Origin of the sequence: Pseudomonas sp. R3-56 (assembly GCF_051132075.1) — a bacterium.
Classification (GTDB): domain Bacteria; phylum Pseudomonadota; class Gammaproteobacteria; order Pseudomonadales; family Pseudomonadaceae; genus Aquipseudomonas.
Genome location: NZ_CP071657.1, coordinates 5,796,533 through 5,852,963, shown reverse-complemented (window position 1 = coordinate 5,852,963; position 56,431 = coordinate 5,796,533). Strand labels below are relative to the sequence as shown.

General features: G+C 56.5%; 54 protein-coding genes and 1 pseudogene (2 of these 55 cut by a window edge). 28 read left to right on the top strand and 27 right to left on the bottom strand.

The genetic code is table 11. The annotated features are described in order from the left end of the window. Together ompR and J3P96_RS26545 are read left to right on the top strand one after the other, a co-directional pair. A protein-coding gene (gene ompR / locus J3P96_RS26550) for an osmolarity response regulator transcription factor OmpR (protein WP_039592639.1) crosses the window boundary here: on the top strand, positions 1-102 show its end. 639 nt of this gene lie to the left of the window's left edge; only the last 102 of its 741 coding nucleotides appear in the window; its start codon lies beyond the left edge, outside the window; its stop codon occupies positions 100-102. Between the two features lie 110 nt (positions 103-212). Beyond that, entirely contained in the window at positions 213-1,526 is a 1,314-nt protein-coding gene (locus J3P96_RS26545; RefSeq protein ID WP_434570347.1) for an ATP-binding protein, read from the top strand. A gap of 84 nt (positions 1,527-1,610) precedes the next feature. On the opposite strand, the gene rimK is transcribed toward J3P96_RS26545, so the two are convergent. Both rimK and J3P96_RS26535 read right to left on the bottom strand, forming a co-directional pair. Further along, a complete protein-coding gene (gene rimK, locus J3P96_RS26540) occupies positions 1,611-2,516 on the bottom strand; it encodes a 30S ribosomal protein S6--L-glutamate ligase (RefSeq protein ID WP_003196697.1) in 906 nt (301 codons plus the stop codon). Continuing rightward, the gene (locus J3P96_RS26535) at positions 2,513-2,935 is read right to left on the bottom strand and encodes an ATP-dependent zinc protease family protein (protein WP_305501394.1); all 423 of its coding nucleotides are present in this window, start codon (positions 2,933-2,935) and stop codon (positions 2,513-2,515) included. The genes rimK and J3P96_RS26535 overlap by 4 nt, the downstream gene beginning before the upstream one ends. A gap of 295 nt (positions 2,936-3,230) precedes the next feature. Here J3P96_RS26535 and J3P96_RS26530 point away from each other — a divergent pair, with 295 nt between their 5' ends. The 3 genes from J3P96_RS26530 (at position 3,231) to J3P96_RS26520 (ending at position 6,502) form a co-directional block, all read left to right on the top strand. Next, complete coding sequence (locus tag J3P96_RS26530) at positions 3,231-3,635, top strand: RNA-binding S4 domain-containing protein (RefSeq protein ID WP_305497529.1); 405 nt, start codon at positions 3,231-3,233, stop codon at positions 3,633-3,635. Between the two features lie 241 nt (positions 3,636-3,876). After that, the gene (hslO, locus tag J3P96_RS26525; protein WP_434654132.1) at positions 3,877-4,779 is read left to right on the top strand and encodes an Hsp33 family molecular chaperone HslO; all 903 of its coding nucleotides are present in this window, start codon (positions 3,877-3,879) and stop codon (positions 4,777-4,779) included. Positions 4,780-4,957: 178 nt separating this feature from the next. Next, on the top strand, positions 4,958-6,502 hold the full coding sequence (locus J3P96_RS26520) for a phosphoenolpyruvate carboxykinase (RefSeq protein ID WP_186707301.1): 1,545 nt from the start codon (positions 4,958-4,960) through the stop codon (positions 6,500-6,502). Positions 6,503-6,547: 45 nt separating this feature from the next. Here J3P96_RS26520 and J3P96_RS26515 read toward each other — a convergent pair whose 3' ends face one another. Further along, positions 6,548-6,910, bottom strand: a complete 363-nt coding sequence (locus tag J3P96_RS26515) for a DUF1493 family protein (protein ID WP_434654130.1) — start codon at positions 6,908-6,910, stop codon at positions 6,548-6,550. A 133-nt stretch (positions 6,911-7,043) separates the two neighbouring features. Here J3P96_RS26515 and J3P96_RS26510 point away from each other — a divergent pair, with 133 nt between their 5' ends. The 4 genes from J3P96_RS26510 (at position 7,044) to J3P96_RS26495 (ending at position 11,195) form a co-directional block, all read left to right on the top strand. Beyond that, positions 7,044-7,271, top strand: a complete 228-nt coding sequence (locus J3P96_RS26510; RefSeq protein ID WP_434654128.1) for a hypothetical protein — start codon at positions 7,044-7,046, stop codon at positions 7,269-7,271. Positions 7,272-7,464: 193 nt separating this feature from the next. Further along, positions 7,465-9,393, top strand: a complete 1,929-nt coding sequence (locus J3P96_RS26505; protein WP_434654126.1) for a RecQ family ATP-dependent DNA helicase — start codon at positions 7,465-7,467, stop codon at positions 9,391-9,393. A 107-nt stretch (positions 9,394-9,500) separates the two neighbouring features. Beyond that, entirely contained in the window at positions 9,501-10,727 is a 1,227-nt protein-coding gene (locus J3P96_RS26500) for a 3-hydroxyacyl-CoA dehydrogenase NAD-binding domain-containing protein (protein WP_434654124.1), read from the top strand. Positions 10,728-10,775: 48 nt separating this feature from the next. Further along, on the top strand, positions 10,776-11,195 hold the full coding sequence (locus tag J3P96_RS26495; RefSeq protein ID WP_434626554.1) for an acyl-CoA thioesterase: 420 nt from the start codon (positions 10,776-10,778) through the stop codon (positions 11,193-11,195). Between the two features lie 82 nt (positions 11,196-11,277). Here J3P96_RS26495 and J3P96_RS26490 read toward each other — a convergent pair whose 3' ends face one another. The 4 genes from J3P96_RS26490 to J3P96_RS26475 all read right to left on the bottom strand — a co-directional run bounded on the left by J3P96_RS26490 (position 11,278) and on the right by J3P96_RS26475 (position 16,162). After that, entirely contained in the window at positions 11,278-11,760 is a 483-nt protein-coding gene (locus tag J3P96_RS26490) for a glycine zipper domain-containing protein (protein ID WP_305497521.1), read from the bottom strand. Positions 11,761-11,999: 239 nt separating this feature from the next. After that, positions 12,000-14,348 carry an FdhF/YdeP family oxidoreductase gene (locus J3P96_RS26485; RefSeq protein WP_434654122.1) on the bottom strand — a complete coding sequence of 783 codons (2,349 nt, stop codon included), beginning with the start codon at positions 14,346-14,348 and terminating at the stop codon, positions 12,000-12,002. Beyond that, the gene (gene fdhD / locus J3P96_RS26480) at positions 14,345-15,184 is read right to left on the bottom strand and encodes a formate dehydrogenase accessory sulfurtransferase FdhD (RefSeq protein ID WP_434570333.1); all 840 of its coding nucleotides are present in this window, start codon (positions 15,182-15,184) and stop codon (positions 14,345-14,347) included. The genes J3P96_RS26485 and fdhD overlap by 4 nt, the downstream gene beginning before the upstream one ends. A 93-nt stretch (positions 15,185-15,277) precedes the next feature. Then, positions 15,278-16,162, bottom strand: a complete 885-nt coding sequence (locus J3P96_RS26475; protein WP_305497518.1) for a LysR family transcriptional regulator — start codon at positions 16,160-16,162, stop codon at positions 15,278-15,280. A gap of 135 nt (positions 16,163-16,297) precedes the next feature. Here J3P96_RS26475 and lysM point away from each other — a divergent pair, with 135 nt between their 5' ends. Next, complete coding sequence (lysM, locus tag J3P96_RS26470) at positions 16,298-16,744, top strand: peptidoglycan-binding protein LysM (protein ID WP_434654120.1); 447 nt, start codon at positions 16,298-16,300, stop codon at positions 16,742-16,744. Positions 16,745-16,848: 104 nt separating this feature from the next. Here the strand turns inward: lysM and yrfG are convergent, their stop codons facing one another. Continuing rightward, positions 16,849-17,511 (bottom strand): GMP/IMP nucleotidase, encoded by a 663-nt coding sequence (gene yrfG, locus J3P96_RS26465; protein ID WP_434570326.1) that lies wholly within the window; start codon positions 17,509-17,511, stop codon positions 16,849-16,851. A gap of 89 nt (positions 17,512-17,600) precedes the next feature. Between yrfG and nudE the strand changes: the two genes are divergently transcribed. Then, positions 17,601-18,167: an ADP compounds hydrolase NudE gene (gene nudE / locus J3P96_RS26460; protein ID WP_305497515.1), complete on the top strand. Its 567-nt coding sequence runs from the start codon at positions 17,601-17,603 to the stop codon at positions 18,165-18,167. Next, complete coding sequence (gene cysQ, locus J3P96_RS26455; RefSeq protein ID WP_434654118.1) at positions 18,164-18,991, top strand: 3'(2'),5'-bisphosphate nucleotidase CysQ; 828 nt, start codon at positions 18,164-18,166, stop codon at positions 18,989-18,991. Before nudE ends, cysQ begins: the two co-directional genes overlap by 4 nt. Positions 18,992-19,057: 66 nt before the next feature. Here the strand turns inward: cysQ and J3P96_RS26450 are convergent, their stop codons facing one another. From J3P96_RS26450 to rfbC, 4 genes are all read right to left on the bottom strand, one after another. Beyond that, positions 19,058-19,513: a YiiD C-terminal domain-containing protein gene (locus tag J3P96_RS26450; protein WP_434626550.1), complete on the bottom strand. Its 456-nt coding sequence runs from the start codon at positions 19,511-19,513 to the stop codon at positions 19,058-19,060. A 35-nt stretch (positions 19,514-19,548) separates the two neighbouring features. Next, positions 19,549-20,937 (bottom strand): sigma-54-dependent transcriptional regulator, encoded by a 1,389-nt coding sequence (locus J3P96_RS26445; protein WP_434654115.1) that lies wholly within the window; start codon positions 20,935-20,937, stop codon positions 19,549-19,551. Then, the gene (locus J3P96_RS26440; RefSeq protein WP_434626548.1) at positions 20,934-22,742 is read right to left on the bottom strand and encodes a sensor histidine kinase; all 1,809 of its coding nucleotides are present in this window, start codon (positions 22,740-22,742) and stop codon (positions 20,934-20,936) included. The genes J3P96_RS26445 and J3P96_RS26440 overlap by 4 nt, the downstream gene beginning before the upstream one ends. Positions 22,743-22,803: 61 nt before the next feature. Further along, positions 22,804-23,352: a dTDP-4-dehydrorhamnose 3,5-epimerase gene (gene rfbC / locus J3P96_RS26435; RefSeq protein WP_434654113.1), complete on the bottom strand. Its 549-nt coding sequence runs from the start codon at positions 23,350-23,352 to the stop codon at positions 22,804-22,806. Between the two features lie 150 nt (positions 23,353-23,502). Between rfbC and J3P96_RS26430 the strand changes: the two genes are divergently transcribed. From J3P96_RS26430 to J3P96_RS26410, 5 genes are all read left to right on the top strand, one after another. Beyond that, positions 23,503-26,415 (top strand): aminotransferase, encoded by a 2,913-nt coding sequence (locus J3P96_RS26430; protein ID WP_434654111.1) that lies wholly within the window; start codon positions 23,503-23,505, stop codon positions 26,413-26,415. Between the two features lie 250 nt (positions 26,416-26,665). Further along, the gene (gene aguB / locus J3P96_RS26425; protein WP_434654109.1) at positions 26,666-27,544 is read left to right on the top strand and encodes an N-carbamoylputrescine amidase; all 879 of its coding nucleotides are present in this window, start codon (positions 26,666-26,668) and stop codon (positions 27,542-27,544) included. A gap of 3 nt (positions 27,545-27,547) precedes the next feature. Then, positions 27,548-28,654: an agmatine deiminase gene (aguA, locus tag J3P96_RS26420; RefSeq protein WP_434654106.1), complete on the top strand. Its 1,107-nt coding sequence runs from the start codon at positions 27,548-27,550 to the stop codon at positions 28,652-28,654. Positions 28,655-28,898: 244 nt separating this feature from the next. Next, positions 28,899-29,099 (top strand): hypothetical protein, encoded by a 201-nt coding sequence (locus J3P96_RS26415; RefSeq protein WP_305497506.1) that lies wholly within the window; start codon positions 28,899-28,901, stop codon positions 29,097-29,099. Between the two features lie 299 nt (positions 29,100-29,398). Next, positions 29,399-30,685 (top strand): OprD family porin, encoded by a 1,287-nt coding sequence (locus J3P96_RS26410; protein WP_305497505.1) that lies wholly within the window; start codon positions 29,399-29,401, stop codon positions 30,683-30,685. A 118-nt stretch (positions 30,686-30,803) separates the two neighbouring features. On the opposite strand, the gene J3P96_RS26405 is transcribed toward J3P96_RS26410, so the two are convergent. Beyond that, positions 30,804-31,550 (bottom strand): DUF4123 domain-containing protein, encoded by a 747-nt coding sequence (locus J3P96_RS26405; protein ID WP_434654103.1) that lies wholly within the window; start codon positions 31,548-31,550, stop codon positions 30,804-30,806. A 402-nt stretch (positions 31,551-31,952) separates the two neighbouring features. Here J3P96_RS26405 and J3P96_RS26400 point away from each other — a divergent pair, with 402 nt between their 5' ends. Genes J3P96_RS26400 through J3P96_RS26385 form a run of 4 tightly spaced genes read left to right on the top strand, consistent with a single transcriptional unit; the run spans position 31,953 to position 34,156 of the window. After that, positions 31,953-32,699, top strand: a complete 747-nt coding sequence (locus J3P96_RS26400) for a 2OG-Fe dioxygenase family protein (protein ID WP_305497502.1) — start codon at positions 31,953-31,955, stop codon at positions 32,697-32,699. A 13-nt stretch (positions 32,700-32,712) separates the two neighbouring features. After that, positions 32,713-33,150, top strand: a complete 438-nt coding sequence (locus tag J3P96_RS26395; protein ID WP_434574309.1) for a GNAT family N-acetyltransferase — start codon at positions 32,713-32,715, stop codon at positions 33,148-33,150. Next, a complete protein-coding gene (locus J3P96_RS26390) occupies positions 33,147-33,860 on the top strand; it encodes an AzlC family ABC transporter permease (protein WP_305497501.1) in 714 nt (237 codons plus the stop codon). Before J3P96_RS26395 ends, J3P96_RS26390 begins: the two co-directional genes overlap by 4 nt. After that, entirely contained in the window at positions 33,839-34,156 is a 318-nt protein-coding gene (locus J3P96_RS26385) for an AzlD domain-containing protein (protein ID WP_305497500.1), read from the top strand. Before J3P96_RS26390 ends, J3P96_RS26385 begins: the two co-directional genes overlap by 22 nt. Here the strand turns inward: J3P96_RS26385 and J3P96_RS26380 are convergent. Next, a complete protein-coding gene (locus J3P96_RS26380) occupies positions 34,073-34,996 on the bottom strand; it encodes a LysR family transcriptional regulator (RefSeq protein WP_434654101.1) in 924 nt (307 codons plus the stop codon). The genes J3P96_RS26385 and J3P96_RS26380 overlap by 84 nt on opposite strands. Before the next feature lie 313 nt (positions 34,997-35,309). Between J3P96_RS26380 and J3P96_RS26375 the strand changes: the two genes are divergently transcribed. Together J3P96_RS26375 and J3P96_RS26370 are read left to right on the top strand one after the other, a co-directional pair. Further along, positions 35,310-35,720 carry an MbcA/ParS/Xre antitoxin family protein gene (locus tag J3P96_RS26375; RefSeq protein WP_434570298.1) on the top strand — a complete coding sequence of 137 codons (411 nt, stop codon included), beginning with the start codon at positions 35,310-35,312 and terminating at the stop codon, positions 35,718-35,720. Continuing rightward, on the top strand, positions 35,720-36,397 hold the full coding sequence (locus J3P96_RS26370) for an RES family NAD+ phosphorylase (protein WP_434570296.1): 678 nt from the start codon (positions 35,720-35,722) through the stop codon (positions 36,395-36,397). Before J3P96_RS26375 ends, J3P96_RS26370 begins: the two co-directional genes overlap by 1 nt. A gap of 62 nt (positions 36,398-36,459) precedes the next feature. Here the strand turns inward: J3P96_RS26370 and J3P96_RS26365 are convergent, their stop codons facing one another. Further along, a complete protein-coding gene (locus tag J3P96_RS26365) occupies positions 36,460-38,067 on the bottom strand; it encodes a methyl-accepting chemotaxis protein (RefSeq protein WP_434654097.1) in 1,608 nt (535 codons plus the stop codon). A 231-nt stretch (positions 38,068-38,298) separates the two neighbouring features. Further along, on the bottom strand, positions 38,299-38,577 hold the full coding sequence (locus J3P96_RS26360) for a DUF3077 domain-containing protein (RefSeq protein ID WP_434570292.1): 279 nt from the start codon (positions 38,575-38,577) through the stop codon (positions 38,299-38,301). Positions 38,578-39,089: 512 nt separating this feature from the next. On the opposite strand from J3P96_RS26360, the gene J3P96_RS26355 reads away from it, so the two are divergent. The 5 genes from J3P96_RS26355 (at position 39,090) to J3P96_RS26335 (ending at position 44,511) form a co-directional block, all read left to right on the top strand. After that, positions 39,090-39,305 (top strand): CopG family transcriptional regulator, encoded by a 216-nt coding sequence (locus J3P96_RS26355; RefSeq protein ID WP_434658342.1) that lies wholly within the window; start codon positions 39,090-39,092, stop codon positions 39,303-39,305. 426 nt (positions 39,306-39,731) lie between these two features. After that, a complete protein-coding gene (locus J3P96_RS26350) occupies positions 39,732-41,528 on the top strand; it encodes a hypothetical protein (RefSeq protein ID WP_434654094.1) in 1,797 nt (598 codons plus the stop codon). 28 nt (positions 41,529-41,556) lie between these two features. Next, complete coding sequence (locus J3P96_RS26345) at positions 41,557-42,504, top strand: ABC-three component system protein (RefSeq protein WP_024645031.1); 948 nt, start codon at positions 41,557-41,559, stop codon at positions 42,502-42,504. Further along, entirely contained in the window at positions 42,497-42,727 is a 231-nt protein-coding gene (locus J3P96_RS26340; RefSeq protein ID WP_200866307.1) for an ABC-three component system middle component 8, read from the top strand. The genes J3P96_RS26345 and J3P96_RS26340 overlap by 8 nt, the downstream gene beginning before the upstream one ends. Next, a complete protein-coding gene (locus J3P96_RS26335; RefSeq protein WP_434654090.1) occupies positions 42,724-44,511 on the top strand; it encodes a DUF2326 domain-containing protein in 1,788 nt (595 codons plus the stop codon). The genes J3P96_RS26340 and J3P96_RS26335 overlap by 4 nt, the downstream gene beginning before the upstream one ends. A gap of 127 nt (positions 44,512-44,638) precedes the next feature. Here the strand turns inward: J3P96_RS26335 and J3P96_RS26330 are convergent, their stop codons facing one another. The 11 genes and pseudogenes from J3P96_RS26330 to J3P96_RS26280 all read right to left on the bottom strand — a co-directional run. Next, positions 44,639-44,842, bottom strand: a complete 204-nt coding sequence (locus J3P96_RS26330; protein ID WP_434654087.1) for a hypothetical protein — start codon at positions 44,840-44,842, stop codon at positions 44,639-44,641. Beyond that, positions 44,839-45,815, bottom strand: a pseudogene (locus J3P96_RS26325) (integrase domain-containing protein). The gene J3P96_RS26330 and the pseudogene J3P96_RS26325 overlap by 4 nt, the downstream one beginning before the upstream one ends. An 840-nt stretch (positions 45,816-46,655) precedes the next feature. Then, on the bottom strand, positions 46,656-47,015 hold the full coding sequence (locus J3P96_RS26320) for a hypothetical protein (RefSeq protein WP_434654085.1): 360 nt from the start codon (positions 47,013-47,015) through the stop codon (positions 46,656-46,658). A gap of 288 nt (positions 47,016-47,303) precedes the next feature. After that, positions 47,304-48,122 carry a hypothetical protein gene (locus J3P96_RS26315; RefSeq protein WP_434654082.1) on the bottom strand — a complete coding sequence of 273 codons (819 nt, stop codon included), beginning with the start codon at positions 48,120-48,122 and terminating at the stop codon, positions 47,304-47,306. Positions 48,123-48,609: 487 nt separating this feature from the next. Continuing rightward, positions 48,610-50,190, bottom strand: a complete 1,581-nt coding sequence (locus J3P96_RS26310; protein ID WP_434654079.1) for a hypothetical protein — start codon at positions 50,188-50,190, stop codon at positions 48,610-48,612. Between the two features lie 85 nt (positions 50,191-50,275). Then, positions 50,276-51,748 carry a hypothetical protein gene (locus J3P96_RS26305; protein ID WP_434654077.1) on the bottom strand — a complete coding sequence of 491 codons (1,473 nt, stop codon included), beginning with the start codon at positions 51,746-51,748 and terminating at the stop codon, positions 50,276-50,278. A 2-nt stretch (positions 51,749-51,750) separates the two neighbouring features. After that, positions 51,751-52,836, bottom strand: a complete 1,086-nt coding sequence (locus J3P96_RS26300; protein WP_070087139.1) for a nucleoid-associated protein — start codon at positions 52,834-52,836, stop codon at positions 51,751-51,753. A 184-nt stretch (positions 52,837-53,020) separates the two neighbouring features. Continuing rightward, positions 53,021-53,296, bottom strand: coding sequence for a hypothetical protein (locus J3P96_RS26295; protein ID WP_434654075.1), 276 nt, complete (start codon positions 53,294-53,296; stop codon positions 53,021-53,023). Then, positions 53,293-54,273 carry an integrase domain-containing protein gene (locus J3P96_RS26290; RefSeq protein WP_434658339.1) on the bottom strand — a complete coding sequence of 327 codons (981 nt, stop codon included), beginning with the start codon at positions 54,271-54,273 and terminating at the stop codon, positions 53,293-53,295. The genes J3P96_RS26295 and J3P96_RS26290 overlap by 4 nt, the downstream gene beginning before the upstream one ends. 889 nt (positions 54,274-55,162) lie before the next feature. Next, complete coding sequence (locus J3P96_RS26285; RefSeq protein ID WP_038445259.1) at positions 55,163-55,492, bottom strand: hypothetical protein; 330 nt, start codon at positions 55,490-55,492, stop codon at positions 55,163-55,165. A gap of 1 nt (position 55,493) precedes the next feature. Next, positions 55,494-56,431 carry the 3' portion of a tyrosine-type recombinase/integrase gene (locus J3P96_RS26280; protein ID WP_434654072.1) on the bottom strand. 397 nt of this gene lie beyond the right edge of the window, so 938 of the gene's 1,335 nt are visible here — the last part of the coding sequence; its start codon lies off the right edge, out of view; the stop codon is at positions 55,494-55,496.

The following is a 56,431-nucleotide window of genomic DNA, read 5'->3' as shown; positions in this document are numbered from 1 at the left end:
TTGCGCCGGATGATCGAACCCGATCCTTCCAAGCCGCGTTATATCCAGACGGTCTGGGGCGTTGGCTACGTGTTCGTGCCGGATGGCGCTGCCGGCAAGTGATCGGCGATTTGTAGGAGCGCGCAGCCTGGCGGGTGAAAATCTTTCCAGGCGACTCGCGGTCCGTCATTGTGCGAGCATCGCTCGCTCCTGCAAGTATGTAGCGGTTACTCATGAAGACCCCCGTCTGGTTCCCCCAGAGCTTTTTCTCCCGCACCCTCTGGCTGGTGCTGATCGTCGTGCTGTTTTCCAAGGCGCTGACGCTGGTTTACCTGCTGATGAACGAAGACGTGCTGGTGGACCGCCAATACAGTCACGGCGTTGCCTTGACCCTGCGCGCCTATTGGGCAGCGGACGAAACCAATCGAGTCAAAATCGCCGAGGCGGCGACTTTGATCCGGGTGGTCGGCGCCGGTGTGCCTGAAGGTGAGCAGCATTGGCCATACAGCGAGATCTACCAGCGGCAGATGCAGGCCGAACTGGGCGCCGATACCGAAGTGCGGCTACGCATGCATTCGCCGCCCGCCTTGTGGGTGCGTGCGCCGAGCCTTGGTGATGGATGGCTGAAGGTTCCGCTGTACCCCCATCCGCTGCGCGGCCAGAAAATCTGGAACGTGCTGGGCTGGTTCCTGGCGATCGGCCTGTTGTCGACGGCTTCGGCGTGGATTTTCGTCAGCCAGCTCAACCAGCCACTCAAGCGCCTGGTCTATGCAGCCCGGCAACTGGGCCAGGGCCGCAGCGTGCGGTTGCCCGTCAGCGATACGCCCAGCGAGATGACCGAGGTGTACCGCGCCTTCAACCAGATGGCCGAGGATGTCGAGCAGGCCGGACGCGAACGTGAGCTGATGCTCGCCGGCGTCTCCCATGACCTGCGCACGCCGCTGACGCGGTTGCGGCTGTCGCTGGAACTGATGGGCGAGCACACCGACCTGACCGACGAAATGGTCCGCGATATCGAAGACATGGACGCGATTCTCGATCAGTTCCTGGCGTTCATTCGCGACGGTCGTGACGAGTCGGTAGAGGAGGTGGACCTCAGCGAGCTGGTACGGGAGGTGGCTGCGCCCTACAACCAGAACGAAGAGAAGGTCCACTTGCGCCTGGAGCCCATCCAGCCGTTTCCGCTGCGCCGCGTGTCGATGAAGCGCCTGTTGAACAACCTGATCGGTAACGCCCTCAACCATGCCGGCACGGGCGTTGAAGTCGCCGCCTATGTTTCCGGCGACACCAGCGCGCCTTATGTCGTCCTGAGCGTCATGGACCGCGGCGCCGGCATCGACCCAGCGGAGCTGGAAGCCATTTTCAACCCGTTCACCCGCGGTGATCGGGCTCGGGGAGGGAAGGGCACTGGGCTGGGCCTGGCCATCGTCAAGCGCATCGCCTCGATGCATGGCGGCAACGTCGAACTGCGCAATCGAGCTGGCGGCGGATTGGAGGCCCGGGTGCGGTTGCCGTTGGGCTTGATGCTGCCGCGGGATGCGGTATAGAAGCAGCTACGAGTTATAAGCTACAAGCTGCAAGCTGAAGCAGTTCGGCTTACAGCTTGCAGCTTGAGGCTCGCAGCTGCTTTTTTAGCCTTTGCCCTTGGTCCGGGTCATGTTCGGCCCGCCATTTTTTTCCAGGTGTTCGATGATGATCCCCGCCACGTTCTTGCTGGTGGTGGTCTCGATTCCTTCCAGGCCTGGCGAAGAATTGACCTCCATCACCAGCGGTCCGTGATTGGAGCGCAGGATATCCACGCCGGCCACCGCCAATCCCATGACCTTGGCCGCGCGCAGGGCTGTCATGCGTTCTTCCGGGGTGATCTTGATCAGGCTCGCGCTGCCGCCGCGATGCAGGTTGGAGCGAAACTCACCGGGTTTGGCCTGGCGTTTCATCGAGGCGATCACTTTATCGCCGACCACGAAGCAACGAATGTCCGCGCCACCGGCTTCCTTGATGTATTCCTGGACCATGATGTTCTGCTTGAGGCCCATGAACGCCTCGATCACCGATTCCGCCGCGGTTGCGGTCTCGCACAGCACGACACCGATCCCCTGGGTGCCCTCAAGCACCTTGATCACCAGCGGCGCGCCGTTGACCATCGCGATCAGGTCGGGGATGTCATCGGGAGAGTGGGCGAAACCGGTTACCGGCAAGCCGATGCCGCGTCGGGAGAGCAATTGCAATGAGCGCAGCTTGTCTCGGGAGCGAGCGATAGCGACAGACTCATTGAGCGGGAACACCCCCATCATTTCGAACTGGCGCAGCACTGCGCAGCCATAAAAAGTCACCGATGCGCCGATACGCGGGATCACCGCATCAAACCCTTCCAGCGGTTTGCCGCGGTAGTGGATCTGCGGCTTGTGGCTGGCGATGTTCATGTAGGCGCGCAGGGTATCGATCACCACCATTTCATGGCCACGTTCGGTCCCTGCTTCAACCAGGCGACGAGTGGAATACAGGCGCGGATTGCGCGACAGCACAGCGATCTTCATGCAACACCTGTGGCAGAGGTAGTGGACACCGGAAATACCGGTTTGTCTTGAACGTATTTGATGCCTGGATTGACGACCAGCTGGCCGTCGATCAAGGCTTTGGAACCCAACAACAGGCGATACCGCATGGATTTACGACAGGCCAGGGTGAACTCCACCCGCCAGAACCGATCACCCAGCGCCAGCGTGGTGCTGATCACGTAGCGGACCTGGGCGTGGCCGTTGGAGCTCTTGATGGTCTTGCGCGCCACCAGCGGGGCTTCGCAGCGGCGGTGGCGCAGTTGCACCACCGTCCCCAGATGTGCGGTGAAACGCACCCACTTCTCGCCATCGCGCTCGAATGGCTCGATATCGGTGGCGTGCAGGCTGGAGGTGCTGGCGCCGGTGTCGATTTTTGCCCGCAGGCCTGCGACTCCCAGATCCGGGAGCGCCACCCATTCGCGCAGACCGACGACGGTCAGATGGTCAAAAGTCTTCAATAAAAACAACCTGAAATTGGCGCATCGGATAGCGGGCTCCGCAATCGCGGTATTCACGCAGAATAATCACAAAATGGCGACAGTTATCTACGTACTTGTTTACAGGTGTAACCGATACCGGCGCATGCCAATGCAAGCGAGCGGTTCGGCGGGCATTCTATCCGTCGGAGCGGATTCGTGCGCCCGACAAAAACGGTAGTACAGTTCTGGCTATTGGTTGAAAAGAGGAATTGCAGTGGCACAAAAAAGCGAAGAGGACGACAAGGTCCGTCTCGATAAATGGTTGTGGGCAGCGCGATTCTATAAGACCCGTGCCCTGGCCAAGGCCGCCATCGAAAGCGGCAAGGTTCACCATCGCGGTGAACGTTGCAAGCCTGGCAAAGAGCCACGTATCGGCGACGAATACGTCATTCGCGCCGGGTTCGATGAAAAAACCGTGGTGGTCGAAGCCCTGTCGATTGTGCGGCGTGGCGCGCCAGAAGCGCAGACACTCTATCGCGAGACCGACGCCAGCATCGCCAAGCGCGAAGCTGCGGCCGCACAACGCAAGGCCGGGGCCCTGGGCGTCAGCACCGATGGCAAGCCGAGCAAGAAGCAGCGTCGCGACCTGTTCAGGTTTCATGGCAGCAATAGCGAATAAACCATCGGCACACCGGTAACCCGTGGCGAGGGAGCTTGCTCCCGCTCGGTTGCGCAGCGACCGTTAGATTTTGGGGCCGCTGCGCAGCCCTGCGGGAGCAAGCTCCCTCGCCACGATGTGCCAGGCCTGCAAATCCAGATGAGCCCTTCCGGTCAGGCAAACCCTCACCTTGCTTGGAACCCACCCGGAATGCCCATAAAATGCCCGTCATCATTTGTCATCACCGCAGATACCAGACCCTATGACTGATTTACCGGATACCGACTACACCCAGCGTTTCATCTTCGATGACAGCGACGCCCGTGGCGAGCTGGTGGCGTTGGAGCGTAGCTATGCCGAAGTCCTTGCCAAGCACCCCTATCCGGAGCCGGTCGCGCAACTGCTAGGCGAACTGATGGCGGCGGCGGCATTGCTGGTGGGCACCCTGAAGTTCGATGGCTTGCTGATTCTCCAGGCGCGCTCCGACGGTCCGGTCCCCTTGCTGATGATCGAATGCTCCAGCGAGCGCGAGATTCGTGGCCTGGCCCGGTACCACGCCGAGCAGATCGGCGCCGACGCGACGCTGGCCGACATGATGCCCAACGGCGTGCTGGCCCTGACGGTCGATCCTAGTCATGGCCAGCGTTACCAAGGCATTGTCGATCTTGACGGCGCGACGCTGGCCGAATGCTTCACCAATTACTTCGTCATGTCCCAGCAGACCAACACCCGCTTCTGGCTGTACGCCGACGGGCGGCGCGCCCGTGGCCTGCTGTTGCAACAATTGCCCGCCGATCGCATTCGCGATTCGGAAGAGCGTGACGCCAGCTGGCAGCACGTCACCGCTCTGGCCAGCACCTTGAGCGCCGACGAATTGCTGGGCCTGGACAACGAAACCATCCTGCATCGCCTCTACCACGAAGAGCAGGTGCGCCTGTTCGAGGGTCAGCCGTTGCGCTTCCAATGCAGTTGCTCCCGTGAACGATCCGGCAATGCGCTGGTCAGTCTGGGTCTGGAAGATGCGCAGCAACTGGTGATCGAGCATGGCGGCGCCATCGAGGTCGATTGCCAGTTTTGCAATGAGCGCTACCTGTTCGACGCGGCGGACATCGCACAATTGTTCGCCGGTGCGGGTGTCGACACACCGTCAGATACTCGTCACTAAAACGGTTCAGCGCAGGTAAATCTCCTGGCAAACGCCGGATTTACGCCGTACTGACGGGAGGGCCCTACTCTTTTTGGGCTTTTCTGGCATAATCCGGCCCACTTTTTTCGGGTAGTAGTGCGCCACTTCCTACTACAAAACGTTTGGAGCACTCGGCCACGGGCCGACGGGGAATCTCATGACGCAAGCCAATAACGCCGTGTATACCGATCTGAGTGTCGATGATCTGGTCAAAGAAGCCCTGAATCGCGGTGAAGGCGAGCTTGCCGATACTGGCGCGCTGGTTGTTCGTACCGGTCATCGTACCGGTCGCTCGCCAGTCGACCGCTTCATCGTGGAAGAGCCGACTACCCAGGACGCCATCGCCTGGGGCCCGATCAACCGCAAGTTCCCGGCCGACAAGTTCGATGCCCTGTGGAGCCGCGTCGAGGCCTATCTGGGTGAGCGCGAGCGTTTTGTTTCCCACGTGCATGTAGGTTCCGATCCTGCGCACTACCTGCCGGTCAAGATGACCACCGAGACGGCCTGGCACAACCTGTTCGGTCGTTGCCTGTTCATCAATCCCGAGCAGTACAACGCCGGCGGCAAGGACGAGTGGCAGATCCTCAACGCGCCGAACTTCGTCTGCGAGCCTGAGCGCGACGGCACCAATTCCGACGGCACCGTGATCATCAACTTTGCTGCCAAGAAAGTACTGATCGCTGGCATGCGCTACGCCGGCGAAATGAAAAAAGCCCTGTTCTCCGTGCAGAACTTCTTGCTCCCAGCGGTCGACGTGCTGCCGATGCACTGCGCCGCCAACATGGGCGAAGAAGGCGACGTGACCTTGTTCTTCGGTCTGTCGGGCACTGGCAAGACCACCCTGTCCGCCGACGAAAGCCGTTACCTGATCGGTGACGACGAGCACGGCTGGGGCGTGGGTGTGGTCTTCAACATCGAAGGCGGCTGCTACGCCAAGTGCATCGACCTGTCCGAGAAGAACGAGCCGGTCATCTGGAAAGCCATCCAGCACGGCGCCGTCCTGGAAAACGTGGTCCTGGACCCGGTCACCAAGAAAGCCGACTACGCCGACGACAGCCTGACCCAGAACAGCCGCGCCGCCTATCCGCGCGAGCTGATCGAAAAACGCGCGCCGAAAAACCTCGGTGGCGAGCCAAACGCCGTGATCTTCCTGACCTGCGACCTGACCGGCGTGCTGCCACCGGTGTCGATCCTCAGCGAAGAACAAGCCGCCTACCACTTCCTGTCCGGCTACACCGCACTGGTGGGTTCGACCGAAATGGGCTCGGGCAGCGGCATCAAGTCGACCTTCTCCACCTGCTTCGGCGCGCCGTTCTTCCCACGTCCGGCCGGTGAATATGCAGAGCTGCTGATCAAGCGTATCCGTGGTTTCGGCTCCAAGGTCTACCTGGTCAACACCGGCTGGACCGGCGGCGGCTACGGCGTCGGCAAACGCTTCAACATCCCGACCACCCGTGCGGTGATCGCGGCCATCCAGAGCGGCGCGCTGATCGGTGCTGAAACCGAACACCTGGATATCATCAACCTGGACGTGCCGCTGGCTGTCCCAGGCGTCGAAACCGGCCTGCTGAACCCGCGCAACACCTGGGCCGACAAGGCTGCCTACGACGAAGCCGCCAAGGCACTGGCCGGTCTGTTCATCGAGAACTTCAAGAAGTTCGACGTGAGCGATGCGATCAAGGCGGCGGGTCCGCAGCTGTAAGGCTTGGTGATTGAATGAAAAAGCCGCCCTTTGAGGGCGGCTTTTTCATGGGCGACTATTTTCCTCCAATCCCCGCGTGTCCCATCGTTGCGCCTTGACTGCCTTGTAGAGCATGCCGATGGTCAGCGGCAGCTTGTTCCCGCGCCCTTTTGCCCTGCGCTTTTGAAACACATCAAAGCCTTCCGGTTGGAAGTAGCGATAGGCGTCGTAGTCGACAAGGTCGACGACGAACCGCTCCTCCAGCGCTTCCATCAGGTGCCGGGCATCCGCGCCATCGCAGCCAAGATCGAAATTGACCGCAGTCTCCAGGCGAATGGTCTTGCGTTCCGGCAGGCCGAGTTCTTCGTGGAGCAATTCCATGAGCTGGCGCATGGCGAGATCGTCGGGGAAGTCTGGGGCGAGGTGCATAGGGGAAATCCGGATGAATCGGGTGGACAATAATGCTGTGCGCCGTAGGGGTTGGAGGGAATGGTCCAAGTGAGTTTAATCACATCACCGGCGCACAGACCAAAAAAGCGGATAAGACGAGGGCGGTAGAACCATGAGCTTTGTTGTATTGGGATTTTATCCAGGTAAGGACAAATTGGTATTTGAACAGAGCATCGACCTGTCAGTAGATGACTTGGCGTCCGTGATGGAATGGGCTAACAGCATTGATTACCTCGGCGCTGACTTCAGGCTTTCAACGAAACAAATTATAGAAATCGAGCGCTTGGCGTCGCTGGTTTTCCCTGGAGATCTTGATCTGTACCTGACATCAGGCGAATAACCTGCGACCGCGTCGATGAGCGAGCGGAGTCGAGAAGAGTCATGAAACGCCCGGTTTCATATCGCCCTGTGGTCATGCAAACAGGTAGGCAGGCTGTATCATCCGGTATCGTATTTACCCCGACCTTTTCTCGACTCGCTGCGCTGCCCGACTAGGCTTCTGGCACCACAGCAGTCAAAGGAGCGACCGCTTTATGCACAGCACCCTGGAACAGGTTTTCGGTTATCCACAGTTTCGCCCCGGCCAGGAAGCCACCATTCGCGCGATCCTCGCCGGGCGGTCGGCGGCGGCTATTTTTCCTACCGGGTCCGGCAAGTCTCTTTGTTATCAGTTATCCGCCCTGTTGTTGCCGCACCTGACCCTGGTGGTCTCGCCGCTGTTGGCGCTGATGCAGGACCAGTTGGCGTTCTTGCATCGCCACGGTATCGCGGCGGCGAGTATCGACTCGGCCCAGAGTCGTGACGAAGCCAGCGACGCCATGGCGCGGGCCCGTTCGGGCGAGTTGAAGGTGCTGATGGTTTCGGTGGAGCGGCTGAAGAACGAGCGCTTTCGCAATTTCTTGCAGCAGGTACCGATTTCGTTGCTGGTGGTGGATGAGGCCCACTGCATTTCCGAGTGGGGCCACAACTTCCGCCCCGATTACCTCAAGCTTCCCGATTACCAGCGTCAATTCAACATTCCCCAGGTACTGCTGCTGACAGCCACTGCAACGCCCAAGGTTATCGGCGACATGCAGGCGAAGTTCGCTATCGTCGCCACCGACGTGGTGACGACCGGCTTCTACCGTCCCAACCTCAATTTGCTGGTGGAGCCCGTGCGTGGCGAGGACAAGCGGCACAGGCTGGTGCAATGGCTGGGCGAGCGCGCCGGGCAGCCGAGCATCGTCTATGTCACCTTGCAGCGAACCGCCGAACAGATTGCCGGGGAGCTGAGCCAGCACGGAATCGGTGCCGAGGCTTATCACGCCGGCTTACCCCATGAGCAGCGCGAAGCCATCCAACGGCGATTCATGGGCGGGCAGTCCAATTGCATTGTTGCAACGATCGCGTTCGGCATGGGGATCGACAAGAGCGATATCCGTAACGTCGTACATTTCGATCTGCCCAAGTCCATCGAGAACTACAGCCAGGAAATCGGTCGAGCGGGACGGGATGGGCAGCCGTCCGATTGCCTGGTACTGGCCAACCGGGACAGCCTCAACATTCTGGAAAATTTCGTCTATGGCGATACGCCGGAGCTTTCCGGCATCCGGTGCGTGCTTGATGAGCTGAAGACTGCCCGCCGCGACGGGCAATGGGAATTCCTGCTGGGACCATTGGCTGATCAGAGCAATATCCGGCAACTGCCGCTCAAAACGCTGCTGGTCCAACTGGAACTGCGTGGGCTGGTTGCGCCGCGCTATGCCTACTACGCCGAGTACCGCTTCAAGTTCCTGACCGAGCCGCAGGCACTGCTGGAGCGCTTCGAGGGCGAGCGAAGGGACTTTGTCTCGGCCATCATCCAAACCTCCAGTCGGGCCCGTACCTGGGCTACGGTGAATTTCGAGGGGATGTACCAGCAGTACCACGCGGATCGAAGTCGAGTGGTCAAGGCGCTGGATTATTTCGAGGAGAAAGGCTGGATCGAGCTGGAAAGCAAGCAGATGACCGAGGTCTACAGCGTTCTCGACGCCGATTTCGATTCAGGGCTGTTAAGTGCCGAGCTGCACGCTGATTTCACTCGGCATGAGGAAACCGAGATTGCGCGGATCCATGCCATGCTCGAATTGTTCGCCACGGACCGCTGCCTCGGTTATAGATTGGCGGAGTATTTCGGGGATGAAAACGCGCCGCGACAGTGCGGCCACTGCTCGGTATGCCATGGGCATGTCGCTCGATTGCCGGAACCACCGCCGCTGCCATCCCTTGTGGATAAAAATTTCGAAAGTCTGTGCGACGACTTTATCCACAAGCATGAGCAGCATACGGGCGACGTGCCTTCCGTCGAGCGGCTGACCCGATTCTTCTGCGGCATCAGCGTACCGCTGTTCACCAAGCTGAAGGCGCGAACGATTCACGGATATGCCGCTCTGGAGCAGTATCCGTACGCCGAAGTTCGCCACTGGGCCCAGGCACACCTGTGAGCTGCATCCATCCGCTGAATGCCCGGCATCACACGAATAAATTTCAAAAATATCCGCCGGCTGACTAAGGTGAACGCTGTCTTTGGATCACCAACAAGAGAGCAGACATGAGCCAGACATCCTTTGATATCCAGCGCGCCGCGGTGGTCGGGGCGGGCACCATGGGGCGAGGCATCGTGATGTGCCTGGCCAATGCCGGCGTTACGGTGCAGTGGGTCGACAATAATCCGCAAATGCTTGAGCAGGCGCTGGCGGCGGTGGCCGACACCTATGCCCACAACGTGCGCCAGGGACGCATTGACCAAGGCGAAGCCGATGCGCGCATCGCCCGAATAGCTCGGGCGGACGACTACGCGGCAATCCGCAACGTGGATCTGGTCATCGAAGCGGTCTACGAGAACCTTGAACTCAAGCAGAAGATCTTTCGCGAGCTGGACGGCATGCTCAAGCCCGAGGCAATCCTGGCAAGCAACACCTCGGCGCTGGACATCGATGCGATTGCCGCCGCCACGCGCAGGCCGACCCAGGTGCTGGGCCTGCATTTCTTCAGCCCGGCGCACATCATGAAATTGCTCGAAATCGTTCGTGGCGCGCAAACCTCCCGGCCGGCGCTGGATGCCGCCCTGGCGCTGGGCAAACGCATGGGCAAGGTGAGCGTGGTTTCGGGCAATTGCCACGGGTTTATCGGCAACCGGATGCTTCATCCCTATGTGCTGGAGGCGCGCAAGATGCTGCTGGAGGGAGCGTTTCCCCATCAGGTCGATGCCGCGCTGCAGGGTTTCGGCTTTGCCATGGGGCCGTTCCGCATGTATGACGTGGTTGGGATCGACCTGGAGTGGCGCGCGCGCGAGTTGGCGGGTAAAGGTCAGGATGCGCCCGAAGTGCAAGTGGACAACCGCCTGTGCGAGATGGGGCGGTTCGGCCAGAAGAGTGGTAACGGGTACTACCACTATGAGCCGGGCAGCCGCCAGGCTGAGCAGGATGTGGAGGTCGATGCGCTGGTGCTGCGGGTCAGTGAGGAGCTGGGGTTTCAGCGCCGCGAAATAGCTGCCGAGGAGATTCTGGAGCGCTGCTTGCTGGCATTGGTCAATGAAGGTGCGACGATCCTCCAGGAGGGCATTGCCGAGTCTTCCCGCGACATCGACCTGGTTTATCTCAATGGCTATGGCTTCCCGGCGGACAAGGGCGGTCCGATGGCCTGGGCGGATCAGCAGGGCCTCGAAGACATCCATGCACGGTTGCTGGAGCTCGAGACGAAGCAGGGGGACCAATGGAAGCCTGCCCGTCTGATTGGCGAGCTGGCTGCGCAAGGCAAGAGCTTCTCGCAGCGATAGTATCTGCACCCTGCACAACGCCTCAGATAGCCTGACCAAGGACAAGTGATGCCCCAACGCGCCGAGTATCTGCATTTCCAGCCAGTGACTACACGCTGGCATGACAACGATGTGTACGGTCACGTCAATAACGTCACCTACTACAGCTTTTTCGATACAGCGGTGAATACCTATCTGATCGAGACCGGCGGCCTGGATATCCATGACGGGGAGGTGGTGGGCTTCGTCGTGAGTTCAGCCTGCGATTATTTTGCCTCGATCGCTTTCCCGGACCGGATCGAAATCGGCCTGCGAGTCGGGAAGCTGGGCAATAGTTCAGTGCAATATGAGCTGGCGGTGTTCAAGGCGGGTGAGGAGGAGGCCTGTGCGGCGGGGCGTTTCGTGCATGTATTCGTAGACCGGACGTCGAATCGGCCAGTGGCGATTCCCGATCGGCTACGCGGGGCGCTGGAGCGGTTGGTGGCCTGAAAACGAAAATCGCAGCCTTCGGTCGTCTCTGCGAGAAGGGCCGAAGGCTGCGATCATTCAACGGTCTGGATCAAGCCAGCCGTCAATCGTCGTGATAGCGATGTTTGTGCTTATGCTTGCGATGGCCGTAAGCATGGCCGCGACCCGGGTGGCCGTCACGGTAGTAGCGGCGATCACCACGGCGACCTTCATAACGGTCGTCATCGTCGTCCTTGCCCATGTAGTTACCCAGTGCGCCACCGGCGCCACCGCCCGCTGCGGCACCGATCAGGCTACCCGTGCTGCCGCCCACGCTGCGGCCAACCACGTTGCCGCCGGCTGCGCCCAGCGCGCCGCCAATAGCCGCTTCGCCGCGGCTGCGTTTATCGGCACCGACCGCACTGCCACCTGCGCCGCCCAGGGCCGCGCCGATAGTGGAACCGGTGTTGCCGCCCAGGGACTGGCCGACGACCGAACCCAAAACCCCGCCCAATGCGCCGCCTACACCTGCTTCGGCGGTACCGCCGGCAGATGCGACGCCACTGATCAGGCCAAGGGACAACAAGAGAATGGAGGAGAACTTCATAGAGGAGCCTCAAAGGGATGACGGCGCGATCCTGAGGCTGGCTTCGCTTGGTTACAATCGAAATCCGACGAGTAACACGACTTGTGCACAATTCTCTAAGTTACTGTTTTTTCGGCGGAACTTAACGTTATTTCGCAGGTCTTTAGCTACTTCGGACAGGCCGTTTTTTTTGGAAAACGGCCTTTTTTGTGTCCGTTGGAAAAGTGCCCGAGGGGCCAGAATCACCCCTCGGAACTGCTTCAGGCCGACTTGGCCATGATCAACCCGTTCTCGCTTGCGGCCTCCAGGCGGATAGCCACGAACTTCGAGGTCGGGGTGTGGCTGCCGTCGCCGGTGCTTTCCAGCGGCACCAGCGGGTTCACTTCAGGGTAATAGGCGGCAGCCTGTCCGGCCGGGATATCAAAGGCCAACAGGGTAAAGCCCTTGACCCGGCGCTCGCGGCCGTCATCCCAGAGCGAGACGATGTCTGCCTTCTGCCCTGGCTTGAAGCCCAGGCGGATGATGTCCGCTTCGTTGACGAACAACACGTCACGTTGGCCCTTCACGCCACGATAGCGATCATCGAGGCCATAGATCGTGGTGTTGTACTGGTCATGCGAGCGCATGGATTGCAGGATCAGGTCCGGCAATTGGCCTGTAGCCCGGGTGCGTTCGTGGATCAGGTCGGTCGGCAACAGGTTGGGCTTGAAGTTGGCGCGGCCCGAAGGCGTGTTCCAGCGACGTGCCCCCGCGCTGTTACCCAGGTAGAAGCCGCCGGGGTTCTTGAGTTTTTCGTTGAAATCCTTGAAGCCAGGGATGGTCTCGGCGATCAGGTCGCGGATGCGGCTGTAATCGGCCACCAGCCAGTTCCAATCCACCGGGCGGCTGCCCAGGGTGGCGGCGGCGATGCCGGCAATGATCCACGGCTCGGAGCGCATCTGGTCCGACAGTGGCTGCAGTTGGCCGTTCGAAGCGTGGACCATGCTGAAGGAGTCCTCCACCGTCACCGCCTGCGGGCCATCGGCTTGCAGGTCAATGTCAGTCCGGCCCAGGCATGGCAGGATCAACGCTTCCTTGCCATGGGCCAGGTGGCTGCGGTTGAGCTTGGTGCTGATCTGGACCGTCAGGTCGCAATTGCCCAACGCCTGGAAGGTCCGGTGGCTGTCTGGCGTAGCCTGGGCGAAGTTGCCGCCCAGGGCGATGAACACCTTGGCCCGACCCTCGGCCATGGCGTGGATCGCCTCGACCACGTTGTGGCCGTTTTCACGCGGTACCTTGAACTGGAAGCGCCGTTCCAGAGCGTCGAGGAATGCAACGGGCGGGCGCTCGTTGATTCCCATGGTCCGGTCGCCTTGCACGTTACTGTGGCCACGCACCGGGCACAGGCCGGCGCCTGGCTTGCCAATGTTGCCGCGCAGCATCATCAGGTTGGCGATTTCCTGGATCGTCGCCACCGAATGGCGGTGCTGGGTGATACCCATCGCCCAGCACATGATCACGTTCTTGGCCTTGGCGTACATGCGCGCCGCTTGTTCGATTTCGGCGAGCGTCAACCCGGATTGCTCGGCGATCTGCTCCCAAGGGGTGTCGTCGACCACCGCCAGGTAATCCAGGACGTTGGCGCTGTGCTCGTTGAGGAACGCATGATCGAATACCGCAGGGGCGCCGCTGTTTTGCGCGTCACGTTCCCATTGCAGCAGGAACTTCGCCATGCCCCGCAGCACGGCCATGTCGCCGCCCAGAGCTGGGCGGAAATACGCGGTGTTGGTGGGTTTGTCGCCGTTGGTGAGCATTTCCAGCGGGTGTTGCGGATGTTGGAAGCGCTCCAAACCACGCTCTTTCAGCGGGTTGATACACACCACTTGGGCGCCGCGCTTCACTGCTTCGCGCAGCGGCTCGAGCATCCGCGGGTGGTTGGTGCCGGGGTTCTGGCCCCAGACGAAAATCGCGTCGGCATGCTCGAAGTCGTCAAAGGTTACCGTGCCCTTGCCCACCCCGACACTTTGAGACAGGGCCACGCCGCTGGCCTCATGGCACATGTTCGAGCAGTCGGGGAAATTGTTGGTGCCATAGGCGCGCACGAACAGCTGGTACAAATAAGCCGCTTCATTGCTCGCGCGGCCCGAGGTGTAGAACTCGGCCTGGCTCGGGCTGGAAAGCCCTTGCAAGTGTTTGCCGATCATCGCGAACGCGGCTTCCCAACTGATGGGCTTGTAGCGGTCGGTTTGCGCGTCGTAGCTCATAGGCTCCGTCAGGCGGCCCTGGTATTCGAGCCAGTAGTCGCTCTGCTCCAGCAACGACGTCACGCTGTGCTTGGCGAAAAAAGCCGCGTCGACACGACGCTTGGTCGCTTCCCAGTTCACCGCCTTGGCGCCGTTCTCGCAGAACTTCACCATGCCGCTTTCCGGCGAGTCACCCCAGGCGCAGCCAGGGCAGTCGAAACCGCCGTTCTGGTTGGTCTTGAGCATCATGCGAATGTTTTTCAGCGCGTTATCGCTGGTCAGCCAGGCCTGGGCGACGCTGATCAGCGCGCCCCAACCGCCGGCCGGGCCCTTGTAAGGCTTGTAGCGCGGTGTGGGTTTCTGGTTGGCTTGTTGATAATTGCTCACGCTTGATTCTCCATCGCAGGGCTGTAGACCCGCGGCGCACTTTTTTGCGGCAGGTGGATGAGGTTGAGGTTGTGTTGGCGAGCCCACTGCACGGCGAGGCCCGTGGGCGACGACAGGCTGACCAGCGTCTGGATGCCCGCACGCAATACTTTTTGAATCAATTCGAGGCTGCAGCGGCTGGTGACGATCGCCAGGCCCCCCGCTATCGGGATCTGCTGCCGGATCAGCGCACCGATCAATTTGTCGAGGGCGTTGTGGCGACCGATGTCTTCGCGGCCCAGCAGCAGTTCACCCTGGTCATTCATGAACAGCGCCGCGTGTACCGCGCCGCAGTGCTGGCCCAGGGGTTGGAACTGGCCGATGCGCTGGCGCAGGCCGTCAAGCCATTGCGCCGGTGGCAGCGGTGCGCCCGGCAGCGTCTTGAGGTTGGGCAGCGCCTGTTCCACCGCCTCGACCCCGCACAGCCCGCAACCGCTGGTGCCGGCCAGTTGCCGGCGTTGTTGCTTGAGGTTCCAGAAGGCGCGGTTGGCAATGGTGACCTGGGCATATTGCGCGGAACCGGCTCCGCTCAGTTGCAGGTCGTAGATATCCGCCGGGTCTTCGATGATGCCGCTGCCGAGGCTGAAGCCGACGATAAAATCTTCCAGGTCAGTGGGCGTGACCAGCATTACCGCTTGGCTGATGCCGTTATAGGCAATCGCCAACGCCACTTCCTCGGCCAGCGCGGCGCTGTCCGATTGCGAGTGGTCCAGGTTGCAGTAGCGATAGCTCTGGCTGGCGGCTGGCTTGGAGGCTTCCAAGGCAGGCGCAGGACAGACCGGAGGCTTGTCGTTCATGGGCATCACTGAGAGTAGGAATAGTCCTAAGACTAAATGCGGCAATCTGCCACGTCTAATCGCTATTACTGATCCTTCAATAGATGACGTCGATCAAGGAATGGTTACTGATTGCTGATAAAGGGCGAAACAAGCCTCCGCCAATGCCGAGCGTGGGGCACCGCGCCGCATGATCAGCCCCAGCGGGACCAGCGTCTGGGCGCTGTCGATGGGCTGGATTCGCAGGTCTTCGGTGAGCTTCAGCCCGCTTTCCAGCGGTACCACGGCGCAACACAGTCCGCCGTGCACAGCTTGTAACAATTGGTGCACCGCGTCGGTTTGCAGCAGCGGTTGGGGTGTCAGCCCCCGGCTGTGGAAGTGATGGTCGATGGATTGGCGAAAATGCATGCCGCTGGTGAGCATACCCAGGGGCAGCTCCACCAGTGCTTCCCAGCTCAGCGGTTCTTCGCCAAAAAAGAAAAACCGTTGGTCGTATAGCAGGCCCATACGGGTATGGGCGAAGGGCAGGGCTTCGAAACGCTCGTTGTCCAGACGTTCCAGGTAGGAAATGCCCAGGTCGATCCGGTTGTTCGCCAATTGTTCGAGAATGCGTTCGGAGCTCAGGGACGACAATTCGAAACGCAGGCTGGGATGGTCGGTGTGCAGGCGCTGCATCATCGCCAGCGGGTCGAAATCCGACAGCGGAACCACGCCCAGGCGCAGCGTGCCCACCAGGTTGCCGCGACAGGCCGCCGCTTCGGCCTGTAGTCCGTCGTAGGCCGCCAACACCGTGCGCGCCCAGGCCAGCACCCGCTCACCCGGTGCGGTAAAACCCTCGAAGCGCTGGCCGCGATTGACCAGTGGCAAACCCAGCTCCTCCTCCAGGCTGCGCAGGCGCATCGACAAAGTGGGCTGGGTGATGTGACAGCGGGCGGCAGCCTGGCCGAAGTGGCGGGTTTCTTCGAGCGCGATAAGAAATTTCAGCTGCTTGATGTCCATCTTCGCTCCTGGGCGCGGGAAGATTCGGATTCTAGCGCCTTGACGGTGGCGAGGTCATTGGTCGGCTGGGAAACGGGGTCGGTTGGCTTGGTCTAGTCTTTTGCGTCTGGACATTTAAACCAAGGAGCATGTGCCATGAGTATTTTTAGTTTTGTGAAGGAAGCGGGGGAAAAGCTTATCAATCTGCTGACCCCAGGTAATGCCAATGCCAGCGAGCAATTGAAAGAGCACATCAGCAAAGTCGGGCTGGGCAATCCGAATGTACAGGCGACTGTTGAGGGCGACAAAGTCACCGTCACGGGTGAAGTCGCAAGCCAGGAAGAGAAAGAAAAAATCTTGCTGGCTGTTGGCAACATCCAGGGTGTCGGTAGCGTTGACGACCAGATCACCGTGACGGGGCCGGTGGCAAAGGCTGCGCGTTTCGTGACAGTGAAGAAGGGCGATACGCTCAGCGCCATATCCAAGGCCGAGTATGGCGACGCGAACCAATACAACAAAATTTTTGAAGCCAACAAGCCGATGCTGTCGCACCCGGACAAGATATATCCGGGGCAGGTATTGCGTATCCCTGAAAAGAATTGAGCACTGCGCTGTCCTTGTCGCGAGCAGGCTCGCTCCCACGGAGATTACTGGTTCGCCGCGAGCCAAGGTGGGAGCGAGCCTGCCCGCGATGAGGACGGTGCGGTTCAAAGCCCGGCAATCAAGTCCCGATAATCTCTGACGGCATCGAACTCCCCCGTATCCTTCGGCCCCTTGCGACTGTCCGGCTCGCTGACCGCCAGCAAATGTGCGATGCCAAAATCCCGGGCGCTGCGCAATACCGGCAGGGTATCGTCGATGAACAGGCTGCGGGCCGGGTCGAAGTCCAGGTCGGCTTGCAGTGCGTCCCAGAATTGCGGGCTTTCCTTGGGAAAACCGTAGTCGTGGGAGCTGATCAACCGCTCGAAATACCGGGCCAGTTCGATGCGTTCCAGCTTCAGGGACAACGAGTCGCGGTGGGCGTTGGTGATCATCACGACCCGTTTGCCGGCCTGCTGGATGGCTGCCAGAAACGTATCGGCGTCCGGGCGCAGGGCGATCAGGTGGGCGGTTTCCAGCTTCAGTTCGCGCACCGGCAGCTTCAGCTCGGCACTCCAGAAATCCAGGCAGTACCACTGCAACTGGCCGGCGTTGCGCTCGAACAGCGGCTGCAGTTCCATCTCCGCCATGGCCCGGCTGACGCCATGCAGTTCGGCATAGCGCTGGGGCAGGTGCTCCAGCCAGAAGTGGTTGTCGTAATGCAGGTCCAGCAGGGTGCCGTCCATGTCCAGCAGAACCGTATCGATCTCGTGCCAGGGCAACAACGCCATAAAAACTTCTCCAGCGGTAATCAGATATCCGACGCAAACAATCAGGATAGGCCGGGTATAGTAGCCTGCTATCGCCCAGGGAGCCGTTTATGCGCCAGACACCCACCATACTCGACCGACGGATCGTCGCCACCAGCCGCCTGTTTTGCGTGGAAGAACTGAAACTGCGTTTTTCCAACGGTGTGGAACGCACCTACGAACGCCTGGCGGGCAAGGGCGCAGGTTACGGTGCGGTGATGATCGTGGCGATGCTCGACGCCGACCATGCGGTGCTGGTGGAAGAGTATTGCGGCGGTACCGAGGCCTACGAATGGTCCCTGCCCAAGGGCCTGATCGAGCCGGGTGAAGATGTGCTGGCGGCGGCCGAGCGCGAACTCAAGGAGGAAGCCGGTTTTGGCGCCCGTCAACTGGAACACCTGACTGAGTTGTCATTGTCTCCCGGCTACATGAGCCAGAAGATCCAGGTGGTGCTGGCGACCGATCTGTACGAAGAGCGTCTGGAAGGCGACGAACCCGAGCCAATGCGTGTGGACAAGGTCAACCTGGGCGAGCTGTCGGCCCTGGCGCAGAACCCTCAATTCACCGAGGGCCGGGCGTTGGCGGCGTTGTACCTGGCCCGCGATCTGCTGACTCAGCGCGGAGCTTACCTGCCATGAATTTTCCGCATCCCCTGATGGCCCCGGTTATCGAGCTGGCGCTCACGGCTGGCGACGCGATCCTGCCCTTCTGGCGGGCCGATGTGGAGGTCGTGCGCAAGGCCGACGAATCGCCGGTGACCGCCGCGGACATGGCAGCTCACCATGTGATCGTGGCCGGGCTCAAAGCCCTGGCGCCGGATATCCCGATCCTTTCCGAAGAGGATGCCGATATTGCGCAAAGCGTCCGCGCCGGCTGGCAACGCTGGTGGCTGGTGGATCCGCTGGACGGCACCAAGGAATTCATTTCCGGCAGCGAGGAATTTACCGTCAATATCGCCCTGATCGAGGACGGACGAGTGGTGTTCGGGGTGGTGTCGATGCCCACCAACGGTCGTTATTATGCCGGCGGTGCGGGCCTGGGGGCGTGGCGCGGCGACAGGGATGCCGAGCCTGCGGCCATTGCGGTGCGTAACGTGCTGGCACCCGGTGAAGCCTTTACGGTGGTCGCGAGCCGCCGTCATACCAGCCCGGAGCAGGAACGCCTGCTGGCCGGTTTGAGCGAAAGCCTGGGGGCGCTGCAATTGACCAGTATCGGCAGTTCGCTGAAGTTCTGCCTGGTGGCCGAAGGCGCGGCGGATTGCTATCCGCGTCTGGCGCCGACGTCGCAGTGGGACACCGCCGCTGCCCAGGGCGTGCTGGAGGGCGCGGGCGGCGAGGTATTGGACCTGCAGGGCCAGCCGTTCTGTTATCCGGCGCGCGAGTCGTTGTTGAATACGTCTTTCCTGGCGCTTCCGGCGAAAGCGGCGTGGCGTGGGAAGTTGCTGGAGCTGGCTCGTTCTTGAGCCCGGCTGGATCCTTTGTGGCGAGGGGATAAATCCCCTCACCACAGAGATTCGGTGCGCTATCCATCAACGGTGCAAAACGTACTGCCCTTCAAACTGCACCGCCACGTCCTTGCTATCCACATTTACCACCTGCGTCTGCAAGGCCAGCCTTGCCCGTCCGTAGCGACGATAAGTGGCCAGGAAACGCGTCCAGGTCTTTTCATCGGGCGCCTCACAGATGACGGTCGCGTCGCGGGTAACCGGTAGCGGATAACTGATCTGCCCTTCCTGGATCACAATGTGCCCGTCTTCGATGCCTTCCTCGCGCAGCGCCAGGTGCAGCCAGCCCCAGCCACCGAGCACGGCGCCGCAATACAGGCTGCCGCCGAACATGGTGCTCTTGTGGTTGACGTTGGCTGCGATCGGCAGGAACAAGCGTAGCTGTCGGGCTTGCCAGCCGAGCACCTTCAGTCCCATGTCCTGCGTCAGAGGGATGTCCCGGTGCAGGATCGTTTCCAGGTAGTGGCTGTCGCGGTTCATGCAGGCCCTCTTGGCTGAAAGTGAAAGGGTGGAGCTCAATCCGACTCTTCGGTCGGGCCATGGCTGCTGTCGCCGAAGTTCAGCCCGTGTTTGCGCAACTTGTCGTGCAGCGTCTTGCGCGGAATGCCCAGGGCTTCGGCGAGACTGCGTACGGAGCTGTGGGAACGGGCCAGTTCGGCGGCGATCAGGGTTTTTTCAAAGTTCTCCACCTGCTCGCTCAGGCCGCCGCTGATCACATCCACCGCAGCGGGGCCGCTGTCCGGCGCGCTGTTGTCCAACGCCAGTTCCAGGCCCAGGGCAAAACGTTCGGCGGCGTTCTGCAATTCGCGCACGTTACCCGGCCAGCTGTGGCGCAACAGCAGCGCCCGGTGGGGCGGCTGCAGTTCGTGCGGCGGCAGGCCATGGCGGGTGCTGGCTTCGTTGGCAAAGTGCTGGAACAGCACCAGCACATCTTCGCCGCGTTCGCGCAACGGTGGAATGCGCAGCGGCGCGACGTTCAGGCGGTAATACAGGTCGGCGCGAAAACGGCCCTGGTCGGCGGCCTGGCGCAGGTCTTCCTTGGTGGCGGCGATGACGCGGATATCCAGCGGGATCTGCTGGTTGCCCCCCAGCCGTTCCACTACGCGCTCTTGCAGCAGGCGCAGCAGTTTGACCTGTACGTCCAGGCTCATGCTTTCGATTTCATCGAGGAACAATGTGCCGCCATTGGCGAATTCGAACTTGCCGATACGGCGTTTTTGCGCGCCGGTGAAGGCGCCGGGCTCGTGGCCGAACAGTTCGCTTTCCACCACCGACTCGGCCAGGGCGCCAGCGTTGATCGCCACGAACGGCCCGTTGCGCCGGCTTGAAAGGTCGTGCAGTGCGCGGGCGACCACTTCCTTGCCGGCCCCGGTTTCACCAAGGATCAACACGTCGGCGCGGGTCGCCGCCAAGGCGCCGATCTGCTCGCGCAGGCGCAGCATGGGCGCCGATTGGCCAACCAGGCGGGCGCTGAGCTCATGCCGGTCACTAAGGGCCAGGCGCAGGCTGCGGTTGTCCAGGACCAGGCGGCGCAAGGCCAGGGCTCGGCGAACGCTGTCGAGCAGATGATCGCTGGCGAAGGGCTTCTCCAGGAAGTCATAGGCCCCGGCGCGCATTGCCTGGACCGCCAGCGGTACATCGCCGTGGCCGGTGATCAACAGGACCGGCAGGTCCGGATCCTGGGCGTGCAGCTGGTTCAGCAGTTCAAGGCCGTCCATGCCGGGCATGCGAATGTCGCTGACAACCACGCCGGGCCAGTCTCGCGGCAATTGCCCGGCCAGGCCATTGGCCTCGCCCAGGGGCAGGATCTTCAGGCCGGCCAGGTCGAGGGTCTGGCTCAAGGCCTGACGCAGGTGGGGATCGTCGTCGATCAGCACCACCTCAATCTGGTTATCGATGGTCATACACTACGGTCCTCGGACGGTTGCAGGCTCACCCCGGGCGCGCCCGCGCGCAGCTTCAGGGTAATCAGGGCGCCACCTTCCTTGTGATTGGCGAACAACAGCTCGCCGCCGAAGGCGCGCATCAGGGTGTCGCAGATCGCCAGCCCCAGGCCAAGGCCCTGGGTGCGGGTCTTGGTGGTATAAAAAGGCTCGCCGGCCCGGCCCAGGGCTTCCATGCAGAACCCCGGGCCGTTATCGCGTATGTACAGGTTGACGCCGGTTTCCGTTGCCTGGGCACTGAGCCAGAGTCTGCGCGGCGGGCCCTTTTCGGTCAGGGCATCAAGGGCGTTTGCCAGCAGGTTGCCCAGCACCTGGCGCAAGCGTGTTTCGCCGGCCTCGACCCACAAGGTGGCGGCCGGCAGGTCACGGATCAGTTCCACTTCCATACTGCGCCGACGTTTGGCGAGCAGCGCCAAGGCATCGTCCAGCGCCGGTTGCAGGGCGACGCTTTCCGGCGCGTGGCGGTCGCGGCGGGCAAAAGCGCGCAAATGGGCGATGATCGAGGCCATGCGCCCGGTCAGTTCGCTGATCAGCTTGAGATTGCCCCGGGCGTCGTCGGTGCGCTGATGGTCAAGCAGGATCCCGGCGTTTTCCGCGTAGCTTCGAATGGCCGCCAGCGGCTGGTTGAGTTCATGGCTGATGCTCGCCGACATGGTGCCCAGGGCCGACAGCTTGCCGGCCTGCACCAGGTCGTCCTGGGCGCGGACCAGCTCCTGCTGGGCCTGCTCGCGCTCCAGCACTTCCTGGCGCAGGCGCCGGTTGAGGCCTTCCAGGTCACTGGTGCGTTCCGCCACCCGACCTTCCAGCTCATGCCGGGCCTTGGCTTCGAAGGCGATCCGTTCCAGGTAATGGCGCCGGCGCTGCATCATCAACCCGAGCAGCAACATCAAGACCAGCAACGCCGAGCCACCAATGACCACCACCGTGCGCACCGGACGATCGATCAGCGTTCGCGGGGCCAGGATGCTCACGTTCCAGCCAGTCTCTTCGATGACCTGGGTCTGGGTCAGCCAGGCATTGGCGTCCAGATGAAGCGGCTTCGGATCGCGGGTCGGGTAGGGTTGGACCGCGCTGATTGCCTTGCTCTCTTCGGTGCTCAAAGGGCGGGTTGCGCGAAACCGCCATTCCTGGCGTGAAGTCAGAATGACCACGCCATTATGGTCGGTCACCAGCAATTGCTCAGGGGTCTTGCCCCACAGGCTTTCGGTGTGGTCCAGGTCGACCTTGACCACCAGTACGCCAATGACTTTTTCGCGATCACGTACGGCGGCGGCAAAGAAGTAACCGCGCTTGCCCGACGTGGTGCCCAGGCCGAAGAAGCGTCCAAGACGCCCGGCCATGGCTTCGATGTAGTAAGGGCGGAAAGCAAAATTGCGCCCGACGAAACTGTCGTGCTTGTCCCAGTTCGATGCCGCCAGGGTCTTGCCAGTGGCGTCCATCAAGTACATGACTTCAGCGCCAGTCTGGGCGCTGATGTTCTTCAGCAATCGATTGGCATTGCCCTGGGTAACGCCATCATCCGGCGCAGACAGGACTGCGCGCAGGGGCGGCAGCTCGCCAAGAATCTGCGGCAGCACTTCATAGCGGTGCAGGGTGCCCAACAGGTTGGCGACGTAGAGATCGAGCGTCTGGCGATTCTGCCCGGCCAGCTCGCTGCGGTAGTAACGCTCCGCCAGGTGCTCCAGCGGCCACAGCAACGGCGCCAGGCACAGGGCCAGCAGTGCCAGGCTGCGCCAACGAGGTCTGCGGGGGAGAGTGGAGTTCATGAGCATGATGCGCCTGTGGGGACAGGCGCATTATGCCTAGGACGCACGCCAGCGTCTTCGATCAGGCGAAGACGTCCGCATGCTCCAGGGTCGAAGCCGCCAGGTCCTTGCCGGACAGTTGCGGCTGGATATCCCCCAACTGCCAGTCGATGTCTAGCGCAGGGTCGTTCCACAGCAGGCTGCGTTCGGATGTCGGGTCGTAGTAGTTGGTGGTCTTGTAGAGGAATTCCGCGAATTCACTCAGGACCACAAAGCCGTGGGCGAAGCCTGGTGGCACCCAGAGTTGACGGTGATTGTCGGCGCTGAGGCGTACCGCAACCCATTTGCCGAAATTCGGCGAACTGCGGCGGATGTCCACGGCCACATCGAGCACTTCACCGGCGGTGACGCGCACGAGTTTGCCCTGGGTGTTCTGCAATTGATAATGCAGGCCACGCAACACGCCTTTCTGCGAGCGGGAATGATTGTCCTGCACGAATTGAGTGTCGATGCCGGTCGCGTCCTTGAATGCCTTGGCGTTGAAGCTTTCATAAAAAAAACCGCGCTCGTCACCAAATACCTTGGGTTCGATGATCAGGACACCGGGCAGGTCGGTGGCGATTACATTCATTGGGTGTCTCCATGGGATGGCAGAAGCAAGGATGCCCATTCTTGCCCAAAGCAGCGAGCGGCGCGAGCCCCGAGTCAAAGAGGGGGTTGCTTATCCAACGACTCAGTGGCGAGATAGGCATCCAAACAAAACCACCCCAGGGGTCGTTGTATGCCACTCGCCACGTTGGTTCACCGTGCCAGTTTGCCAAGCCCACAGATCAGCGCCGAACAGGCACTGGTACTGCTGCGCTCGAATTACGGACTCAGCGGTGACCTGCGACCCCTTGGCAGTCATCAGGACCTCAACTACCGCGTCGACAGCGAACGCGGGCGGTTCGTGCTGAAAATCTGCCATGGCGACTACGCCGTCCAGGAGCTCCAGGCCCAACATGCCGCGCTCAAGCAGTTGGCCGGGCACGGCGCGGTGAAGGTGCCGCGGGTTATCGAGGCCGCCAATGGCCAGGACCTGCTGACGCTAGAAGTCGACGGCCAAGCGATACACATGCGCCTGCTCGAATACATCGACGGCCAGTCCCTCACCCAACTCAAACACCTCACGCCTGATCTGGTGACTGGGCTGGGCCGCCTGTGCGCCGACATGGATCTGGCCCTGGCCACGTTCGATCATCCGGGTCTGGAGCGAACCCTGCAATGGGACGCGCGCCACGCGCCAGCCTTGATTGAACACCTGTTGCCTGTCATCGACGATGACCAACGGCGTCAGTTGATCGCCGACGTCGCACAGCAGGCCGAACGGCGCTTGCAGCCGCTCAAGGCCAGCCTGCCGATGCAGGCGATCCACATGGACATCACCGATGACAACGTGGTCTGGCAACGCGATGCGCAGCGCCAATGGCAACTGCAGGGCGTCATCGATTTTGGCGACCTGATCCGCACCTGGCGTGTCACCGATCTGTCGGTCACCTGCGCGGCGCTGTTGCATCATGCCGATGCAGATCCGTTTTTCATCCTGCCGGCGATCAAGGCCTATCACGCGGTCAATCCGTTGCAGCGTGAAGAGCTCCAGGCGCTTTGGCCGTTGATCGTGGCCCGCGCCGCTGTGCTGGTACTTAGCGGAGAGCAACAGGTCGCTGTCGACCCGGATAACCAATATGCTCGCGACAACCTCAGGCATGAATGGGAAATCTTCAACGTCGCCCATTCCGTGCCGCTTGAGTTGATGGAAGCGGCGATCCTTGCCGCCGTGGGCCATAGCCTGCCGCCCCTTGCCAACGAGGGTTTCGCACCGCTGTTGCCGACTTTGGTGGGGCGTGATTTCGCCCTGATCGACCTGGGTGTGCTCAGCCCGCATTTCGAGGCGGGCAATTGGGAGCAGCCGGGGATCGATCAGCGCCTGCTGAGCGAAGCCGCCGCCGTGCATGGATTGGCGGCCAGCCGTTACGGGCAGTATCGGTTGTCCCGCACCCGTGCGGACAGTGCCGAAGAGCCCGATACTTATCCGCTCCATGTGGAACTGCACATTCCTCACGGTACGCCGCTGGAATCGCCCTTCGCCGGGGTGTTGCACAGGGATGCTGACGGCTTGCTGCGGCTCGATGGCCCGCAACTGAGCGTGCGTTTGTGGGGCGTTTCCTCGTCGCTGCAGCCCGAGGCCGCGCTGGCAAAGGGTCAGGTAGTGGGCGAGGTGGCTGGGCCATTGCTGGTTCAGCTGTGCCGGGGCGCGCATCTGGCCCCGCCATTGTTCTGCACACCGTCCCGGGCGCAGGCCTGGCAAGCGCTCTGCCCATCACCCGCGGTGCTGTTGGGGCTGGCTTGCGATGCCGAGCCGGAAATCGATCCGCAGGCGCTGCTGGCCCGTCGCGATGCCAGTTTTGCCCGTTCGCAGAAGCACTACTACGTCGACCCGCCGCGCATCGAGCGCGGCTGGCGCAACCACCTGATCGACATGCAGGGCCGCTCGTACCTCGACATGCTCAACAATGTCGCGGTGCTGGGCCATGGCCATCCGCGCATGGCGGCGGTCGCGGCCAGGCAGTGGTCGCTGCTTAATACCAACTCGCGTTTTCACTACGCGGCGATCGCCGAGTTTTCCGAACGCCTGCTGGCACTGGCGCCGTCGAACATGGACCGGGTGTTCCTGGTCAACAGCGGCACCGAAGCCAACGACCTGGCGATCCGCCTGGCCTGGGCCTACAGCGGCGGGCGCGACATGCTCAGCGTGCTGGAGGCCTATCACGGCTGGTCGGTGGCGGCCGATGCGGTCTCGACGTCCATTGCCGACAATCCCCAGGCCCTCAGCAGCCGTCCGGACTGGGTGCACCCGGTGACGGCGCCGAACACCTATCGTGGTGAATTCCGCGGTATCGACAGTGCGCCGGACTACGTGCGCAGCGTCGAGCACAACCTGGCAAAAATCGCCGAACAGAAACGTCAGCTCGCCGGCTTCATCTGCGAGCCGGTATATGGCAATGCCGGCGGCATCGCGCTGCCACCGGGGTACCTGAAACAGGTCTACGCCTTGGTGCGCGAGCGCGGTGGTGTCTGTATCGCCGACGAGGTGCAAGTCGGCTACGGGCGCATGGGCGAGTTTTTCTGGGGCTTCGAGGAGCAAGGCGTGGTGCCGGACATCATCACCATGGCCAAGGGCATGGGCAACGGCCAGCCGCTGGGAGCCGTCATCACCCGCCGGGAAATCGCCGAGGCGCTGGAAGCCGAGGGATATTTTTTCTCTTCCGCCGGCGGCAGCCCGGTCAGTTGCCAGATCGGCATGGCAGTGCTGGACGTCATGGAGGAAGAAAACCTGTGGGAAAACGCCCGGGTCGTTGGCGGACATTTCAAGGCCCGCCTGGAAGCGCTGATCGACCAGTATCCATTGGTCGGAGCGGTGCATGGCTCCGGGTTCTACCTGGGCGTGGAGCTGATCCGCAATCGCGACACCCTCGAACCGGCCACCGAGGAAACCACCGCGCTGTGCAATCGCCTGCGGGAGTTGGGCATCTTCATGCAGCCGACTGGTGATTACCTGAACATCCTCAAGATCAAGCCACCGATGGTCACCAGTCGCCAGAGCGTGGACTTCTTCGTCGACATGCTGGCAAGAGCCCTGGAGGAGGGGTTGTAGTCTATCCGGCACAGCACGCTGTTTTTCCTGTGGGAGCGAGCCTGCTCGCGAAAGCGGTGGATCAGTCAACGTCAATGTTGAATGTTCCCCCTCTTCGCGAGCAGGCTCGCTCCCACAGGTTTATTGGGTGTTAATTCGATTTTTGTCGGTATTTTTATGAGGGTTTCTTATGTTCATGGTTTTTTACGCTTTGAAAGCCGATTTTTATCGGCTATAAAGGCGTTACTGTCCATCGCCTGGGAGATGATTCATGAGTCGTATCGTTACCGTAGCCGCCACGCAAATGGCCTGTTCCTGGGATCTCGAAGCGAACATCGAGACCGCCGAAAAGCTGGTCCGCCAGGCCGCTGCCCAAGGCGCGCAAGTCATCCTTATCCAGGAGTTGTTCGAGACGCCGTACTTCTGCCAGAAGCCGAACCCGGATTATTTGCAGTTGGCGACTCCGGTTGACGAGAACGTCGCCATCAAGCACTTCCAGAAAATCGCCGAAGAACTGCAGGTCGTGCTGCCGATCAGTTTTTTTGAACGGGCCGGGCGTGCGCGTTTCAACAGCATTGCGATCATCGACGCCGACGGTCGCAACCTGGGCATCTACCGCAAGAGCCACATCCCGGACGGTCCTGGCTACCATGAGAAGTATTATTTCAACCCTGGCGATACCGGCTTCAAGGTGTGGAATACCCGCTATGCGAAAATCGGCGTAGGCATCTGCTGGGACCAATGGTTTCCGGAGTGCGCCCGCAGCATGGCGTTGCAAGGTGCGGAAATTCTGTTTTACCCGACCGCCATCGGCAGCGAACCGCACGACAAGACCATTTCATCGCGCGATCATTGGCAGCGTGTACAACAGGGCCATGCCGGCGCCAACCTGATGCCGCTGGTCGCCAGCAATCGCATCGGCAACGAAGAGCAGGATGGCTATGACATCACGTTCTACGGCTCCTCGTTCATCGCCAATCAGTTCGGTGAAAAAGTCCAGGAATTGAACGAGACCGAAGAAGGCGTGCTGGTACACAGCTTCGACCTCGACGAACTGGAACACATTCGCAGTGCCTGGGGCACTTTCCGTGATCGACGCCCGAACCTGTACGGCGTGATCAAAACCCTCGACGGCTCACTGGAGTCCTGAATCATGACAACTTTGCACAGCACTCCGCGCGCGGACGGTTTTTACATGCCTGCCGAGTGGGCGCCCCAGACTCAGGTCTGGATGATCTGGCCCGAGCGCCCGGATAACTGGCGCCTGGGCGGCAAGCCCGCGCAGGCCGCTCATGTGGCGGTTGCCAAGGCCATCGCCCGTTTCGAGCCGGTCACCGTGGCGGTATCCGCCGCCCAATACGAAAACGCTCGGGCGCGGCTCGATGTGCCGAATATTCGCCTGGTGGAGATGTCCAGCGACGACGCCTGGGTCCGGGACACAGGCCCGACGTTCGTGATCAATGACAACGGCGAAGTGCGCGGTGTCGATTGGGACTTCAATTCCTGGGGCGGCTTCGAGGGTGGGCTGTATTCCCCATGGAATCGGGACTCGCTGGTGGCCGGCAAGATTCTCGAAATCGAGCGCAGCCCGCGCTACCGCACCGAGGGCTTCGTCCTCGAAGGTGGTTCGATCCATGTCGATGGCGAAGGCACGTTGATCACCACCGAGGAATGCCTGCTCAACCACAATCGCAACCCGCACCTGAACCGCCAGGAAATCGAGGCGGTGCTCAGTGCCCAATTGGCGGTGGACAAGATCATCTGGCTGCCCGATGGCCTGTTCAATGACGAAACCGACGGCCACGTGGATAACTTCTGCTGCTACGTGCGCCCTGGTGAAGTGCTGCTGGCCTGGACCGACGACCCGCAGGACCCGAACTACGCCCGCTGCCACGCGGCGATGGATGTGCTGCAAAACAGCACCGACGCCAAGGGCCGCTCGTTCACGGTGCATAAAATGCCGATTCCCGGGCCGCTGTATGCCACCGAAGAAGAATGCGCCGGCGTGGACGTGGTGCACGGCTCACAGGAGCGCAAACCTGGCGAGCGTCTGGCCGGCTCTTATGTGAACTTCCTGATCGTCAATGGCGGCATCATCGCCCCGAGTTTCGACGATCCACTGGACAGCACGGCCAGGCAAATCCTGCAGGACCTGTTTCCCCAGCACGAAGTCATCATGGTGCCTGGGCGAGAGCTGTTACTGGGGGGCGGAAATATCCATTGTCTTACCCAACAGCAACCTGCCGCGCACACAAAATGAGTGGGGACGTAACAGCCCGGTGACGTCAATCGCAGCGGCTCTACACCGGTGCTTTTGGATCCATCCTGGCAAGCCCGCGCCCCCATTGGGGCGCGGGCTTTTTTGTGCGCGGTTCGTCGGCGAGCCGTTTACCTTGGCATAGCTCTTGTATCGACATCCGTGCAGTTCTGGGGAGTGGAGCTGCGTTGTTTTGTCATAAACCTTGGATAAATTGGCCGCTCATCAACCAGGAGAGGGCGCTGGAATGAATATGATAAGCGAGCGCACATGCCATCCCTTGGCCGTAAATGGTGAGTCGCTTCAAGCGTTGGCGCAGTGGTTGAAGTCCAATGGCACGCGTCAGATCAGAGAACCTGATCCGCGCCGGATGATCATCGAGCGCTACCCCGTTGGCCTGTTCAGCGAGGCGGAGCTGGAAGCGTTGTGGGATGTCATGCAGGGATAGAATTCGAAGGATTGATAAAAAGCGCTGGCCGAAAGGCTGGCGCTTTTTTTATGGGCGTGCTTTTTCGCCTGATTACCGAAGATTCACGAAATTGACACGGACTTCGGGGCGCGACTAGGATTCGCCCCACGCCTGTGGCCAACAGCCATGACTCTTAAATAATAAAAAGGCCCGACACGATCGATCCGTGGCCGGGCCTTTTTATTATTTCCAGGAGCAAGAGTCCGAAAAAGAGCGCAAAAAAGCGCCATTTCGGTTGCCGGTTACGGTGCGTATCAACCCGTACAAGGAAAATAATCATGTTGAACAAACGCTTTACTTTGCTAGCACTGGGGATTTTGAGCACAACACACGCCATGGCCAGCGATCAGTCCGAGTCCAAGGGGTTCGTCGAAGACAGCAGCCTGAAAGTCCTGTTGCGCAACGCCTACATCAACCGCGACTACAAGGACGGCAACAAGGACAAGGCCGAATGGGGCCAGGCCGCCATCGGTACATTCTCGTCCGGCTTCACCCAAGGCACCGTGGGCGTAGGCGTGGATGCGTTCGGCTTGTATGCGCTGCGTCTGGACGGCGGCAAGGGGCGCACCGGTGCCCAAGGCATCGATTTCTTCAAGAAAGGCGACAGCGGCAACGCGGCCGATGATCTCTCCAAATTCGGCGCCGCGGTGAAATTCCGTGTCTCCAACACAGTGCTGGCCTACGGCGACCAGATGCCCGCCCTGCCGGTGTTGAACTACGACAATTCGCGCCTGCTGCCAGAAAGCTACACCGGCACGCTGATCACCTCCAAGGAGATCAAAGGGCTCGAATTGAACGCCGGCCGCTTCACCGCCGAGTCCCGTAAAAGCGCTGAAGGCCGTGACAGCGGTGGCTTGAAATCGATCAACGTACTCGGCGGCAGCTACCAGTTCACCGAGCAATTCAAGGCTTCGCTCTACGCATCGGATGTCGAGGACGTATTGAAGAAGCAATACGTGAACGCCAATTACGTGTTCCCGTTGGCCAAGGACCAATCCCTCACCTTGGACTTCAACGGCTATCGCACCAAGCTGGACGACAGCTATGTTCGCGAAAACGGCGTCACTGGTGACGACAACAAAATCTGGAGCCTGGCGGCAACTTTCGCCACCGGCCCGCACAGCTTCACGCTCGCCCACCAGCGCAGCACCGGCGACAGCAACCTGGGCTACGCCTACGGCGGCTATCAACGTGATCAGAATCGTGTCGGCGACGGTGGTAACACCATCTATCTGGCTAACTCCTACTGGTCCGACTTCAACGCCGAAGACGAACGCAGTTGGCAGCTGGGCTACGGCCTGGACTTCACCACCTTCGGTGTACCGGGCCTGACCTACAACGTGGCCTATGTGCGGGGCGACAACATCACCACCTCCACCAGTGAAGGCGGCACCGAGCGCGAGATCTTCAACCAGTTCAAATACGTGGTCCAGAGCGGCCCGGCCAAGGACCTGAGCGTACGGTTGCGCAGTTCGGTCCTGCGCGTGTCGCAGAAATCCAGTGAGTACAACGTCAGCGGTAATGAGCTGCGGGTGTTTGTGGATTATCCGATTAACGTTTTTTGATGATTCACACTGTTTGAAACGCGTCTCGACCGGGTTCGGGACGCGCTTCGCCTGACGAAGAATGCCGTTGTCTCCTGGCGAGAGGACGGCGTTTCTTCCCATACCCTTTTTGACAGCATCAGCCTTGTTCCAGGATAAGGTCCTCGAGCAGCGCATCGCGCAGGTTTTGCGAAGCATCCACCCGGCTGACGAAACGGGAAATTTTCTGCTTCAGATTGTTTTCTGACCAAGCGGCGTGAACACCTGGATGCTCTTCTTCCAGCCATTGCAGCAGAAGGCCGACGTGCATGGACCCGTTCTCGTCCGGCAACATGTCGAGCACCTCCTGCGGAATGTCCCACCATGGCCAGTCCTTGACAGCCGGAACTTTTCTTGAACCGATCTCCAAGGCCTTGCCGTTTATCAGGTATCGATCGAACGTCGGCAACACCTGCCCGGCCGCCGCGCCGAGCTTTTCAAGCAGCGGATAAATGAATCGTCCGTCCCAGAACCGAAAAAACACCGGGTTCCCGTCCGGCATCCGCACTTGCGTCAAGCTGCGCAGATGCGCCAGTACCTCGCCGGGTTCGCAGTGGGACACGGCCAGCCAGCCCCAATCGAGGGTCTCGTTTTCAGCGATCCATGGCAGGAACGCCGAGTCGGGTTCGAGCTGGGTGACATAGGGCATCACCGCTTGCCAGGCGGCGTAGGGGGTGTCGCTCCAGATGGGCAGCAATGGATGAGCGAGAACTGAAGTGCGAAGGGCTTGCAGCGCATCGGCTTCGCTCGCCGCGCTGATGATCAGGTACAGGTGTTCGTTTTCCTGCAACGGCTGTTGCGCCAGCCATGTCCTGGGGTCGAGGGGCGTGAACGCCGATGGCGCCATGAGGCTCTCCTTGCCGAAAGGTGGTGTCGGAACCAGGATTTGTCCCGGAGCCGCACGTCTATCAAGGAATGAGCCAGGTAATTGGGAACGCCCGCAAGCCGGCGGCTCCAGAGATTTCCAGGAATGCTTCAGGCGGGCTGGGCAGGGTTTTTCACAGAAAAATGCCTAACGGATTGCGTTGTGCTGCGTCGGTTTTTGCGCATTCAGGGCAGCGGCAATGTTTTCACCAGCGCTCGCTTTAAAAAGGTCCTCTTGAGGGTGATCTTCATGGCAAAAAGTCGCACTAATGAAATTTTTTGCACCGTTTCAAGCGCGGCTTGAAATGCCTCAAATACTTTCTCATGGACGGAAATCCTGCACCTAATAGATTAGTCCGCTCATTGCAGTGGAGACCTGAGAAAAATGATCGTTCTGAACAGGGAAGTGGGCGAAGCGCTAAGGCGTGACAAATACGTCAACGTCCGCGGTGGTGACTTCAATCTCTACGGTCATTTCGGCGACTTTGTCCGGCTGACCAAAAGCTGGGAAAACATGGAGCCCGACAGCTATTACGGTCAGGCCGAGTCCGGCATGCGTTTCCGTCGCTATAGCGATTTCGAATACAACCCAGCAACCCGTGAGCTCAAGCAACTCGAGCACCGGGCCTATGTCCAGTCCAAGGCCAACAACAGCTATGTCGGCGGACTGGAGCGGCACTTCCAGGATTTCTCCAACGAAGTGATCAATTCGCCGGTCATGCGCAGCCTGATCGATACGGACTTCGAGGTGTACAAGAACGTCCTCCCGCAGGAATTGCACGATGAGATCTGGCAGTGCCAGATCCACCAGATCCGCATCGAGATCAAGCCGGGCAAGCAATTGGAAATCACCCCCGAGGGCATCCATTGCGATGGGTATCCGTTCAGCGGCGTGCACTTCTGGGGCCGCAACAATGTGGCGGGCGCTGAAAGCCGTCTCTACAGTCCCCAGGAAGAGCAACTGGCGGCGACCACCTACGAGGACATCCTCGACACGACGTTCTTCCTTGATCGCGACATGCGCCATTACGTGACCCCTGCCCGCAACACCCATAGCCATGAAATGGCCTTCAGGCAGATTCTGGCGATTTCCTTTTCGCGGCCCGGGACCGCTTTCGACATTGTTCGCTGAACAGCTCGAACCCATGGATGAGTCGGCGCAGCAGGTCCTGCTGCGCCGGGCCATGGTCAGGGACGCCGAACGACTGGAGCAGTTTTTTCGCGGTTTTGCCGAAGTGTCATTCTGCGAATGGCAGGATGCCCGGTTCCTGCGTGGGGTGTTGCTGCAGGAAACCACCACAGCCTACCTGGCCTTCGATGCGACGGGTGACGTCGTCGGCGCGGTCATCGGCGGTATGCTTGGCACTCGCGGCACCATCAATCACCTGGCCGTCAGCCCAAGGCATCGCACTCAAGGCCTGGGCCAGCGGCTGGTAGAGGCGGCATCGGCCGACATGAAGCGGGTTGGCGTGCTGCGCATGTTTCTGTTCGTCGACGAAGCCAATCTGGCCGGCAAGCGTTTCTGGGCGGCCCAAGGGTTCTGCGAACCCCGGGGTGAAATCACTTTCGAGAGGGATTTATGAACAAGACTTCCAGCCAGCCGCTGGCGGTCGAACCACAAGCCTCGCGAACCTTTGCTGAAGCCAGTCCGGTGGTAGCGGGTTATTTCACGGTTTCGTTTGTGTTCGGTCTGATGGCGGTCAACGCCGGCTTGCCTTTGTGGCTGCCAGTTGCGATGTGCCTGTTCGTGTACGCGGGAGCTTCACAATTCGCCGCGCTGGCATTGATTTCCAGCGGGGCCTCCTTGACCACCATCGTGCTGACGACATTCCTGATCAATGCCCGTCACATGCTGATGTCTGTCTATATGGCCAAGGCTTTGCGAGCACTGGGGCTTAGCCGCTTCGAGCGCTGGTGCTACGCGTCGGGGCTCACCGATGAGTCGTTCGCTTTCCACAGCGTCAAGCTCGGCAGCGGGGCGCCGGTAAGCGTGCGCTACCTGATCGGTTTCAACCTCTTCTGCCACACGTCCTGGGTGCTGGGCGGTTTGCTGGGTGCTGTCTGTGCGCAATACGCCGCGCACCTGATCAAGTATCAGCTCGATTACGCCCTGACCGCGATGATGCTCTACGTGCTGGTTTCATTGTGCAATACGCGTAACAAACTGATCGCGGCGCTGGCGGCCGTGGCCTGCATGGGCGCGCTGAGCCTGCTGGGCAGCTCGCCGTTCAACGTATTCATTGCCACGTTTTTTGGCTGCGGGGTGGGCGTATGCCTGACCAAACGTTCCTGATCCTGGTTGTGGTCCTGATGATGGCCGTGACCTTCCTGCCCCGGGCCTTGCCGCTGCAGGTCAACACCGAAAACTGGCCACCCTTCGTTGCCCGTGCACTGGAATACCTGCCGGTGGCGATCGTCGCTGCGATCACCCTGACGCCGTTGTTGATCAAGGACCAGCAGATACAGCTCGACCGTCCAGAGTTCTACGCCGCGATTCCGACCCTGCTATGTGCGTATTTCAGCCGCAACCTGTTTCTCAGTGTGGCGGTGGGCACGGCGGCGTATATCGCGCTCGGTTCGTTCCTGTAGCGTCAGGTCTACCACATCATGCAGCGCCTGGTCAGAAAGCTCAGGGTTGTTTACCGCCAGGCGTACTTCCAGGAAGTCCTCGAAATCCGGGAAGATAGCCAGGCCGTTGCGCAGCGCCGCGTCCCGGGAGACAAGGCCCAAACCGTCGAGCTGGGTAATCAACGACAGCGTCAGGGTTTCGCTGCAGGAATAGACCATTCGCTGGCTTGGCCCGTATTCACCGAGACCGGCGTCGAGGAAGCGCAGGAAACTGCGCGAATAAGGACATTCCTCTGCCGGACGCACCTGGAACCGGTCACCCAGCAGGCCAAGGGAATCATCTTCCTCGCCACAATGGGCGCCGACCACGCGTACCTGGACATCCGGCATCGCGATGCTGGTAAATCCGCTCGGCTGTCCGACCAGGATCGCCAGGTCAAAATGCTCGTTCTTGAGCTTGCTCAGGTTCTCCATCGATTCGGCGTAGCTGAACTCCAGCTGATACTGGGGGAAAACGGCGATCAGGCGTTCGATCATCCGTCGATTGAATTCCGCCGGCAGCGTCGTGTTGAGCGCTACCTTGAGGGTACGTCGCCTGGGCGTCTTGAGCGCCGCGACTTTTTCCTCCAGCTGCCGGGCGGCCGCCAGGACCTGATCCATGAAGGGCGTCAGTTCCGAGCCCTGGCTGGTCAATGCGAGGCCTTTGTTCGAGCGGCGGAACAACCGAAACCCGAATTGTTCTTCGACCTTGTTCAATTGTGCCGCCAATGCCTGCACCGTCAGGCACGACTGCTCCGCCGCAGCCGACAACGAGCCGGTCTGCACGATGCGCATGAGGTTGCGTAAGGTTCTGCTATCCATGGGGTAATGCCCTCTGCTTAAGTGGGCTCGCTATTATTTGGCACCTGGCCAGGGTCTGCCGGTGCGATGCTGGCTATCATCAAGCACCTTGCCACGGTTGTCGCGGTTTTGTGGCGAAAAGCTCCGGCAGGCGATGATTGGAGCTTATGCGCGATTCTGATTTTTTGCTGGTGCTGTGTATAGGCCGAAACATCTGCGGGTAAATCCAGACTTCCTGGTCCTCAATCTATTCGCTTGCGAATTAAAACTTAATTTTTATCCGTTTATGTATTAGTCTTTACGCAACAGTCCGTAATACAGGAGCCCAAACCTCATGGCGACTTCCTCCATCACGCTCAACGCACAGCAACAATTGGATTCCCCGGACGCGGGTCGAATCGCGTTGAAGTTCTTCTTCAATCTCATGGAGTTGTGGGGCTGCAGCGTCGAGCAGCAGCGCACGCTGTTGGGCAAGGTAGGGAACACGACTTTCTACAAGTACAAACAATTACCCGACAACGTAAGACTGCCGCGCGATACCCTCGAGCGAATCTCCTACCTCATGGGTATTCATAAAGCCCTGAGCATCATCTTCAGCAACAGCCGGGACCGCGTGTATCAATGGGTCAGCAGCCCCAATAACGCGGCGCCATTCAACGGCCAGTCGGCGCTTTCCTACATGCTGACCGGGCGAGTGGTGGACATCGCCGATGTGCGGCGATACCTCGACGGAGTGCGCGGCTGATGACGCCACCACTGGCGGACCCGCAATGGAAACGGGCCTATCGGATCGTCAACAGCAGCTTTCCGCCGATCACGCTGTTCGAAGACGTGCTTGACCCCGAAGACCTGCCCACCGCCTACGCCCTCGAAGCGCTGACCAATGACCGGCTCATGGAAGAGGCCGGTGTGCTGTCCCGGGTACGCCCCGAAGACCGGGTTTCCGGCCCGGGCTCCTCGCCGGTGATGGCGGCATTCACTCACATCGGCAAGCGCAGCCGCTTCAGCGACGGCACGTTCGGCGTCTACTACGCTGCCAGCAGCCAGGAAGCCGCGATTGCCGAGACCTGCTACCACCAGGCACGCTTCCTTGGCGCGACCAACGAGCCGGACCTGGAGTTGACCATGCGCACCTACGTCAACAAGATCGTCAAACCCCTGCACGACATCCGCCACGATTATCCCCATCTGCATAACCCGGACCCTGACGCGTACGGCCCGTCCCAGGTATTTGCCCGGGAGCTGCGTGAAACCTTGTCGTGGGGGTTGCTGTACAACAGCGTCCGCTTGCCCGGCCACGAATGCGTGGCCGCGTTTCGCCCGCCGGCGGTGTCGATTCCGGTGCAGGGCAAGCATATTCGTTACGTGTGGAGTGCCCAGAAACGGGAGATTTCGTTCGTGTTTGAGGTCAGCCAAGTGTGAAGGAGCTGCCGTGCGGCCAGCGGGCAAGCTCCTTTACCCCACGTACAGGCGGGCGTGGTTGATCAAATCTTGAACTGTTGCACCGAAGCCTGCATCGAGCCCGCGGCGTCGTTCAGATGGTCAGCCGTTTTTGTCAGATCGTGAATCGAGCGGGTGTTTTCCCGAGACTGCTCGGCTATTGCTTCTACCCGCTGGGCCATTTCGTCACTGGCTTTTGATTGTTCGGCAATGGTCTGGGAGATTTCCTCCACCACTTCAGCGGCATGCCGTGCGCCCGTGCGGATTTCGCTGATCGACACGCCGGCCTGCTGGGCCAGGTTGACGCCTTCGTCCACGCGGCTGACGCAGGCCTGCATGTTCGCCACCGCATCCCGGGCGCTGGACTGGATGCGCTCGATCATCGCGGTGATCTCCTGGGTGGACTGAGTGGTGCGCGCCGCCAGGTTGCGCACCTCATCGGCCACCACCGCAAAACCGCGGCCCGCCTCGCCAGCACGGGCGGCCTCGATGGCGGCGTTGAGGGCCAGCAGATTGGTCTGTTCGGCGATGCTCTTGATCACCTGGATGATCGAATGGATATCCTCGGACGACGCATCCAGGGCGGTGATCTTGCTGGAAGACTGGTTGACCACCTCGGCGATCCGGTTCATGCCTTCCACTACACCCAGAATCACCTGCCCACCGCTGCTCGCCAGTTGTTCGGACTGCGCCGAAATCGTCCGCGCGCTGTCGGCGTGCTGATGGATCTGGCTGATGTTCGCCATCATCTGCTCCATGCTCGCCGCCATGCTGGTAGCGCTCTGGGCTTGCTGGTCGGCGCTGGACACAATCTGCCGCGCCGTATCGCCCAGATTGCGGGACGTGCCATGCAACTCGTCGCTCTGGCTACGGATCGTCGCGATCATCTGCCGCAAGTTGGCCTGCATCTGTTCGATCACCGCCTGTAACTGGCCCAGCTCATCATCGCCATGAGGGCCCATCGAGCGCTGCAAATCGCCTTGAGAAATCGCCTGGGTATTGAGAATGATCTTGTTCAGCGGCGTGAGCACTGCCTTGAGCAGGCTCCACGACAGCAATGCAAGCGCCACGCAGGTGGCCAGCAACGTGATGATCAACCAGCGTTCCGAGGTATGGATGCTGTGGTCCTGATGTTCGCGAGAAACCTGCGCCTGGCTCTCGATCAATTCACTGACCGCTTCGTTACGCTCTTCCAGCGCCGAAAACGCTTTATCAAATTCGGTACGCAACGCCCGGCCATCCTGAGCCCCGCTCAATGCCTTGCCAATCACTTGCTTCGCCGAGGCGATATACGCCTCGGCCTGAGGCTTCAGCTCGGCAATGGTTTGTGAAATCGTACCCGGCAACCGAGCCTCGGCGTTCTCCGCGATAACCTTGCGCATCCGCTGCGAATGCTCGTCGAACGCCTCGGTGACTTCCTTCGCGCCCTCGGCATCTCCCGGTGCAACCAGCAAGGCAGCCAACACATCGCCACGAATGGCGTCGTGCATCATGTCCGCCTCCATGTGCTTGCGCATCGCCGAAATACTGGTCTCGTTCTGCGCCAGAGCATCGGTCATGGCGTGGTAACCCCACAGCCCGATACCGCCCAGCAACAGCGCAAAAAACAGGCTGACCAACCCCGAACCTACAACCTTGGTGCGGATTTTCATCGCTTGTTGCTCCTGGAGCGGGGGATTTGGGCAAGTGTAGATGAGCGCTCGCCGAGCCTTGGAAAGGCATGCTCTTGATTGAGGCTATCGGCGGGGAAAATAAATAGATGAATGCTCCATTAACCCGTGGCGAGGGAGCTTGCTCCCGCTGGGCTGCGAAGCGGCCCCTCTTTGCTACAGACGAAACCCAATGCTGCCCCCGCACAAGGAGCAGCATCGCATCACTACCCTTTAAGCAGGATTACTCCCCGGCGCCTCCAGCACCTTCACCACGTCGTCGATGACGGCTTTGCTCATCTCCTGCAAATAACACGACGCCCAGGCATAACGATCCGTACCCCGAACCATCGCCGCGTCATCGGCCAGACGCATGGCGATGTGGAGAAGATCGGATGCATGGGAGAGGGCTTCGCCGATAGGGATGCCGCTGTTGACGCGGAACAGGGGGCGGTCGGAGTGGTAGGAGAAGGGGGTTAGGCCTGGGGTTTTGAGGTCTTTGGGATTGGTCATTGCGCACCTCCGATCGCCAATTGGCGGCGGGTGGCTGGCAAGGTGATAAAGCGAGACTGCAGCAGATCCATGGCGTGCATCGATAGACTCCCATATCAGTTGAGAGCTACCACGTTCGTTCTCAGGCGAATGGGTGGCAGCTGTGCGCAGGCTGAGAAACCGGAGATACAGGAACCCGGCAGACCCGAAGGTCTCCCACGCACAGCCGCCATTGCACGGATTGCGGACATAAAAAAACGCCGCAAAACGTGATTCGGGCGCTGTAGCGCCTGCATCTTACCCGGGTTCTCAGGCCCGGTCGCTGAATTGGCAGCGACAGTTGGAGAGTAGCGGGCGATTGGGTAGGGTGCAATCGTGGCGCGATGCTGGCGGGTGAGGTTTAGGTAATTTTATGGTGCAGTCGAAAGATACTCATCATAGTGAATCGTGAAAGCAGTGCTTGCTCATGTCGTCTCAGTTCTGCAATCAAGCGCGAAGGCGTGCTGGCCCGAAACTTCATCATTGAGGTAGTCATGATCGAAATAACTCTAAACCTGCCGGAACATCCTTCGAGCTCTCCTGCTGACCTGCCTAGGATGGACGGAGTTGACGATCACATCCTTCGCGACTGTACCGAGCATGAGAAGGCTTTGGCCGCACAGATTGAAATGGCCGTAGACGAGGCCGATCGAGGGAGATTCGCCTCCGCTGATCTGGTTGCTGCGATGCGCGCCCGACGCTGGGGATGAATGGCTAGAGCGAGTGGTTTGGGAGGAAGTGCGTCGGGCTCAGGCGCAGTCTCTTCTACCGCTAGAAACAACAAAGCCCCCGCATTTCTGCGAGGGCTTCGTTTTGTATGGTGCGGCACCAGACGAACGGTAGCTTTTGGCGAGGCCAGGTTTCCTGCGGGTTTAGACGTCGGTGGAAAATTTGGCATACCCCGACCAGTAACTATAAACAAATCAGCTAGTTATGGCCTTCAGTGGAATCGAATCGGGATTGCTCCTATAGAATAATTAACATCTTAATGCCCGGATAACGCTTCCTAAAATAATGTAATTTCAGCCTTCCAGATTCGCGCTGGAAGCGTTGTCTTATTTCTGCTCGATATTTCTAGGCTGGCACAAGGCCATTTGGTATGATCGTGCCCTTGCGACTAACAAGGAAGTATGCAGATGGAATTCACGAATGTTTATCTTGGGAAAAGCGCACAGTTCTATAAAATTAAGAAAAAAATAACCAAAAAGAAAATATCTGAAGTATTTAAAGATATCTCTTCTGAGAAAATCGGTGGGTTCTTAATAAAAATTATCAAGGAAGAACTGGTTGTTAATCAAGAAGTTATTTTGTGTTCTGCAGTCGCCTATAAAATTGTTAGTGAACCCTCATTTTTGGATCAAACCGATATTCGTGAGGAGAAGTACGCGTTTGCCTTAATCGTAGAGTACGATTCAGCTGTAGCTATAATAAAGAAGCATGTTTCCTCGCTGGAGAAGAAGTTTTCCGAGTTCTTAGATGAGTTCGAGTATGAGAAATTTACAAATTTCCAAGGGCGAAACGACCCGGAGTATGAAAAAGTTACAATGAGTAACATGGCGATTTCGGATGCTGTCATTAGAAGCCGAGCGTATGAAGCCCGACGGCTAAATGGAATACTTTCGTCAAACTCATCAAGCCGTTCTATACCACAAAGTTTTAGAATAAAGGTGCAAGGGGATACGATTACTTTGACACCTAACGCGTCTAGAGTAACCCTGAGAGATAAACGATCTAATTTAAATGAAGTCGTAAGGTGGGTAATGGCCACGGTGCAGGAAATTAAAAATCTTGCAAACAAAAGCGAGTTCATTAATGGCTTTGCCTCCCCTATTACGCTTGAGGAAATTGTCCAAAAAGGTTTCGAGCCTATCGCATTATTTATTAATCTTGACGAATTAGATGAGCTAATCAGGTCCGGAAACTCCGCATCGGAAATAAAGGTTTTACGCGGTGGAGGTGAGGAGGCGATGTCCTCGCTTCAAATGAAGCGTCTATTCGATTGTTTCAAAACGCCGGCTAAGGTTGTGACGGGTGGGACGATGGTTTTTAAAGGGAAAGAAGTTTCAGGCGCTGTAACTTTGCAAAAGCGGGTGGCTTCATTCAAATCAAAAATCACAGATAATATTTTGCTGTATATTGAAAATGAACAGTGCATGTCATTGACGAAATATATCAATACCCATAAGCCGTTTTCGATCATGTTTAATACTCCGAAGTATGCCTACTTCGGAAGAGACTGTTTCGAAGACAAGAAATTATTAAATAATTTGCCGGCGGTCTTATCTATTTTTAATCCTAACTACGATTTTTCTGGAGTTCGTAGTGAAAAGGAAAAGAATGAGGATAGAAGGTATCCACCAGGTATCGATAAGTTTCCTGAGTTATCGTTGTTTCGGAAGGTTGAAGATTTAGTATGCCTGCCTGACGGGGTCACTGTATGCGACGATATGAATGACGAATGGGCTGACCATATTTTCTTTGAACCCAATGCTAATCCTCCGGCGATATCGTTCATACATTCAAAATTCGTTAAAGGTGAAAGTTACGGTGCAAGTAGCTTTCATGAAGTGGTTGCTCAAGGCCTAAAAAATATTGGACGCACATTCGCTGATACTATTGAATTTAGAGAAAAACATGATCGTGATTGGGCAGGTTTCTACGAAAACACTCAAATCACTAGAGTCAGAGGCGGAAAAAATTGGACAGATATTGAAAACGCATTAAACGCGATTACATCCAATCAAAACTCAGTGAGAAAAATAGTGTTGGCAACACCATTTTTAAAAAAGAGTGTATTGGAAACTCAATTTAATGAGTTGGCGCAAACAGGAACGTGTCGGCCGCATTATATTCAGTTGATCTGGCTGATCAATACTTTCATTGGTGCTTGTAAGGAATATGGTGTTCAACCTCATATTCTATGTAACCCATGAAATAAAAATATCTGAGAGGGATGCAGGTATGAAATATCAGTATAGTGAATTATCCCCGACGCAATTTGAGACTCTGGTAATTCACGTTTGTTATCGGCTGTTAGGTTTGGGCACTGAAACATTTTCTGATGGGCCAGATGGTGGGCGCGATTCCCGTTTTCACGGAGAAGCAGAATTGTTTCCAAGCAGATCAAAGCCGTGGAGCGGTTTAACTGTGATTCAAGCAAAACATACGCTGGCATACAATAAGAAATTTTCAGACCCTGACTTCTTTGGGGTCGCCTCGTCGGCTGTCAATGGTGAGATTTTAAAGATTAAGGGACTGATCGATAACGATGGTTTAAGTAATTATTTGCTTTTTTCAAATAGAAAGCTTCCAGGCAATGCGAATGAGGCCATCAAGAACTTTATCTCTTTTGAGACTGGCCTCGACAAACAGAATATTGGATTGGTTGGTATCGAGAGTTTTGAAAATTATTTGAAATTCTACCCCGACATTCCAGCTGCTGTCGGTTTAAACCCATTCGAGATGCCTTTGAACATAGAGCCAGATGACCTGGCTAGTATTATAGTAGGGCTTAGTAATGGCTTAGGAGGTATAACTAAACGCGACATATCTACCCGAATATTTAGAACCGATTTTGAAAGAAAGAATGAGATAAATAGTCTTTCTGATCAATATTCTAAGCTCATAAAAAGAAAAATTGAAGACATGTATCTCATCCAGGACTTCCTCGCGATGCCTGAAAACGATGATTTGCAGAGGCTATACTTAGGCGTATCAGAAGAACTGGCTGCGAAAATTATCGCTCTTCGAATCCCTGGTCAGAGTTTTGATGTTGTGCTAGAGAAGTTGATCGAACTGCTGTTGGAACGGGATGTTGAACTAAAAGGGAACAAACAGTTAACCAGATCTATGATGTATTATATGTATTATCATTGCGACATTGGAGATGATGATGTTGCTAATGCCTAATAAGAACTCTCATCCCGATCTCACTGTTCTGGCAGTGTCTGGTTTTTTATTGGGCTCCATTAAGAAGTCTAAATTTGAGAGCTATTCTGATTTGCTGGAAAAGCTTAATTCTTACGATGCTAGGGCAAATATTTTATTTAAACCGAGCTTGCAGTTGCTTTTTCTTTTGGGGTTGGTTGATTATCACCGTAAGAATGATCTTATCGAGTATGTCGGACCATGAAAATTTCTAGGATATATTCAAATTTCGAAAGCGAATTTTCTACTGTTGATTTCCATGATGGTTTTAATGTCATACTTGGTAGGGTTTTTAATAAGACCTTGAAATCGACAGATGCCCATAATTTAGGTAAAAGCAAACTGGCAGAACTTATTGATTTTTGTTTGTTGAAAGGGCGGCACAAGACTTTCTTCCTGTTTGAATTTTTTCCTGTGTTTGAAAAATATGAATTTTACATTGAGCTTAAGCTGAACTCCGGTGAGTTTTTAACTGTAAAGCGCGGAGTATCAAAAAACACTCGAATTTTTTTAAGGAAACACTCAAAAGCTAAACAATGCTTTCGAGGTTTAGAAGATGCGCTCTGGGATTATAGTGATCTTGCAATCGACAAAGCACGCCTTGTTCTTGACTCCTACCTTAATCTCTTGGTTATTGATCCATGGAGTTATCGTGATGCTATCGCTTACTGTCTAAGAGGTCAGGATGATTACACGGATGTTTTTCAATTGGATAAGCATAGAGGACAACATGTCTATTGGAAACCATATGTTGGACACCTTCTGGGATTTGACTCGCATTCGTTGAAGAGAAATTACTTGCTAAAGAGCGAGGTTGAGGCTCTGCGGGAGGAAATCGCTAAGCTAAAATCCGCTATAGGCTTGACTGCAGGCGATCAAGAAGAAACGATATTGAACCTGCTTGGCGTGAAAAAGAACCAAGTTTCTGATTTGGAATGGCAGTTGGAGAATTTTAATTTTGATAGCATTGATGTGCTTTATATTGAAGAACTCGCGGATGGTATAAATTCACAGATAAGTGATCTTAATAATTTAAGATACTATCTTTCAGCACGGTTAAAGAAACTCAATAAGTCCTTGGCGTCGAGCGATGTTAAAATCGAGTTGGACAGTTTGTCTCAGCTTTTCGAGGAGTCGGGTGTTATATTTGATGGTCAGCTTAAGCGAACATTTGGGGAACTGGTAGAGTTTAATCGTAAAATAACTATTGAGCGTCAAGGGTTTATTTTTCAGCAAATAGGGGAGCTGGAAAGCGAACTTGTTGAAGTGGCTAGCTCTATTTCTGAGCTTAGTGAAGAACGCTCAAAGAAATTGGGGTATCTACGCTCGCAAGATGTTTTTTTAAAGTATCAAGAAGTGTCAGATCTTCTTTCTGAACAAAAGTCCTACATTTATGAGCTGAATCGAAGGTTGGAAGTGAACTCTTCTGTGAAAAGTATGGAGGCTGATTGTAGAAAGCTGATTCGAGAAAAAGATGAGGTTGTAGAGAAGATTAGGATGAATCGCGATTCGGTCATCCGGTCGAATGATGGAATCTATAAAGGGATAAAAGAGCATTTTGCGAACTTTGTAACGGAAGTATTAAATAAGGACGGAGTATTAATAACTGAGCAAAATGCTGAAGGGAATTTGGAATATTCGGCTGGTCTTTTAAATGGTCTAGGACGAATAACTGGAGAGAGCGATGGGCATAGCTACAGAAAAATGCTGTGTATAGGCTTTGATATCGCTGTCGCAATGGCGTATTCAAAAATGGATTTTTTGCGGTTCTTATATCATGATGGTGGGTTGGAGACACTTGACGATAGAAAGAAAATTGAGTTTATTGAGTACGTCCGAACAGCATCTAGTCTCTCTGGGATTCAGTATATTTTGACTACAATCGACTCCGACGTGCCAGATGGAGTTGTATTCTCGGAGTATGAACTAGCCCGCGTGCTACATGACGAAGGTAGTTCTGGCAGATTGTTTAATATACCTACTTGGTAGTTTGAGTTAGAGTTTTTTGTATTATGGCCATTAAGGTCATTGATGCGATAATTTTTTCTGTCAGGGGGGTAGTGTTTAAGACCCATTTTTTTCCTAGTCGACGAACTATCAGCCTCGAGGTTAGAAGTTAATAGTAATGGGAGCCGGCTGTTTGTTGATTTAGAAACCAGGTGAGATGCTTGTGCTGCCACGTCCATGGATTATCTCGGTACCAGCGATCAGAGATCGCGGCTTGAATGGTCTTTGCTTGGCGTAGATGGCGCTGGCGTGTGGCATGCGACCCTGTCAGGACCCCCACCAGGAACAGCTCCATATCGAATGGTCTGATCATTGTCGACCACCAATGTAGGCCGATACCACGTCGATTCGACCATGCCCCAGTTCATAACTGATTTGTGAGCGTGCCTCTCGATCGAGTTGCAGATCTAGCTGGCTGCATCTGCCGCCGTTGATAGGCGCTAGGTGACAGATGATCTGCTCATAGCGTTCGCATGCGTAAGCCGCGCGCAGTTCGTGGAAGCCTTTGAGGTTGTTCGTATGTAGGAAGTCTCGGACGGGTCGCACGACTCTTCGTTGGAAGTCGAAGTAGCTTTCGTTCGGTGCCAGCAGGTTGCAACTATCGTTGGGAGAGACCTGCTCGGCATAGCTGAGTGCTTCGTGGATTTGAACATTTACCTGAATTCAGCGAGGCGCAGATGCCCCCGAGCGTCCACCCTTGGTTCCATCCTGGATATTGATCTTGCCGTAATGTTTGGCTTCGCGCTTGAGGCGTGGTAGGTCGGCCAGAATCGCCTCGCGCAATCGCATGCCAGTGGCCGTGCCAACTGCATAACGGCTGCGGCACGGGGATTCTGTTCGCAGAGCGCGTCGACGATCCGTTTCACCTGTTCGCGGTCTTGGCCTTGCGGCACTGAGCGACGAACACTGGCCCGCTGCATTCCCAACGCCTTGCTTGGGCTCGGTACTTTCACGGACTGATCACCGCGAAGCGCGGCCATGGTTCGGTTCACGCTGGACAATCGGTTTTGCGCGGTCGCGATGCCGATAGCTCCTTGTGCAACCTGCTGGCGTAGGTGTCCTGCGTAATCCAGTAAGGTCTGCCGATCCATCTGCTGCGCATCGTTAAATCCTGGTCCATCCTCCGAACGACACCACCGAACAAACGCCAGCCAACGATCACTGTGTGCTTTGACCGTCCCGTAATGCCCGCCGCCAAACAGATCACGTAGCGCCTGTGGCCCGGCATAACTCAGTTGCCGGCCATAGCCAAAATTGCGCCCATCACGTTTAGCTACCAGTGCCATGATCGAACTCCTCTCGAAGCCAAAACTTTTAAAACCTTCCCCACGTCATCCCGCCAAGAATGTTGAGTGTTATCAGGGATCAAGGCCCCTGCGACCTGTGAGGGTTGTCCGCTAACGCGGGACTGGTGGCTCTTTACGACCGGGAGCTTGGGCATCTTATGATCTGGCCTCCTGAGCACTCCCGAAGAAGTGGGCGGGTGGAGGCTGCACCGGCTGACGAGACCGGTGCCGCGAGATCCTGAGTCGGGTGAAGGCAGCGATGCGATGATCGGGGCATGCCTGACTGTCAGTCAGGAGCAGTCCATTCCGTGGGCTGCGGCACCATCATCTGCATTGCTATCGCCGGTGACTTCGGTGTTTGTCACGCCGATTCTCACGAGGGGGAATGCCGCAAAGCCTTGTACGAGTTGGGCTGCAGCAGCGGTAGGAGCGCCCGTCTCTTTCCAGAAGAAAGAGACGGGCGCAGGTTGGCGCACGGGAACGGCCAAGTGGATAGGTTGCTGCAGGGCAGCTATGAAAGGGGAAGAGTTGCCGCAGTGGGCACACTGGTAAAAGTAGGCATCCATCACATCGCTATGACCGTGCGAGCCGCCGGACGCTAATCGCACTTTGGGAGAACCACCACGGTGTGGCGTAGCCTTAAAGGTTCTGGGTACCTGGGTTGCTGTCAACGACAGTACTTTGCCCGATCTTTTCTACGGTCAACGTCGGTTTCAGTTCGATTTGCAAAACGCGCACGCTCTTTTTATGCGGGGATTGGTTTGTGTACGGGGGAGGCTGAATTCCCTACAAGCCAAGCGGGGCGAGGCTTGTAGCGAGAACGCAGAATTACCGAGGCTTTCACGCCTCGCTAACGTCAACCATGCGAAGGTGAGGTAGGCTGTTCATGTTCTGGAGGCGCGTGAATTCCTTGGTCACGATCGGGATCAGCACGCGGTTCAAAGCATCGCGCAGCCTCGTAGCCTGGTCTTCGTTCAGCTTCTTCACGGTCCCGGTCTGTCCGCTGGCGCAGCACACGTTGTCGGGTTGAATGTCCAGGTCATCCATCGTGCCGTCGATGTAGCCGCGTAGATATTCGCCGCGTTGGAATAGGATCGAGCTTTCGGGGGCTTCCTGGTAATCCCAACGAACCTCCCAAGCCGCGCCTTTCTTGATGATTTCGATGTTGGGTAGTGCTGCTCGGGAGGATGTCTTACGCATGTTTATTCTTCTTGATCAGTGCGGGCCTGGGCATTTTGAAGGATAGCTTCGAGATGCCTCGTTAGCGTTTATTTATGTTGACCCTCAAAACCCTGTCAGATCATGGATATCTGTCAGTCGATCCTCTGCAGGCCCCGTATTTACTGGGTTTCAACTCTGACACTACAAGCCTTTGAGGGGGGCAACTTTAATTTTTTTCCTCCTCGCATAAGCGGCGCTTCGTCACACCCGCATACATCGCTAGGGCTTTAAAATTCGACCTATCTCGCTGAGGTCCAGTCGCGACACTCAGTCCTTCAATCGGTCTGTTTCTATCAAGCGCCGCGTGTATCTGAGTGCCAGATACCCCATGAGCAGGGTTACTCCAAGCCCCATTAAGAAGGACGTTTCTCTAGGGTAAGGCAAGCCAGACAATAACTCTTCGAGGTTATGACTGAGCGTTCCAACGCTACCAAACGCACATGCAATCGCGATGGAGAAAGCCAGGCCACGCGGCACCATTAATTGCCTGTTGCGGAAAGCAATTGGCGTGAAAACGAAGTACAGGAAAACGAGACCGTACGAGGTCGCCAGCCTACCGAGCAACTTCCAATAGCTGCTGCTTTGGACCGTACCGTCTTCGAATTCCACTTCGTTAATACCCGCAATACGAGCCCGCACCTCGAACGCCGGGCGTGGTCCAGAGGTAACCGTGACAATGGTAATGGAGTCTTTGGGATTCGAAAGAAACGGGGGTATTGATGCCCCATTTCCAGAAGCGAGGACTCTTGCGGGGATGTTCTTGGGAGTCGTGCTTGTGATTTCAACGCTTACCAATTTGGCTTCGTTTGCCGTCAGTATTTGTAAAGCGCCGTCGAAATCTGAGCTGAGAATAGGTTTTGATCCGTTATTAACCAGTTCTAATGTCGAGATGTATGGCGATTCGACATTTTGACCGTTAAGCGAAATTTGAAGATTCTGAATGTTTACGGCGGGCTGTAGAGACGACGTTGCCGATAGGCGAACGACAAGTGAACGAGACGATAGATCTATCTGAGGAATAACCAAAGCTGCGAGTGCGATCACAGTGCCGACGATAAACTTCCAATCCCAAGCCTTCCAGGTCACAAGAGCGTCCCTTTGAAATAAGCCATCGCACTGCCATGGTTGGAAGCATGGCGGCCTTGTTACGTGGGTTGTTACGTCTGAGACAAAAACGAAGGGCCTGCATCGCTGCAAGCCCTTGTTCTGTATGGTGCCGGCACCAAGAATCGAAATTAGTCATAACTGTATGATTTATATGAATTTTAGTTTTGGATTTCGATCCGCTATCTCTAAAAATATCCTTTTGCTCTCTCTCAGTCAGTCACTGGAGCGCTGCTAGATTTTTGATATGATCGCTACAATCCATTCCTGATTAGGGAGCGCAAAACTGGACCGAAAGCTAGAATTATTTAATATGTGAATTGGTTGGGCGCGACTATCCAGCGCAGGTCAACCGCCTCAGATGATAGATCGTGCAGGATTTTAACTATTTCTTATGATGAGTTGCTAGCTAATGCTCGGTGGCAATAATTACTACTTCGCAGGATCGTATAACGGGCTAGTTAGAGCGCTAAAGTAATTCAAAGTTACCGTTCTCCAAGCCGAATGCTACAGTGGTGTTTTCGTTAGAGTAAATATTGACAAAGATATAGTTTCGTTCATTCTCATCTATGGAGCTGTAAAGCACGGGGGTGAAATTTTCAAAGCCAAAGGTCCAGCGTGGAAAAGATATCAAATTGCCGTAAAGGTCAGAGGTCCTATTGTATTGTTCAGTTAGTGAAAGATAGAGATTTTCTCGCTGACGCCATAGATCAATAGCAAGTGGAGTAGGGAGTTCATCTAGTCGAGAATTAAACAAAAGCGTGCCAGGTTCTAAACGTTCCGGCTGTGGCTTAGAGGCTAGCAGCAAGGAAAAATCTGCTATCTCGATGGAATTATCAGTGGTAACCGGGCTGATTATAGAGACTTTGATAGGAAGGGCTTTCGATATCTCATTTAAAAGATAAAGTGCTTTTATATTTCTCCTAAAAAAATATAATACGTTCTCGGGTTGATTCTGAATGCCCTTCGGAATTTTAAGTGTCGTATTTCCAATTTCGCACTCAACTGTAAATCTATAGCTGCTAGTTTGTTCTAGAAATTTATGAGCTTTTAAAAGTTTAGGCAAATGTTTGATGTCTAATAACCTCTTGCCAATCCAAGACGCTATCGTGCTACCAAACTCCATTGTTCCTTTTTCATTTGCTAGGTCGACTATGAAGTTGTACTGAAATAAACCGTTTAAGGCGCGGCCTGAATAGTCTTGAACTCGTTTGCCTCCCTTCAATAATGATTGGAAGGAGCCTAGGGAGAAAATCCCTTTGTCGGACTCCAGAAATAGTTCGCTTTCAATTTTGTGTTTTTTTGACTTGAGTATTATTACAGATTTAGGGTTTGTTTTTTTCAACTCCTGGAAGATGTCTATGCCAACGAAGTCAATGCCTTCTGACGGTATGACTATGTCCTCACCTGTGAGTCGGAGGTTTTCGAATTTTTCAAAAAGTAACGACCGAGTTTCGGCGCTAGGGATAATAGAAATACTTGGAACAAACCCTTCTTTAGCGGTGATGTCGTATCTCACTTTTCGATTTGTTGTTGTTATTTCAACTTCGTAATTTGGGTCAATTGATTTTAAATGGTCTTCATATCCCTCCAAAACGGCAGTCAAATCTAATTTTCCAGCACCACTGCTACAAAGAGCTAGCGTAGCTTCAATTATGCCTGCCCGAATTTCATTTTTTGCTTCGAATGGTGCCATAAGAGCAACGCCGACCAATGTAGATGCGTAAGCTAAGTGATTGGCTTTCATCGTTTTAAGGCGATTGGCATCATGGAAGGTTTCTTCATTATCTATGAGCTTGGAGCAAGAGTAGCAAAGCCAAATTCCGTTGTCGTAATGCTTTCTTTGCTCTGTTGTTTGATTGGCATCATACCGTTTAGAGCCGGGACCAGAAGCCGCGCCACAAATGTGAGCAGCCACGCCGATACTGTTACGCTGATCTCCGGAGTGAGTAGGGCCTACAGTAATCACCCGGCATCTAGAACAAAGGTTTGCGGCAAGAACTAGAAGTTTAATTTTGGTGGCTTCAGTAAAGTCGTCGCGAGAGTTCATGCTGGGATCATTAGTGGGAGAAATAATATTTGTGAAGTAGCATAGCTTTGCTCCGCGAGAGTGCCTTGTAGTAATGCGAGAAGTACTAACTTCGCTCTAAGACGCCAAATAAGCTAAGAGTAAGCTCAGCGTTCCAGCAAGCCAGAGCCATAACTACATAAATTGCTACGATGACGATGCATGAGGCCCAAAAATTAACTTTTACTGGAAATAATGAGTTGTCGATCATTGCTTGGAGTTCATTAGCCGACATATGCGATCTGACAATGCTCTTCCAGTCAGTGAAGAGTTTTGTGGATATTAAGCTTACTGCAATGGCGCCCCAGATTCTCAGAGATACAGCTACAGCTAAATACACAGCAAAGGATCTGAACAAGATCACGGCTTCAGGGCTTCTGAGAGCATCTTCCGCAATGAATCTTCGCGACACTACTCCGGCAGTTAATACAAACGCCAGAGCCAGTACGTCGGTTAATAGACTACCAACAAACTGATTGCTTGCAGTCACAAATTTGTCTACCACGCCAGACAAGTCTTTTTGTATGTCAGAAAGTTCTTTTGTGTAGTCTTTTTTTCTATCAAGAACAACATACTTATATCTTGACTTTGCTTCGATAAAGGACGGTGCAATTAAGTGGATAGCCTTGGTTAGCGATTCGCCATCCTTTATGTCTAAGCTTAGCCTGTCTACAACTAATAAAATTCTTGTTTCTTCGTCGCTTTCGGCATAGCACCACTCTACGCACTTAGTTAATGCGTCTATCTCATTATTTGTTATATTGCCTGGCTGCTTGTCGATCGCTGGAATCTCAAGCTTTCGTTTACCTTTTAAGACAATTTTATCCCAGCCATAAAATTCTTGAGATAGCGAAATTAAAGCATAGGTGGCAAAGGCCCTGTCAAAATATAATGATATCTCTGGGTTTTTTTCGCCCCAAGTCAAGAAGAACTTTTCGGGAGATACCATCACGGCACTGCCAGTTACAAAGTGAACTTGTTTCAATATTTTATCTAGTTGAGGAAGTTTTGTAGAGGCCAGCCATTCAATAGGTAGAGGCTCCTCGTAGCTCCTAGTTGGGATTATGGCCACCTTCGGTCCGCCGAATGGTGCTTTTAACCCATGAAGAAATATTTTTAGAGGACGCTCTGTTTTAAATGCGGTGTCAAGATCGCCGCCAATCATGCCCGATACGTCTGGAAGCCAAATTTTTAAAAAATAGTCTAAGCTGAGGAATAGCATTGCATCTAAATCTATGCTTATTGCCGATGCGGCCTCTAGTAGCTTCTTCTTGTCGGTAACCGTTATTGACCATTCACAAAGTTGTGAGGATGAGAAGTCTACTTCGTCCCATGATTCATCAAATCCCTCAAGTTTTAACCGAATAGACTCTAAGTTTGAACCGTTGACCAGCTTAGCTAATGATGCTAGATCTTTACGAACATGATCGTTCATGCTGCCGGAGCAGGTCGCAGCGAACGTGTTCTCGGAGTACGTTGAACCCTCGCGCTTTCCAAGGCGTGTGAGTAAATCACAAGTCAGATCAAGGTCAAGAGGCATCTCTAATCTCTCTCTTCGATAGTGCTAGCCTTGATGGTGATTATGAATGATCCATCAGCCTGTTTCTTTTTATCCAGAATATTAGGATTTCTCTCGCCCTGCCAGATGATTTTAATTCCAGCATCTGTGAGCCATTCGCCTTTCCTATCCTTGTTTGGAATGGATCCAGCTTTAGGTGAAAAAACTACACCACCAAGACCTACTTCGTCCATGTGTGCGTCGAAGCTGGCTGACATTCTTTCAGCCTGAGCATTGTCAGAGTGACAGCAGACGCGATCCCTAAGTTCAGTATAAGATAGTTCCCCATCCGAAAATGCATCAAGCAACGTGATTACTGAGTGGCGAATGTCTGCTGGGGTTTTTCCATCTAAACTGCCATCGTAAGATTTTGCCCATCTGTGGCATTCTACAACTACTTGTTTAGTTATTGCGGAATCGTTCTTTCTTAGTTGCACGCCAAGAAAACGTTTAAAGTAGTCGGTGATTGCGTCTTCGGTATCCAGAACTGCGCCTGATTTTTTTCTCTCTATAGCAAGTACGTCCCACGAAAAATTTTCTCCAAGTTGAATTAGAGCTTTTTTCTGAACGGCGGCGACCTGTTCCGAAAGCGCTTCTATGATTTCTTCAAGACGAACTTTTGTTGACTGTTCAGAATCCCTCTGCTGTCTTAGGACTGTTGAGTAGTCTAATTTTATAAGTGCTATTAATGATTGGCGTTCGAGTCCATTTATAATTGTGACTCGTGCGACAATCAGTACGCCGTCTGCAGTTTGACCGGTATGCTGGCTCAAAAAGAGTCTAGCAATTTCCTTGGAGTGATCAATAAAACTGTCATCGGGATTTTGAATGATGGCTTCACAAGAAGCGACAAGATGAGATGTCGCTTTGTCGACAAACGTATACTGAGTGCCTTGACCGGTTTCAGCAATTATCTTTTTGAAAAATTGCCGTTGGGATTCGCTTGAAAGAACTACCTCATCAAGATACTCAGGCTCGGCCTCGCTCGATTTTAAAATGTGATATATGAAATTTTCAACTACGAGTTCGTTTCTCTGAGTTTGTGTAAGGACACTGTTACGGTTTCTCAATTGGAGTTCCTTTCCATGGCTGGATGGCAAAATGCCATGAAAGCAGGACGCTCCATTGTAATCAACCTTTTTTACCTTTTGAGAGTCAGAAACATAGCTTGAGATACCCTGATCGACCTTAGTATCGTAGATCAATTCGGACGTTTGCTATACGCAGCCGGTGGTTGCTGAGGTCAGGTCTCGCTCAAAGCTTGAAAAGCCACGACGTTCCTAGGCGCAGAGCAAGCAACCTGGCCGTTAGCACGTAGTAATACCGCGTAGCCTCGTTGCGGTGGCCAATGCAGTCCTTGAGGAACCATACCACATGCTTTCTATGCCAGGCCCACGGCGTTTCTCGCTGCCAGCGCCTCGCAATTTCAGCTTGCATGACTTTCGCCTGGTGCAAATGGCGTCGCCGTGTCGTGTGCGATCCGGTCAGCACGCCAGCTAAAAAGAGTTCCATATCGAAGGACCTGCTCATGCCCGTCCTCCAATGTAGGCTGAAAGCACATCGATCCGCCCGTGCCCCAATTCATAGCTGATTTGCCTTCGGGCCTCGCGATCAAGGTGCTGATCTAACCGGTAGCATTGACCGCCCTTGATGGGGGCTCGGTGTTGGGTGATTTGCTCATAGCGCTCACATGCGTAAGCCGCTCGTAGCTCATGGAAGCCTTTGAGCTTGTGTGCATGCAGGACGTCCCGCGCTGGGCGGACGACTTCTTGCAGGACATTCAGATAGCTTTCGTGTGGTGCAATTAGGTTGCGGCTACCTGCAGACGACACCTGCCGTGCAAACCCAAGGACACCTCGAACATGGTCGTCCACCGCAATCCACCGTGGCGCTGAGGCACCGGTGCGGCCGCCTTTGGTGCCATCCTGGATGTTGATCCTGCCTTGGTCGCTAGCCTCACGACATAACCGTGGCAGGTCAGCCAATATGGCCTCACGCAAGCGCATGCCAGTGGCTCGCGCTAACAGAACAATCACGGCGGCCCGTAGCTGATGTTGGCTGCGAAGCGCATCGACTATCTGCTTAACATGATCGCGGTCTTGGCCCTGAGGCACTGAATGTCGAACCCCGGTGCGCTGCATACCCAGCGCCTTGCTCGGGCTGGGCAATGTCACGTACTGATCACCGCGAAGCGCTGCCATAGTCCTGTTAACGCTGGATAGGCGGTTTTGTGCGGTGCTGACAGCAAGGTCACAGCGCCTAACCGCATCGCGCAGATACGTTGCATAGTCCGCCAATACCTTCCGATCAATCTGCCGCGCATCATTGATACCGGGCCCCTGTTCGGAGCGGCACCACTTCACGAAGGCCTGCCACCGATCACAGTGTGCCTTCACCGTGCCGTAATGACCGCCGCCGAACATGTCTCTCAGCGCCTGCGGCCCTGCATAGCTCAGTTGCCTGCCGTAGCCGAAATTGCGGCCATCGCGTCTACCCACCAATGGCATGTCATTCACCTCATCTACCATTCTCCAATCCTCGCCCCACGTCATCCCGCCAAGAATGCTGAGTGTTATCAGGGATCAAGGCCCCTGCGACCTGTGGGGATGTCCTTTAACGCGGGACTGGCGGCTCTTTACGACCAGGAGCAAGGGCTTCTCATGATCTGGCCTCCTGAGCACCGTTACCGGTGGGCGGGTGGAGGCTGCATTGGCTGACGAGACCAGTGCCGCGAGATCCTGAGTCGGGTGAACGCAGCAATGCGATGACCGGGGCATGCCTGACTGTCAGTCAGGTGCAGTCCATTCCCTGGGCTGCGGCACCATCATCTGCATCGCTGTTGCTGGTGACTTCGGTGTTTGTCACGCCGATTGTCGCGAGGGGAAATGCCGCAAAGCCTTGTACGAGTTGGGCTGCAGCAGCGGTAGGAGCGCCCGTCTCTTTCCGGAAGAAAGAGACGGGCGCAGGTTGGCGCAAGGAAATGGCCAAGCGGATAGGTTGCTGCAGGGCAGCTATGAAAGGGGATGAGTTGCCGCAGTGGGCACACTTGTAAAAGTAGGCATCCATCACATCGCTGTGACCGTGCGAGCCGCCGGACGCTAATCGCACTTTGGGAGAACCACCACGGTGTGGCGTAGCCTTAAAGGTTCTGGCTACCTGGATGCTGTCAACGACAGCGCTTTGCCCGATCTTTTCTACGCCTGTGGATAATTCGGGTCAAGGCTCGAATTTTCGGGAGTTCTGCGGCTGTGGATGAAATTATCCACCGGTGGAAATCAGTGGTTTTCCACAGAGAGTTGTGTGGGCTTTGGATTTTTTAAGTGAGGTCCATCCAAGCAGGGCGGCTTTGCAGCCCCGTTTGGATGGACCCGCGTGGCAGAGCAGATTGCGAGAGTCTTACGGATGTACGCTTACTTTACTGCGGCACTTTAAAAGCCAAAGCAGTGTTAGCACCGTCGGCCAAAATAATGTGTTGAGAACGTCGTGAGCGCTTGCCTGCCAACGCCAGTATCCGAAGCTTCCAATATCGTCTCGCCGATCTACCCACTCGCCAGCACACGCAATGATGAAAACAACCAGCCAGCCAAGGTATGGCCTGAATCGTCGGGTGCCAACGATCAACGTTAAATAGACCGCCATGCCCAAATAGATATGCAGCGCGTCTTTTGACAGTCCGGTTGCCGACACAATGGCGAGCTTGATGCTTTGTGCGGTTGAGATATCCATATCAATTTCTCCTCTCTGCGCCAATGCCAGGCTTCGCCTTTATCCGAGTAACGTTATCTCCAATCTGGTTCGCGAATTCGTGCGGAGTGACATGCTCCTGCCGGTTGGCCTCCAGATACCGACTCCACCAGTTCATGATCAGCCTGCGCTCCTCGATGAACTCTGCCTTGTGGATGTAGGCGGCGCGGACGCTGTTGCGTTCCTTGTGGCTCATCTGCCTTTCAATGGCTGTCTCGGACCACAGTCCTGACTCGATCAGTGCGCTGCAGGCCATCGAACGAAACCCATGCCCGCAGATATCGGTTTTGGTGTCGTATCCCATCGTCCGAAGCGCGTTGTTCACGGTATTTTCGGACATGGGCTTCCAGGGTTTGGCATCCCCTGCGAAGACCAATGCGAATTTGCCTGTGAGTGCATGGATTTTTTCGAGTAGCGCCACTGCTTGCGGCGATAAGGGTACTAAATGGATATCCCCTGCCATCTTCGTACCCCTTGTGGAAAAGGGTACTCCCTCCAACGCGGGTCGAGTGTCCGGTATCTCCCAGGTGCCGCGCTTGAGGTCGAACTCGCTCCAGCGTGCGAAACGCAGCTCGCTGGATCGTACAAACACATGCAGCGACAGCATGACCGTCAGCCGAGTAAGTGCGCGGCCTTTATAGGTGTCGATCTGCTCCTGTAGTTCCGGCAGTCGCGATAAGGGTAGAGCGGGGCGATGTACCACCCGCGGGGCTTTGATCAAGCCTTCGAGGTCGTAAGCAGGGTTGGCGGTGATAAGCCGGAGGCGTTTTGCCTCGCGCATGATGCTCTGCAGGTAGTTTTGTACCCTTAAAGCTACGTCTATCGTTCCGCGCTTCTTGATCGCTTCCAAGGGCTGCATGAGGTCATGGGTATCGAGGTCGACAATGGCGCGGGCGCCGATCAGCGGGAACACGTGGGTTT

What these genes read in the sequence shown, in the direction of transcription:
- J3P96_RS26410 (WP_305497505.1), top strand. Translation starts at nt 29,399, where the DNA reads ATGTTGAACAAACGCTTTACTTTGCTAGCACTGGGGATTTTGAGCACA.
- J3P96_RS26500 (WP_434654124.1), top strand. Translation starts at nt 9,501, where the DNA reads ATGAGCCAGACATCCTTTGATATCCAGCGCGCCGCGGTGGTCGGGGCG.
- J3P96_RS26370 (WP_434570296.1), top strand. Translation starts at nt 35,720, where the DNA reads ATGACGCCACCACTGGCGGACCCGCAATGGAAACGGGCCTATCGGATC.
- J3P96_RS26310 (WP_434654079.1), bottom strand. Translation starts at nt 50,190, where the DNA reads ATGAACTCTCGCGACGACTTTACTGAAGCCACCAAAATTAAACTTCTA.
- nudE (WP_305497515.1), top strand. Translation starts at nt 17,601, where the DNA reads ATGCGCCAGACACCCACCATACTCGACCGACGGATCGTCGCCACCAGC.
- J3P96_RS26510 (WP_434654128.1), top strand. Translation starts at nt 7,044, where the DNA reads ATGAGCTTTGTTGTATTGGGATTTTATCCAGGTAAGGACAAATTGGTA.
- J3P96_RS26290 (WP_434658339.1), bottom strand. Translation starts at nt 54,273, where the DNA reads ATGCCATTGGTGGGTAGACGCGATGGCCGCAATTTCGGCTACGGCAGG.
- J3P96_RS26340 (WP_200866307.1), top strand. Translation starts at nt 42,497, where the DNA reads ATGCCTAATAAGAACTCTCATCCCGATCTCACTGTTCTGGCAGTGTCT.
- J3P96_RS26380 (WP_434654101.1), bottom strand. Translation starts at nt 34,996, where the DNA reads ATGGATAGCAGAACCTTACGCAACCTCATGCGCATCGTGCAGACCGGC.
- yrfG (WP_434570326.1), bottom strand. Translation starts at nt 17,511, where the DNA reads ATGGCGTTGTTGCCCTGGCACGAGATCGATACGGTTCTGCTGGACATG.
- hslO (WP_434654132.1), top strand. Translation starts at nt 3,877, where the DNA reads ATGACTGATTTACCGGATACCGACTACACCCAGCGTTTCATCTTCGAT.
- aguA (WP_434654106.1), top strand. Translation starts at nt 27,548, where the DNA reads ATGACAACTTTGCACAGCACTCCGCGCGCGGACGGTTTTTACATGCCT.
- J3P96_RS26295 (WP_434654075.1), bottom strand. Translation starts at nt 53,296, where the DNA reads ATGAGCAGGTCCTTCGATATGGAACTCTTTTTAGCTGGCGTGCTGACC.
- J3P96_RS26360 (WP_434570292.1), bottom strand. Translation starts at nt 38,577, where the DNA reads ATGACCAATCCCAAAGACCTCAAAACCCCAGGCCTAACCCCCTTCTCC.
- J3P96_RS26345 (WP_024645031.1), top strand. Translation starts at nt 41,557, where the DNA reads ATGAAATATCAGTATAGTGAATTATCCCCGACGCAATTTGAGACTCTG.
- fdhD (WP_434570333.1), bottom strand. Translation starts at nt 15,184, where the DNA reads ATGAACGACAAGCCTCCGGTCTGTCCTGCGCCTGCCTTGGAAGCCTCC.
- J3P96_RS26520 (WP_186707301.1), top strand. Translation starts at nt 4,958, where the DNA reads ATGACGCAAGCCAATAACGCCGTGTATACCGATCTGAGTGTCGATGAT.
- J3P96_RS26430 (WP_434654111.1), top strand. Translation starts at nt 23,503, where the DNA reads ATGCCACTCGCCACGTTGGTTCACCGTGCCAGTTTGCCAAGCCCACAG.
- J3P96_RS26445 (WP_434654115.1), bottom strand. Translation starts at nt 20,937, where the DNA reads ATGACCATCGATAACCAGATTGAGGTGGTGCTGATCGACGACGATCCC.
- J3P96_RS26505 (WP_434654126.1), top strand. Translation starts at nt 7,465, where the DNA reads ATGCACAGCACCCTGGAACAGGTTTTCGGTTATCCACAGTTTCGCCCC.
- J3P96_RS26285 (WP_038445259.1), bottom strand. Translation starts at nt 55,492, where the DNA reads ATGGATATCTCAACCGCACAAAGCATCAAGCTCGCCATTGTGTCGGCA.
- lysM (WP_434654120.1), top strand. Translation starts at nt 16,298, where the DNA reads ATGAGTATTTTTAGTTTTGTGAAGGAAGCGGGGGAAAAGCTTATCAAT.
- aguB (WP_434654109.1), top strand. Translation starts at nt 26,666, where the DNA reads ATGAGTCGTATCGTTACCGTAGCCGCCACGCAAATGGCCTGTTCCTGG.
- rfbC (WP_434654113.1), bottom strand. Translation starts at nt 23,352, where the DNA reads ATGAATGTAATCGCCACCGACCTGCCCGGTGTCCTGATCATCGAACCC.
- J3P96_RS26475 (WP_305497518.1), bottom strand. Translation starts at nt 16,162, where the DNA reads ATGGACATCAAGCAGCTGAAATTTCTTATCGCGCTCGAAGAAACCCGC.
- J3P96_RS26355 (WP_434658342.1), top strand. Translation starts at nt 39,090, where the DNA reads ATGATCGAAATAACTCTAAACCTGCCGGAACATCCTTCGAGCTCTCCT.
- J3P96_RS26440 (WP_434626548.1), bottom strand. Translation starts at nt 22,742, where the DNA reads ATGAACTCCACTCTCCCCCGCAGACCTCGTTGGCGCAGCCTGGCACTG.
- J3P96_RS26450 (WP_434626550.1), bottom strand. Translation starts at nt 19,513, where the DNA reads ATGAACCGCGACAGCCACTACCTGGAAACGATCCTGCACCGGGACATC.
- rimK (WP_003196697.1), bottom strand. Translation starts at nt 2,516, where the DNA reads ATGAAGATCGCTGTGCTGTCGCGCAATCCGCGCCTGTATTCCACTCGT.
- J3P96_RS26305 (WP_434654077.1), bottom strand. Translation starts at nt 51,748, where the DNA reads ATGCCTCTTGACCTTGATCTGACTTGTGATTTACTCACACGCCTTGGA.
- J3P96_RS26495 (WP_434626554.1), top strand. Translation starts at nt 10,776, where the DNA reads ATGCCCCAACGCGCCGAGTATCTGCATTTCCAGCCAGTGACTACACGC.
- J3P96_RS26365 (WP_434654097.1), bottom strand. Translation starts at nt 38,067, where the DNA reads ATGAAAATCCGCACCAAGGTTGTAGGTTCGGGGTTGGTCAGCCTGTTT.
- J3P96_RS26385 (WP_305497500.1), top strand. Translation starts at nt 33,839, where the DNA reads ATGCCTGACCAAACGTTCCTGATCCTGGTTGTGGTCCTGATGATGGCC.
- J3P96_RS26545 (WP_434570347.1), top strand. Translation starts at nt 213, where the DNA reads ATGAAGACCCCCGTCTGGTTCCCCCAGAGCTTTTTCTCCCGCACCCTC.
- J3P96_RS26330 (WP_434654087.1), bottom strand. Translation starts at nt 44,842, where the DNA reads ATGATCAGACCATTCGATATGGAGCTGTTCCTGGTGGGGGTCCTGACA.
- J3P96_RS26320 (WP_434654085.1), bottom strand. Translation starts at nt 47,015, where the DNA reads ATGCGTAAGACATCCTCCCGAGCAGCACTACCCAACATCGAAATCATC.
- J3P96_RS26415 (WP_305497506.1), top strand. Translation starts at nt 28,899, where the DNA reads ATGAATATGATAAGCGAGCGCACATGCCATCCCTTGGCCGTAAATGGT.
- J3P96_RS26490 (WP_305497521.1), bottom strand. Translation starts at nt 11,760, where the DNA reads ATGAAGTTCTCCTCCATTCTCTTGTTGTCCCTTGGCCTGATCAGTGGC.
- cysQ (WP_434654118.1), top strand. Translation starts at nt 18,164, where the DNA reads ATGAATTTTCCGCATCCCCTGATGGCCCCGGTTATCGAGCTGGCGCTC.
- J3P96_RS26400 (WP_305497502.1), top strand. Translation starts at nt 31,953, where the DNA reads ATGATCGTTCTGAACAGGGAAGTGGGCGAAGCGCTAAGGCGTGACAAA.
- J3P96_RS26375 (WP_434570298.1), top strand. Translation starts at nt 35,310, where the DNA reads ATGGCGACTTCCTCCATCACGCTCAACGCACAGCAACAATTGGATTCC.
- J3P96_RS26350 (WP_434654094.1), top strand. Translation starts at nt 39,732, where the DNA reads ATGGAATTCACGAATGTTTATCTTGGGAAAAGCGCACAGTTCTATAAA.
- J3P96_RS26395 (WP_434574309.1), top strand. Translation starts at nt 32,713, where the DNA reads ATGGATGAGTCGGCGCAGCAGGTCCTGCTGCGCCGGGCCATGGTCAGG.
- J3P96_RS26515 (WP_434654130.1), bottom strand. Translation starts at nt 6,910, where the DNA reads ATGCACCTCGCCCCAGACTTCCCCGACGATCTCGCCATGCGCCAGCTC.
- J3P96_RS26335 (WP_434654090.1), top strand. Translation starts at nt 42,724, where the DNA reads ATGAAAATTTCTAGGATATATTCAAATTTCGAAAGCGAATTTTCTACT.
- J3P96_RS26405 (WP_434654103.1), bottom strand. Translation starts at nt 31,550, where the DNA reads ATGGCGCCATCGGCGTTCACGCCCCTCGACCCCAGGACATGGCTGGCG.
- J3P96_RS26390 (WP_305497501.1), top strand. Translation starts at nt 33,147, where the DNA reads ATGAACAAGACTTCCAGCCAGCCGCTGGCGGTCGAACCACAAGCCTCG.